Annotated in this window: 57 protein-coding genes (2 of these 57 cut by a window edge); 38 read left to right on the top strand and 19 right to left on the bottom strand. The window is 44.5% G+C overall.

Annotated elements, in window-relative coordinates; translation table 11 throughout:
• Window positions 1–937, top strand: partial view of an endonuclease MutS2 gene (locus AC6RGY_RS12185; RefSeq protein WP_499863298.1) — the 3' end only. It extends 1,427 nt beyond the left edge of the window; only the last 937 of its 2,364 coding nucleotides appear in the window; its start codon lies beyond the left edge, outside the window; its stop codon occupies window positions 935–937.
• A 167-nt stretch (window positions 938–1,104) separates the two neighbouring features.
• On the opposite strand, the gene AC6RGY_RS12190 is transcribed toward AC6RGY_RS12185, so the two are convergent.
• The 3 genes from AC6RGY_RS12190 to AC6RGY_RS12200 form a co-directional block, all read right to left on the bottom strand.
• A complete protein-coding gene (locus tag AC6RGY_RS12190) occupies window positions 1,105–2,283 on the bottom strand; it encodes a S8 family serine peptidase (RefSeq protein WP_499863299.1) in 1,179 nt (392 codons plus the stop codon).
• 961 nt (window positions 2,284–3,244) lie between these two features.
• Window positions 3,245–3,868 carry a flavin reductase family protein gene (locus AC6RGY_RS12195; RefSeq protein WP_499863300.1) on the bottom strand — a complete coding sequence of 208 codons (624 nt, stop codon included), beginning with the start codon at window positions 3,866–3,868 and terminating at the stop codon, window positions 3,245–3,247.
• 98 nt (window positions 3,869–3,966) lie between these two features.
• A complete protein-coding gene (locus AC6RGY_RS12200; protein ID WP_499863301.1) occupies window positions 3,967–4,800 on the bottom strand; it encodes a DUF1259 domain-containing protein in 834 nt (277 codons plus the stop codon).
• A 522-nt stretch (window positions 4,801–5,322) separates the two neighbouring features.
• Between AC6RGY_RS12200 and ppsA the strand changes: the two genes are divergently transcribed.
• Window positions 5,323–7,971 carry a phosphoenolpyruvate synthase gene (gene ppsA / locus AC6RGY_RS12205; protein ID WP_499863302.1) on the top strand — a complete coding sequence of 883 codons (2,649 nt, stop codon included), beginning with the start codon at window positions 5,323–5,325 and terminating at the stop codon, window positions 7,969–7,971.
• 96 nt (window positions 7,972–8,067) lie between these two features.
• Here ppsA and AC6RGY_RS12210 read toward each other — a convergent pair whose 3' ends face one another.
• From AC6RGY_RS12210 to AC6RGY_RS12220, 3 genes are all read right to left on the bottom strand, one after another.
• Entirely contained in the window at window positions 8,068–9,468 is a 1,401-nt protein-coding gene (locus tag AC6RGY_RS12210) for an RsmF rRNA methyltransferase first C-terminal domain-containing protein (RefSeq protein ID WP_499863303.1), read from the bottom strand.
• 221 nt (window positions 9,469–9,689) lie between these two features.
• Entirely contained in the window at window positions 9,690–10,709 is a 1,020-nt protein-coding gene (locus AC6RGY_RS12215; RefSeq protein ID WP_499863304.1) for a hypothetical protein, read from the bottom strand.
• Between the two features lie 191 nt (window positions 10,710–10,900).
• Window positions 10,901–11,872 carry a DUF2167 domain-containing protein gene (locus AC6RGY_RS12220; protein ID WP_499863305.1) on the bottom strand — a complete coding sequence of 324 codons (972 nt, stop codon included), beginning with the start codon at window positions 11,870–11,872 and terminating at the stop codon, window positions 10,901–10,903.
• Between the two features lie 472 nt (window positions 11,873–12,344).
• On the opposite strand from AC6RGY_RS12220, the gene AC6RGY_RS12225 reads away from it, so the two are divergent.
• The 6 genes from AC6RGY_RS12225 (at window position 12,345) to AC6RGY_RS12250 (ending at window position 17,593) form a co-directional block, all read left to right on the top strand.
• On the top strand, window positions 12,345–12,575 hold the full coding sequence (locus AC6RGY_RS12225; protein WP_499863306.1) for a hypothetical protein: 231 nt from the start codon (window positions 12,345–12,347) through the stop codon (window positions 12,573–12,575).
• A gap of 17 nt (window positions 12,576–12,592) precedes the next feature.
• Window positions 12,593–12,754, top strand: coding sequence for a hypothetical protein (locus AC6RGY_RS12230; RefSeq protein ID WP_499863307.1), 162 nt, complete (start codon window positions 12,593–12,595; stop codon window positions 12,752–12,754).
• A gap of 162 nt (window positions 12,755–12,916) precedes the next feature.
• Window positions 12,917–13,399 (top strand): hypothetical protein, encoded by a 483-nt coding sequence (locus tag AC6RGY_RS12235; protein ID WP_499863308.1) that lies wholly within the window; start codon window positions 12,917–12,919, stop codon window positions 13,397–13,399.
• Between the two features lie 1,324 nt (window positions 13,400–14,723).
• Complete coding sequence (locus tag AC6RGY_RS12240) at window positions 14,724–14,981, top strand: HNH endonuclease signature motif containing protein (RefSeq protein WP_499863309.1); 258 nt, start codon at window positions 14,724–14,726, stop codon at window positions 14,979–14,981.
• 84 nt (window positions 14,982–15,065) lie between these two features.
• Window positions 15,066–17,141 carry a DUF7948 domain-containing protein gene (locus AC6RGY_RS12245; protein WP_499863310.1) on the top strand — a complete coding sequence of 692 codons (2,076 nt, stop codon included), beginning with the start codon at window positions 15,066–15,068 and terminating at the stop codon, window positions 17,139–17,141.
• A gap of 206 nt (window positions 17,142–17,347) precedes the next feature.
• Window positions 17,348–17,593 carry a hypothetical protein gene (locus AC6RGY_RS12250; RefSeq protein WP_499863311.1) on the top strand — a complete coding sequence of 82 codons (246 nt, stop codon included), beginning with the start codon at window positions 17,348–17,350 and terminating at the stop codon, window positions 17,591–17,593.
• Between the two features lie 301 nt (window positions 17,594–17,894).
• Here the strand turns inward: AC6RGY_RS12250 and AC6RGY_RS12255 are convergent, their stop codons facing one another.
• The gene (locus AC6RGY_RS12255) at window positions 17,895–18,104 is read right to left on the bottom strand and encodes a hypothetical protein (RefSeq protein ID WP_499863312.1); all 210 of its coding nucleotides are present in this window, start codon (window positions 18,102–18,104) and stop codon (window positions 17,895–17,897) included.
• 162 nt (window positions 18,105–18,266) lie between these two features.
• Between AC6RGY_RS12255 and AC6RGY_RS12260 the strand changes: the two genes are divergently transcribed.
• From AC6RGY_RS12260 to AC6RGY_RS12270, 3 genes are all read left to right on the top strand, one after another.
• Window positions 18,267–18,695, top strand: coding sequence for a hypothetical protein (locus AC6RGY_RS12260; protein ID WP_499863313.1), 429 nt, complete (start codon window positions 18,267–18,269; stop codon window positions 18,693–18,695).
• 471 nt (window positions 18,696–19,166) lie between these two features.
• Window positions 19,167–19,412 carry an HNH endonuclease gene (locus tag AC6RGY_RS12265; protein ID WP_499863314.1) on the top strand — a complete coding sequence of 82 codons (246 nt, stop codon included), beginning with the start codon at window positions 19,167–19,169 and terminating at the stop codon, window positions 19,410–19,412.
• A 107-nt stretch (window positions 19,413–19,519) separates the two neighbouring features.
• Window positions 19,520–21,619, top strand: coding sequence for an SBBP repeat-containing protein (locus tag AC6RGY_RS12270; RefSeq protein WP_499863315.1), 2,100 nt, complete (start codon window positions 19,520–19,522; stop codon window positions 21,617–21,619).
• A 314-nt stretch (window positions 21,620–21,933) separates the two neighbouring features.
• Here the strand turns inward: AC6RGY_RS12270 and AC6RGY_RS12275 are convergent, their stop codons facing one another.
• Window positions 21,934–22,083: a hypothetical protein gene (locus tag AC6RGY_RS12275; protein ID WP_499863316.1), complete on the bottom strand. Its 150-nt coding sequence runs from the start codon at window positions 22,081–22,083 to the stop codon at window positions 21,934–21,936.
• 68 nt (window positions 22,084–22,151) lie between these two features.
• A complete protein-coding gene (recQ, locus tag AC6RGY_RS12280) occupies window positions 22,152–24,329 on the bottom strand; it encodes a DNA helicase RecQ (RefSeq protein WP_499863317.1) in 2,178 nt (725 codons plus the stop codon).
• Between the two features lie 275 nt (window positions 24,330–24,604).
• On the opposite strand from recQ, the gene AC6RGY_RS12285 reads away from it, so the two are divergent.
• From AC6RGY_RS12285 to trxA, 6 genes are all read left to right on the top strand, one after another.
• Window positions 24,605–26,080 (top strand): spore germination protein, encoded by a 1,476-nt coding sequence (locus tag AC6RGY_RS12285; RefSeq protein WP_499863318.1) that lies wholly within the window; start codon window positions 24,605–24,607, stop codon window positions 26,078–26,080.
• A gap of 307 nt (window positions 26,081–26,387) precedes the next feature.
• The gene (locus AC6RGY_RS12290) at window positions 26,388–28,091 is read left to right on the top strand and encodes an AMP-binding protein (protein ID WP_499863319.1); all 1,704 of its coding nucleotides are present in this window, start codon (window positions 26,388–26,390) and stop codon (window positions 28,089–28,091) included.
• 180 nt (window positions 28,092–28,271) lie between these two features.
• On the top strand, window positions 28,272–28,898 hold the full coding sequence (fadR, locus tag AC6RGY_RS12295; protein WP_499863320.1) for a fatty acid metabolism transcriptional regulator FadR: 627 nt from the start codon (window positions 28,272–28,274) through the stop codon (window positions 28,896–28,898).
• Window positions 28,895–29,668 carry an electron transfer flavoprotein subunit beta/FixA family protein gene (locus AC6RGY_RS12300; RefSeq protein WP_499863321.1) on the top strand — a complete coding sequence of 258 codons (774 nt, stop codon included), beginning with the start codon at window positions 28,895–28,897 and terminating at the stop codon, window positions 29,666–29,668. The genes fadR and AC6RGY_RS12300 overlap by 4 nt, the downstream gene beginning before the upstream one ends.
• A gap of 20 nt (window positions 29,669–29,688) precedes the next feature.
• Entirely contained in the window at window positions 29,689–30,672 is a 984-nt protein-coding gene (locus AC6RGY_RS12305) for an electron transfer flavoprotein subunit alpha/FixB family protein (RefSeq protein ID WP_499863322.1), read from the top strand.
• Window positions 30,673–30,825: 153 nt separating this feature from the next.
• Window positions 30,826–31,149: a thioredoxin gene (trxA, locus tag AC6RGY_RS12310; RefSeq protein ID WP_499863323.1), complete on the top strand. Its 324-nt coding sequence runs from the start codon at window positions 30,826–30,828 to the stop codon at window positions 31,147–31,149.
• A 61-nt stretch (window positions 31,150–31,210) separates the two neighbouring features.
• On the opposite strand, the gene AC6RGY_RS12315 is transcribed toward trxA, so the two are convergent.
• Both AC6RGY_RS12315 and AC6RGY_RS12320 read right to left on the bottom strand, forming a co-directional pair.
• On the bottom strand, window positions 31,211–32,107 hold the full coding sequence (locus tag AC6RGY_RS12315; RefSeq protein ID WP_499863324.1) for a hypothetical protein: 897 nt from the start codon (window positions 32,105–32,107) through the stop codon (window positions 31,211–31,213).
• 73 nt (window positions 32,108–32,180) lie between these two features.
• Window positions 32,181–33,509, bottom strand: coding sequence for a hypothetical protein (locus AC6RGY_RS12320; protein ID WP_499863325.1), 1,329 nt, complete (start codon window positions 33,507–33,509; stop codon window positions 32,181–32,183).
• A 116-nt stretch (window positions 33,510–33,625) separates the two neighbouring features.
• On the opposite strand from AC6RGY_RS12320, the gene uvrC reads away from it, so the two are divergent.
• Complete coding sequence (gene uvrC / locus AC6RGY_RS12325; RefSeq protein ID WP_499863398.1) at window positions 33,626–35,398, top strand: excinuclease ABC subunit UvrC; 1,773 nt, start codon at window positions 33,626–33,628, stop codon at window positions 35,396–35,398.
• Between the two features lie 77 nt (window positions 35,399–35,475).
• Here uvrC and AC6RGY_RS12330 read toward each other — a convergent pair whose 3' ends face one another.
• The gene (locus AC6RGY_RS12330; RefSeq protein WP_499863326.1) at window positions 35,476–35,676 is read right to left on the bottom strand and encodes a twin-arginine translocase TatA/TatE family subunit; all 201 of its coding nucleotides are present in this window, start codon (window positions 35,674–35,676) and stop codon (window positions 35,476–35,478) included.
• A 291-nt stretch (window positions 35,677–35,967) separates the two neighbouring features.
• Here AC6RGY_RS12330 and AC6RGY_RS12335 point away from each other — a divergent pair, with 291 nt between their 5' ends.
• From AC6RGY_RS12335 to AC6RGY_RS12355, 5 genes are all read left to right on the top strand, one after another.
• Window positions 35,968–36,291, top strand: a complete 324-nt coding sequence (locus tag AC6RGY_RS12335) for an SCP2 sterol-binding domain-containing protein (RefSeq protein ID WP_499863327.1) — start codon at window positions 35,968–35,970, stop codon at window positions 36,289–36,291.
• Window positions 36,292–36,744: 453 nt separating this feature from the next.
• Entirely contained in the window at window positions 36,745–37,395 is a 651-nt protein-coding gene (locus tag AC6RGY_RS12340; RefSeq protein ID WP_499863328.1) for a succinate dehydrogenase cytochrome b558 subunit, read from the top strand.
• A gap of 17 nt (window positions 37,396–37,412) precedes the next feature.
• Window positions 37,413–39,173: a succinate dehydrogenase flavoprotein subunit gene (sdhA, locus tag AC6RGY_RS12345; RefSeq protein WP_499863329.1), complete on the top strand. Its 1,761-nt coding sequence runs from the start codon at window positions 37,413–37,415 to the stop codon at window positions 39,171–39,173.
• Window positions 39,170–39,919 (top strand): succinate dehydrogenase iron-sulfur subunit, encoded by a 750-nt coding sequence (gene sdhB, locus AC6RGY_RS12350; protein WP_499863330.1) that lies wholly within the window; start codon window positions 39,170–39,172, stop codon window positions 39,917–39,919. The genes sdhA and sdhB overlap by 4 nt, the downstream gene beginning before the upstream one ends.
• Before the next feature lie 181 nt (window positions 39,920–40,100).
• Window positions 40,101–40,595, top strand: a complete 495-nt coding sequence (locus AC6RGY_RS12355; protein WP_499863331.1) for a DUF4871 domain-containing protein — start codon at window positions 40,101–40,103, stop codon at window positions 40,593–40,595.
• Between the two features lie 30 nt (window positions 40,596–40,625).
• Here AC6RGY_RS12355 and AC6RGY_RS12360 read toward each other — a convergent pair whose 3' ends face one another.
• From AC6RGY_RS12360 to AC6RGY_RS12370, 3 genes are all read right to left on the bottom strand, one after another.
• The gene (locus tag AC6RGY_RS12360; protein ID WP_499863332.1) at window positions 40,626–41,510 is read right to left on the bottom strand and encodes a DUF1002 domain-containing protein; all 885 of its coding nucleotides are present in this window, start codon (window positions 41,508–41,510) and stop codon (window positions 40,626–40,628) included.
• 47 nt (window positions 41,511–41,557) lie between these two features.
• Window positions 41,558–43,555, bottom strand: coding sequence for a penicillin-binding transpeptidase domain-containing protein (locus tag AC6RGY_RS12365; RefSeq protein WP_499863333.1), 1,998 nt, complete (start codon window positions 43,553–43,555; stop codon window positions 41,558–41,560).
• A gap of 537 nt (window positions 43,556–44,092) precedes the next feature.
• Window positions 44,093–44,359, bottom strand: coding sequence for a DNA alkylation repair protein (locus tag AC6RGY_RS12370; RefSeq protein WP_499863334.1), 267 nt, complete (start codon window positions 44,357–44,359; stop codon window positions 44,093–44,095).
• A gap of 227 nt (window positions 44,360–44,586) precedes the next feature.
• Here AC6RGY_RS12370 and AC6RGY_RS12375 point away from each other — a divergent pair, with 227 nt between their 5' ends.
• On the top strand, window positions 44,587–46,188 hold the full coding sequence (locus AC6RGY_RS12375; protein ID WP_499863335.1) for a M2 family metallopeptidase: 1,602 nt from the start codon (window positions 44,587–44,589) through the stop codon (window positions 46,186–46,188).
• A gap of 53 nt (window positions 46,189–46,241) precedes the next feature.
• Here the strand turns inward: AC6RGY_RS12375 and AC6RGY_RS12380 are convergent, their stop codons facing one another.
• Together AC6RGY_RS12380 and AC6RGY_RS12385 are read right to left on the bottom strand one after the other, a co-directional pair.
• Complete coding sequence (locus AC6RGY_RS12380; RefSeq protein WP_499863336.1) at window positions 46,242–46,994, bottom strand: hypothetical protein; 753 nt, start codon at window positions 46,992–46,994, stop codon at window positions 46,242–46,244.
• A gap of 210 nt (window positions 46,995–47,204) precedes the next feature.
• Window positions 47,205–47,900, bottom strand: coding sequence for a CAP domain-containing protein (locus AC6RGY_RS12385; protein WP_499863337.1), 696 nt, complete (start codon window positions 47,898–47,900; stop codon window positions 47,205–47,207).
• Between the two features lie 103 nt (window positions 47,901–48,003).
• Between AC6RGY_RS12385 and AC6RGY_RS12390 the strand changes: the two genes are divergently transcribed.
• The 3 genes from AC6RGY_RS12390 (at window position 48,004) to AC6RGY_RS12400 (ending at window position 49,473) form a co-directional block, all read left to right on the top strand.
• The gene (locus tag AC6RGY_RS12390) at window positions 48,004–48,429 is read left to right on the top strand and encodes a hypothetical protein (RefSeq protein ID WP_499863338.1); all 426 of its coding nucleotides are present in this window, start codon (window positions 48,004–48,006) and stop codon (window positions 48,427–48,429) included.
• Window positions 48,430–48,493: 64 nt separating this feature from the next.
• Complete coding sequence (locus AC6RGY_RS12395) at window positions 48,494–48,931, top strand: peptidylprolyl isomerase (protein ID WP_499863339.1); 438 nt, start codon at window positions 48,494–48,496, stop codon at window positions 48,929–48,931.
• 341 nt (window positions 48,932–49,272) lie between these two features.
• A complete protein-coding gene (locus AC6RGY_RS12400; protein WP_499863340.1) occupies window positions 49,273–49,473 on the top strand; it encodes a helix-turn-helix domain-containing protein in 201 nt (66 codons plus the stop codon).
• 154 nt (window positions 49,474–49,627) lie between these two features.
• Here the strand turns inward: AC6RGY_RS12400 and AC6RGY_RS12405 are convergent, their stop codons facing one another.
• A complete protein-coding gene (locus AC6RGY_RS12405; RefSeq protein ID WP_499863341.1) occupies window positions 49,628–50,920 on the bottom strand; it encodes a hypothetical protein in 1,293 nt (430 codons plus the stop codon).
• A gap of 257 nt (window positions 50,921–51,177) precedes the next feature.
• On the opposite strand from AC6RGY_RS12405, the gene AC6RGY_RS12410 reads away from it, so the two are divergent.
• Window positions 51,178–51,387 (top strand): hypothetical protein, encoded by a 210-nt coding sequence (locus tag AC6RGY_RS12410; protein WP_499863342.1) that lies wholly within the window; start codon window positions 51,178–51,180, stop codon window positions 51,385–51,387.
• On the opposite strand, the gene AC6RGY_RS12415 is transcribed toward AC6RGY_RS12410, so the two are convergent.
• Window positions 51,384–51,743: a helix-turn-helix domain-containing protein gene (locus AC6RGY_RS12415; RefSeq protein WP_499863343.1), complete on the bottom strand. Its 360-nt coding sequence runs from the start codon at window positions 51,741–51,743 to the stop codon at window positions 51,384–51,386. The two genes, AC6RGY_RS12410 and AC6RGY_RS12415, sit on opposite strands and share 4 nt — an antisense overlap.
• Window positions 51,744–52,009: 266 nt before the next feature.
• Between AC6RGY_RS12415 and AC6RGY_RS12420 the strand changes: the two genes are divergently transcribed.
• The 10 genes from AC6RGY_RS12420 to AC6RGY_RS12465 form a co-directional block, all read left to right on the top strand.
• Window positions 52,010–52,225: a helix-turn-helix transcriptional regulator gene (locus AC6RGY_RS12420; RefSeq protein ID WP_499863344.1), complete on the top strand. Its 216-nt coding sequence runs from the start codon at window positions 52,010–52,012 to the stop codon at window positions 52,223–52,225.
• A 99-nt stretch (window positions 52,226–52,324) separates the two neighbouring features.
• Window positions 52,325–52,609 (top strand): hypothetical protein, encoded by a 285-nt coding sequence (locus AC6RGY_RS12425; RefSeq protein WP_499863345.1) that lies wholly within the window; start codon window positions 52,325–52,327, stop codon window positions 52,607–52,609.
• A 51-nt stretch (window positions 52,610–52,660) separates the two neighbouring features.
• The gene (locus AC6RGY_RS12430) at window positions 52,661–53,401 is read left to right on the top strand and encodes a phage antirepressor KilAC domain-containing protein (protein ID WP_499863346.1); all 741 of its coding nucleotides are present in this window, start codon (window positions 52,661–52,663) and stop codon (window positions 53,399–53,401) included.
• Between the two features lie 333 nt (window positions 53,402–53,734).
• Complete coding sequence (locus AC6RGY_RS12435) at window positions 53,735–53,992, top strand: hypothetical protein (protein ID WP_499863347.1); 258 nt, start codon at window positions 53,735–53,737, stop codon at window positions 53,990–53,992.
• 250 nt (window positions 53,993–54,242) lie between these two features.
• Window positions 54,243–55,055 carry a hypothetical protein gene (locus AC6RGY_RS12440; protein WP_499863348.1) on the top strand — a complete coding sequence of 271 codons (813 nt, stop codon included), beginning with the start codon at window positions 54,243–54,245 and terminating at the stop codon, window positions 55,053–55,055.
• Entirely contained in the window at window positions 55,052–55,333 is a 282-nt protein-coding gene (locus tag AC6RGY_RS12445; RefSeq protein WP_499863349.1) for a hypothetical protein, read from the top strand. Before AC6RGY_RS12440 ends, AC6RGY_RS12445 begins: the two co-directional genes overlap by 4 nt.
• Window positions 55,311–55,496, top strand: a complete 186-nt coding sequence (locus tag AC6RGY_RS12450; RefSeq protein WP_499863350.1) for a hypothetical protein — start codon at window positions 55,311–55,313, stop codon at window positions 55,494–55,496. Before AC6RGY_RS12445 ends, AC6RGY_RS12450 begins: the two co-directional genes overlap by 23 nt.
• Window positions 55,493–55,690, top strand: coding sequence for a hypothetical protein (locus tag AC6RGY_RS12455; RefSeq protein ID WP_499863351.1), 198 nt, complete (start codon window positions 55,493–55,495; stop codon window positions 55,688–55,690). Before AC6RGY_RS12450 ends, AC6RGY_RS12455 begins: the two co-directional genes overlap by 4 nt.
• 53 nt (window positions 55,691–55,743) lie before the next feature.
• Window positions 55,744–56,646 (top strand): hypothetical protein, encoded by a 903-nt coding sequence (locus AC6RGY_RS12460; RefSeq protein ID WP_499863352.1) that lies wholly within the window; start codon window positions 55,744–55,746, stop codon window positions 56,644–56,646.
• 88 nt (window positions 56,647–56,734) lie between these two features.
• Window positions 56,735–57,318, top strand: the 5' portion of a protein-coding gene (locus AC6RGY_RS12465; protein WP_499863353.1) for an ATP-binding protein. It continues 79 nt past the right edge of the window; the window shows 584 of its 663 coding nt (coding positions 1–584); the start codon lies at window positions 56,735–56,737; the stop codon falls past the right edge of the window.

Consider the following 57,318-nt stretch of genomic DNA (forward strand, 5'->3'; position numbering starts at 1 on the left):
TCCCACTTACCGCTTACTCGTTGGGATTCCTGGTCGAAGTAACGCTTTTGCCATTGCTGGACGGCTGGGACTCCCGGCAAACATTATTGATCGGGCAAAGAAAGAAATTAGTCAGGATCAGCACCAGTTGGAAGACTTGATCGCCACACTGACAGAAGATACCCGTATTGCGGAAGAAAAACGGCAAGAAGCGGAATCTTACCAACATGAAGCAAAGCAACTTCATCACGAACTGCATGAGAAGCTGGAAAACTGGGAGCAAGAGAAAGCGAAGTTGCGCGAACAGGCCCGTCGGGAATCTCGGTCCACAATTGCACGTGCCAAAGCAGAAGCGGAAGAGGTGCTTGCGCAATTGCGGGAATGGGCGAAGTTGCGCCCAGATGAACTGAAAGAACATCAACTGTCGGAAGCGAAAAAGAGATTAGAGGAAGCGGTTCCTGCATGGGAAATTCCCCATTCCACCGTTGAAAGTACGGATACCCCTGAAACTTTCCGTGTAGGTGACGAGGTCTTTGTCAGCTCGGTTCAACAAAAAGGGGAAGTCGTCGAAGTCTTGGGGGATGATGAATGGCTTGTGCAAGTGGGCTCCCTCAAAATGAAAGCGAGCAAGGGAGCGTTGAAGCGACTGAAGTCAGGAAAGAAAAAAGCAGAGGAGAAAACCTATACTTCTTATCAGAGACAAGCGTCCAATGAGACTCGTCCTGAGCTGGATTTACGAGGGAAAATGGTAGAAGAAGCTCTAGCGGAGATGGACAAGTACTTGGATGATGCGTTGATGAGCGGTTACTCCCAAGTTTCCATTATCCATGGAAAAGGGACAGGAGCGCTGCGAACTGGGGTTACAAACTTTTTGCAAAAACATAAACATGTCGACTCGTTTCGCCTAGGTGGGTACCGCGAAGGCGGTTCAGGAGTGACGGTTGTCCAACTTCAATGATACAGGAGAGGGAGAATGGAGACGTTAGCAAAAATATTAATGGTCTGTGCTCTTGTTTTCTTTTGCATCGGGCTGATCTGGTTTTTACTAAATGCATAATCAGAAGAGAAGAGGGGCCATCTGTGGCCCCTCTTCTCTTCTTGGTACGCTTTAACCTGCTCCTTTACCTAATAATTTACGGCTGCATTCGCATTGATCCGTCCATTCTGGAAGAAGAATCCGGTGCCAGAGATGGGGTCGGCTGTCTTTTCTATGGCTTCACGAATCTCTTGATTATTTCGCCCTTGTGAAGCCAAGAGTCCAGCTAGTCCTGCCACATGAGGAGTGGCCATCGAAGTACCCGAATAGGAAGCATATTCATCACCAGGAACGGTGGATAAGATATCTACACCGGGAGCTGCAATGTCGACCCATCTACCCCAACTGGAGAAGGAAGCTCTCTTATCGCTGGAATCAGTGGCTGCAACGGCGATGGCATCGCTATATCCGGCAGGGTAGCTACGGAAGAAAAGACCGTTGTTCCCCGCGGCGGCCACAACGACTGCTCCTTGATCCCAAGCATATTGAACCGCATTCTTTAGCGTGGTTGCTCCTATGGGTGAGCCCAAGCTGAGGCTAATCACGTCAGCATTGTCTGCAGCATGACGAATTCCTTCAGCGATATCATCAAGACTGCCACTACCGTTGGCATTCAATACACGTACCGCGTAGATAGAAGCCCCAGGTGCCATACCCGCGATCCCAATTTCATTGTCGGTGCTAGCAGCGGCAATGCCTGCGCAGTGAGTGCCGTGGCCTTGCTCATCATCTGGGTCAGAGTCATTATCGACAAAGTCATAGCCATTGATTACTTTGCCTTCTAGATCGGGATGACTATCGTCCACTCCGGTATCCACGATCGCAATTTTCACGTTTTCATTTCCAGGTTCCACGTCCCACGCAGGTGGAGCTTCGGTGATTTGAGGACCATACTGCTCATCAAAGTGCTCATCGTTCGGTATTGCTTGAGTGTGGAAAATGTAATTGGGCTCTACGTACTCTACTTCGGGAAGTGCTTCATAAGCTTTGATGGCTTCCATAACGGACATTCCTTTGAGTTTGATCACGTCAAATCCTAATTTGGAGCTACGCTCTTTTAGCTGTGAGGCTTCCCCTTTGTGCAGAGAGGCTTTCTTAGATGCGGAGGTTCCTTCCTTAAACTTGACAATCAACTCATCGGGGATTGCGTCCTTAAGGCTTTCCTTTAGACTGAGGTCAGGATTGCTACTGGGAGCGGCGGTGGCTGTAGCGGGGACCACCATCATAATAGCCAACAATACGGTGAAGACCATACGCATCATTCTCATTGCAAACAACCTCCTTAATTTTGGATTAATAATTAAATACAACAAATTATGTGACAATCCTGCTTATTCAGAAAAAATTTTAATATTTCGATAAAAAATACTTTACAGCAAATCACTCGCAATCTTTCTGGATATTAGTAAGAGAAAAGTGGCTTGGAATCTTACATCTCTTCGTTTTTCTGCTGTTTATCTTTACGGAAAGTATGTAGTTGTTTTCATTTGTCATGTTCTTTCTACTCGATTTGCGTTTAATAAAAGCAGAAGGAAGAACAGATGGTGTGCTTGACCCATCTGTCCTTCCTCCATTTCTTTTAATGGAGATTATATTCTGTAAGAGTTTATTACGCGACTGATCGCTTAAGGATGGATGAGGAAGATCATGTACTTTCTATGCGGGCACGAATATGGATGCGAATGGAGGGTGTGGAGGGGTCTGATGTATCAGTGGTGGGGAGAGTGTCATTCTGGCTGTCTTCAGGGAGGATGGGATAGTACGGGAGAGCGCCAATTCCTGGCTGCAAGAGGCTGAGGAACCATGTGGTATGAAGATAATAGGACCATGGAACGGAAGAGGGAGGGCGATACGCAGGGAACATCACATTTTCACCTCACGACCTATGTATATAGCCGATCTTGCATGTCTTTGTGTGACAACCATGGATTCAAGGTTGTCGCACAAAGGATTCATGACGGGATTTTGTTGAAGCAAGGAAGAGAAGGCACGTGACATGGCCAGCATGCGGTATTTTAACAGCTGATTTGCAGGGTTTTAAGGGAGTACCCATTCTCTGCACTCAATGAAGTGAAGCCGCAGGAGTCACAGAAGCATGACAAATATATTACAATATACGATGTTATGCCTTGTCTCATTCGCTTTATAAGAGAGATTTCCCCCTGCAACTGTAAAATTGTTGCTGGAGAGGGCAGAGTGATTAGGGTCAATGAGACAAGGTTGTTGTTGCTAGCCGTAGTATGCTGTGGTAAACGGCTCAGCTAAGCGAGAAGGATGGATTTTCTCTCCCAAACTGTAAAACTCACAAAAGTTCATGATCAGAGGCTTCCATTTATTTGGATCAACATGGTTTTTTTCACCCTCCATTAAAATGTCTGTATGCATATGGGTTTTGATAATCTTCATTTCAATCGCCTTTACGGCGCTTGGCTCATCAAAGGAATGGATGGCTGTCACGACCGCTTCCAGTTGTACTGGACACTCCTGAACCAAGGGGGCTTCGATTTCTTCTGAAGGGGTGGGAGTTAATTGTGCTGTGGAGAATTTATTTGATTCGTGTTGATACCCTAGCTCTTGCTTGTACGTGGGTACGGGATTTTTTCCTGTTAGGAGGGCGAGTTGATCGACGGAGTGAACCAAATCAGCAGAGGGTAAATTGAGTCCACCTTGCTTTTCTCGCATCAGATTGGTTACGGTTTGGGAGTAGCTACTCATGCCGAGCATACACGATTGATTCATCCACCATACAGAAGAGATGGGTGCTAAATTAAACGAACCGTCTTCGTTTAATGTGCTTACGAGGACAACGGGGGTTCCGAAATACAAGATTTTTGGGTCAATGGTTTTATGCATCAAGCGCACATCCTTCATTATTATTTTGGCTCATGCCCATTGTATCCTCATGCTCCACTCTCTGCTTTTGTCATCTTGCTGTTCCATTAGAGGGTTGACTAATTTATTGGAACCCCTAAAAGATTGATCGCTTGGCGGGATAGAAGGGCAAACTCAATGGGGTTTCGTATGGTGAAATAATTTAAATAAACGAAAGAAGGGGTTGAAAACCAGCGATTGTAGATTTCCCCTATCATAAATCCTCCTTGTCGGCGCAAGAGGTCTAGATACTTCTGGACTTCACTACGCAATAAAGAGACAGTCCCAATACAGAGTGCCTGTCCTTGTTTGTCTATTGATTCAAAAGAAAGACCAATTAGAGCAACACTCCCAATCATGGTGGGTTGCCCTGCGATGATTACAGGAATATTGCGAGGGACTAAAACTTCACAGCTTGCATCTAAGATATCGGTTCGTTCTTGGTTGAGAAGTGAGCGGAAAGTATTACATAGTACTTGGAATTGAGGAGTGACGGGTCGAGAGACATCTCCTACATCGGGGAGCGTGTCTAAAACAGCTCTTAAGATTATAGCTGTGGTAATCGGATTGGCTACGACTTGGTAATAGACGTTGATAATAGTAGGTTTCAAAAAAGTGCTATATAAAGTGACAGAGGTTATGGTGAAGCCTTGACGTGTCAAGGAATTTACAACGGGAGTTACTTCATTTTCTTTTAAGGCCAAGAAGCCAACATTGAGTGTCTTGTTAGGTAAATTCGTACTTCCAAACCAGAGAAGATTATTTAAGGGATCGGTTGTGGGTCGTCCGAAAAGAGTGGCGTTAAAAGTACGAGAGTTTGAAAGGGCACAGGTTTGGGGCGGATTAGAAAAGTCAGTATTCATTGCCCCTACAATACGACTTAAGCGGTCACATAGTTGCTGAGTTACTTGCATTTGGTCACTACCTTTCTATAAGAATCAGTGTTCACTCTTACTAATTTATTTAATTTGAATGAATAGCGTGCTAAATATCATTGGATGTCCTGTCTTGTCAGAAGAGGAGTGGCCAGAGAGCAAGGGAATTAGCGCAAAAGTGACCGGGCAGTGATGAATGAGGATGTGTTTATGGAAGCAATGCGAAGAAGCCAAACAAAAACAAAAAGGCTCACCTCCCTGGGGTTACCCCAGGGAGGTGAGCCACATGTGCAAGAAATATTGGTACGTTGCTTGCAGTCCCATTCTCCATATGTAAAAGATAGGTTTTTAATGTGAGGCTGTTAATGGGCACTAAAAAAGAACCTGGTTAGTTTAATCAGGCTTTTTTGTATTGCATATAAACGAACACGGTGATATAATCAGAATACCTCCGAAAATTTCTAAATGACATAATATCTCATCCTATATCTTTATCATATCATCCCGGAGAACTCTTGTCAAATGTTTTTTTCTCAAATTTAATGGTTAGGAGAGATTTGAATGAGCTCTTTGGTTTTCGGTTTTCAAGAAATGAAAAAAACGTATCATTTGCTTGTTGGCGGAAAAGGGTTGAATTTAGGGGAATTATCAAAAATTGAAGGAATACAAGTGCCAGAAGGATTTTGTGTTACAACAGTGGGCTATCAAAAAGCCATTGGACAAAACGAATCGTATCAGGCTTTGTTGGATCAACTAACCATGCTACAAGTAGAGGACCGAGATCAAATTGGTGAAATCAGCGGGAAGATTCGAGAAATCATTATGGAAGTACCCATTCCTGACGATGTTGTGCAAGCAGTGACGCACTTTCTCTCCCAGATTGGTGAGGAGTATGCCTATGCAGTGCGTTCTAGTGCGACTGCTGAAGACCTGCCCCATGCCTCTTTTGCTGGTCAACAAGACACCTATTTAAATGTCATCGGTAAAGAAGCAATCTTGCAACACATCAGCAGATGCTGGGCTTCCTTATTTACGGATCGTGCTGTAATCTACCGTATGCAAAACGGATTTGACCACAGACAAGTTTATTTATCCGTCATCATTCAAAGGATGGTTTTCTCACAGGCTTCAGGAATTTTATTTACTGCTGATCCGATCACTTCTAACCGCAAGTTGTTATCCATCGATGCCAGCTTTGGACTTGGTGAAGCCTTAGTCTCTGGCTTCGTTTCTGCGGATTGTTATAAAGTACAGGAAGAGAAAATCATTGATAAGAGGGTAGCAACCAAAAAATCAGCTGTCTATGGGCGAAAAGAAGGTGGAACAGAGGTACATGAGATCGCTCCTGATCAGCAAGAGAAGCAAACACTTACTGACGAACAAATTTTACAACTGGCACGTATTGGTCGACAAATCGAAACTTATTTTGGCTTTCCGCAAGATATCGAGTGGTGTTTGGTTGATGATCGTTTTTATATTGTCCAGAGCCGGCCAATTACAACTTTATACCCAATTCCTGAAGCGAATGACAATGAAAAACACGTCTATTTATCTGTGGGACATCAACAAATGATGACCGACCCCTTGAGACCATTGGGAATGTCTTTAATGGAGTTAATATCGTATGGTCGCTGGTTTAAAGCTGGTGGAAGGCTGTTTGTTGATGTGGGACAAATGCTGGCGTCACCAGACGGTAGAAGAATGTTATTAAGTAACATGAGACAACTCGAACCGCTTACAAAAGATGCAGTTATGACGATAATAGAGCGGGATTTTATAAAATGCTTACCAAATAATGATAAGCAAGAGCAGCGTTCTGGTAATAGCGATAACGTGAAGCCACCTGCAGATCCTCAAGCACAAATGGAAAACAGTCAGTCAATCGTTTTGGATTTGATTAGAAAAAATCAAACCTCTGTTGAAGAGTTAAAACAAAATATACAAGGGAAATCAGGAACAAATTTAATTGATTTTATACTAGAAGATACCCAAGAGTTGAAGAGGATCTTATTTGATCCACAAAGTACAGCTGTATTTACAACCGCCATAAATGCTTCACTTTGGATCAATGAAAAAATGAACGAGTGGTTGGGCGAGAAGAACGCAGCAGATACGCTTTCCCAATCTGTACCACACAATATTACTTCGGAAATGGGTCTGGCGTTAATGGATGTGGCAGATGTGATTCGTCCTTACCCAGAAGTCATTGATTATCTACAACATGTAAAAGATAACGACTTTTTGAATGAACTGGTTACTTATGATGGAGGACAGGAAGCTAGCAATGCATTCAATGCTTTTCTCAACAAATATGGGATGCGATGCAGCGGAGAAATAGATATTACCAGGACTCGTTGGAGCGAAAAACCAACGACACTCATCCCGCTAATTCTCAATAACATCAAAAGCTTTGAATCTAATGCCAGTCATCGGAAATTTGAGCAAGGGCGACAGGAAGCTTTGAAAAAAGAACACGAGTTATTGGATCGATTGAAGCAATTGCCGGAGGGTGAACAAAAGGCCGAAGAAACAAAACAAATGATTGATAAAATGCGAAATTTTATCGGGTATCGCGAATATCCCAAATACGGCATGGTCAGTCGCTACTTTGTTTATAAGCAGGCTATGCTTAAAGAAGCCGAGCGACTCGTACAGACAAATGTTATTCATGAAAAAGAAGATATTTATTACCTCACTTTTGAAGAACTACGCGATGTCATAGCTACGCAGAAACTAGATTTTGCTGTCATCAATAATCGCAAAGAAGAGTACAAATTATTCGAAAAAATAACCCCTCCACGTGTGATTACCTCTGATGGTGAAATAGTTGCAGGCAAGTACAAACGAGAAAACCTTCCATCGGGAGCTATGGCTGGTTTGCCTGTTTCTTCAGGAGTTATTGAGGGAAGGGCACGCGTCATCTTAAACATGGAAGAAGCAGATTTAGAAGATGGAGATATATTAGTCACTGCCTTTACTGATCCCAGCTGGACACCTTTATTTGTATCTATAAAAGGATTGGTTACTGAAATTGGTGGACTGATGACCCATGGAGCAGTGATCGCTCGTGAATATGGCCTGCCAGCAGTTGTCGGGGTAGAAAATGCGACGAAAAGAATCAAAGATGGACAACGAATTCGTGTGCATGGAACCGAAGGGTATATCGAAATAGTGCAATGGCTAAAACCTCAAATAAGGCCCCTGTTATAATTGGCTATGAATTGATGATGGATAAAAGGGCGGTTACCCCGTCCTTTTATCCATTCTTCTATTTCTCCACTGAATAAGGATGAGAAGGGAGAAATTCTACATAAACATTCGCTCATCCCAACGCAACCACTTGGGATAGTGGTTCTTTAACAAACCTCCAGCTACTTTTCCCCAACCCAGACTAAACCCATCAACGGTGACCAAGGTCCAGCCTTTACTCTTCTCTGTCGGCAAGGCTTCTCCTTGTAGGTATTGGTAGAGAGCAGGATCGGTGGAAGAGAAGGCAACCACTTGTTGGGCTTCCTCTTCCGTTAGTGCTAGGGCAAAGGCGTGTGAAGGGATGAAGCGGCCTTTCTTGATTTGTCCGAGATAAAAGCCGGGTCGCTTCACCTTCAGTCCTTTCAGGGAAGGGAGCTCCTCGTGAATAAGGTAAAGATGCTCTCCGAACAACGTAAGCGTGCCGGATGGTGCCTCGATGTTGAGGACCTCTTGATAAAACGATTGGAGAAGACGCCGGTCTTGGGTGGAGATGGGTGACCACTTACTGGGTCGCACCTTTTTGTTCTCATCCTCCCCCTCCTTTTTTAGAACAGCCACAAAGTGACCTTCTCCACGCAGGTGATGAGGCCATAAGCGGGCACTTTCTTCTAATTCAGTACGAGCATGACTCCACGCTGGGCGACCCTTTTTGTAATGCTCGGCTTGTGGAACTATTTCCAGTGTAAACGAAGGGTGAAGTTGTAGAAACTTTTCTAAGGCGCCTTCATTCTCATTGGGATTAAAGGTACAAGTAGAATAGACGAGCCGTCCTCCGGCTTTTAACATTTGTGCAGCGGCTTCTAAGATTTCCAGTTGGACTTCAGCGGCTCGCTCGGTGGAGCGAATGCTCCAGCGTGTCCTTGCCTCAGGATCTTTGCGGAACATTCCCTCTCCAGAACAAGGAGCATCGATGAGTATCCGATCAAAGAAGTGGCGGAACGTTTTTTGTAATCGTTGAGGAGACTCATTGGTGACGACAGCATTCTTGACGCCACACCTTTCGATGTTTTCTACTAGGGCATTGGCACGAGAGCCATCAATTTCATTGGAGACCAATAATCCTTCTCCTTGCAACTTGCCAGCTATTTGAGTGGATTTTCCACCGGGTGCTGCACAGAGATCCAGAATTCGCTCTCCCGGCTGAGGGTCTAATGCTTCTGCTGGTGCCATGGCACTTGGCTCTTGAATGTAGTAGACACCAGCGGCATGATGAGGATTTTTTCCTGGTCGTACGGTCTGATGGTCATAGTAAAAGCCTTCCTCACACCATGGAATGGACTCGAGTGAAAAAGGAGTGACACTCAGGAAGCGGGAGACACTACTTTTCAGTGGATTGACGCGAAATCCACGGGTAGGGCGCTCATTATAGGTAGAGGCAAACGCTTCATACTCTTCTTTAAGTAAATCCTGCATTTGCTTTATGTAATCTGCGGGTAGTTCGATCGGTTTGTAGGTCAAAGAAAAATCCTCCTGTTAAGCAATGAATACATCGGCCAAAAAATATGGGCTTGAAAGCTATTGTAGCAAAAAAAGAAAGGTCTTTGAAATCCGGAAGCGAAGGTTTTTTCTCCTAGATGAGGATAGAAGGAATGATTCTATCGGATGCTTGATAGAAACAAGTGGCACAGGTGTAGTGAAATGAAGGTGCCCACTTCCTTGTAAGGAAGTGGGCAAAAGGATTATTGCCACTTGACATTGAGATTGCCTGGCTCTGTTACTCCATGATTGTTTGATAAAGAAGAGGGTGTAGGCTCTTCTGAACGGGGGCTCGGTTCAGGATTTTGTGGAGAAGGAGAGAGTGGTGGAAAATAGCGGGGGCGAATATATTTGAGATAACGATAGAAAACTGCTTTATAGGAAATGATGTAGAGCAAGGGGAAGACGAAAAAAAGAATAAAAATCCAATAGAGAATCGCCACGAGACCAAGCATGATTGCTACAGCAACATTATCCTCTAGCATGCTGATGATAAAGATCAATGCATATCCGGGAAGGTAAGATAGACCGGCCACTAGCCACGAACCTGCGAGAATCAAGCCCGAGACAAAGACAGTGCCGAATGAATGGGAGAATACATGAATCGAACTTTTAATGGCTTTCCAGATGCCTTGCCCTTCCGTGGTAAAGAAGATGGGGGCATGCAATAATGCCAATAAGAGTATGAGAAGCGATACGATACCGATAAATAGAAGAATCCAACCAAAGAGGTATAGGAAAGAGACAGAGGTCTCGATGAAAGAGCTCCCAAGGAAAACAAGGGTATAGGGAAGAAGTATGATCAGGAAGGTAACGAAAAATAGCATAGATGTCTTCCAATAGTTCTTAAATCCAGTAGAAAAGAAGGTGCTTACCGTGGCTCGATTTTTCATGAAAATTTCTTTGAATACGCCCAAAAAGCTTGAACTATGAAAAGCTACAGTAAATGATAAGAGAAAACAGAGAGAGATCATAAAAATAACGAATAAGACAGTATTTGTGAATACGCCCATTTGATCAAAGATTATAAAAGGGTCGCTTGAAGTGGTGTTTGCACCGGAAAATGCGCTCATCGCCCCGACAAATAGCATAGCAATAACAAAGAGAAAAGTACCTACGAGATAGGCAGGGATAAGCAAAGCACAATACATGAGATAGCCTAGTATGCTGAGTCCCCATAGTGATTTCCAATGGGAGCGGACGAGTGTAAAGAAGTTTGGCATATAGATCCTCCATTTCAATAAGTATTGAGAAAGTTGTCCATTAAGACCGATTGATTTCTTTTACTATATTATTTTACAAGATATTAGTAGTGGTTTCTAGCATGGAAACAAGTCTTGCACCACCCTTCTATCTGAAAAAAGAAACTCCAGTGCTTCTAAGTGAAAGCACTGGAGGGAGTGAAAGGAATTTTTTATTGTGTGTTGGAACTCTTCTGGTCTGAGGACTCCTTCTTTTCTTCATCTTGCTCGCTCGCATGAGAAGAAGGGGATTCCTCTTCTTTGCTGGTATCGTGAGATGTTTCTTCTTCAAGCTGAGCAGATGCTTTTTTCCGTCCTAGCATTCGTTTTACAAATCCGAAGATTACTCCAGCACCAGCAAGGATAAAGATCCAGCCTTTTTTCAATATGAGAAGCAGTGCTGCGATTAATCCGGCCTTTTTGGCGACGGCTAGGCCCAATCCTCCGAGGATGAGACCGGATAAACCGTACTCTGCAACTTTGTCTGTTTCCTCATTAAAGTCTTCGTAGCGATTTCCCTCCTGCAATTTGAAGTGAGGAAGAATCTGATTGTGGAGAATTTCTTTATGTTGTTCCAGAGTTTCCTGATCGGTTACGAGCGTGAAGCTAATAACCCCTTTTCTTGATAATTGTTGTGTTTGGTAGTTGATGATTGGATACTGAGTGGTATCCTCTACCAGCATCGACCACGTGAGTTGATGGGTTTGTTTATCGTAACTGGGCTCTTCTTCCCATCCGACAACATGAATGGCATCTGTATCGGGGCGCTCTTTATTTGCTTCCTCCGTACCCTTTTTGTAGCTGGTGAGAATTTCATCCGCATCGATATTGGTTTCATCATCCATGATATGTCCTGTTTCTTCATATTCCATAACGACGAACCAAAACTCTTCCGGGTTAGCGGAATAGATACTACCGATCTCCAAGTTGGTAGGGAAGTTTCCCATCTCTTTTTGCAATTGAATGGTATCTTCTTTGTTAAGGAAAAGCAGATCTTCTGCTAGATCGAGTGTCGCCAGCTGATCCCCAACCTCAACCGACTGTCCCCCTTCTATGTACTGGATTTCTCCCTCAGCATAGGTAGCGGTGAGTGGACTAAATAAAAGAATAAGTGCAAGGAGTCCGAGTGAAAGTGTTCTACTCATTGATTAACCTCTTTTCTCTAAATGATGACAACTCTTCTATTATATCAGAACAAAATGGAGAGAGAAGAAGGTTTTATTAGAATGGAGAAGATAAACCGACTAATAGAAAAGGTATTTATTTCTGATTTATAAGAGAGAAAGACCGGAGCCAGTGTTGATGAGCTTTACAGAGGCGGCTGAGATACACAAGGTATAGGGAGTATCAGAAACGATCTTTTGGGACGATGAAACAGGTGGGTTCAGAAGTGCCACTACGGAAGAAATTGTTGAACAAGTGACACCGTCCAATTCTTTCAGGGTAGAAATGAGTGGGTCGAGAAAACAGACAGAGATTATCTTGTGAGAGGTATGAGTTCGGGTAATATACGGTGGATCTGATTGATTTTCTAGTAAATCGGAACCAAATAGAGGAGAAATCATAGAATAATAGAGAGGAGGGATTGAACCGACAGAAAACGGAGGTGTTGTAGATTTGGATAATGAGATGATAAGAAAGAAAGTGAGAGCTAAAGTAACTGCTACAAGAGCGGAATTGATTACAACGACGGGTGACGTGTATATTGCTAGAGGTCCCTCTATTGTAGTTGAGGGGAATTTAGTAAGAGCCCAAGTGGAAAGTCTTCTTGATCCAGAGGTATTTCGAGAAGCTGTTTTTCCTATGGACAAATTGGTCGCTCTGGTGGAATTGCCTGAAGGAGAATAACGAAGTCTAAATTAATCATGGGGGTGCAGGTATGGAAGCGATTGAACAAAAAGCCTGTGCATCAGCGAAAGGTAGAGGAGCTACTGAAGAACTATCGTACCTGGAAAGCGACCTTGCAGAGGGAAGAGGATTTCCCTTCTTGCACCCCTGTCTTTGAAGAGCGGACAAGCCCAGCGTAAAGTGAGTACGTATCGGACAGGGAGCGGTATGGGATCAGACGAGCCGAGAAGGGGGGAACGGCTAGGGTGGATGGAGAAGAAAGAGAAGCGGATTGTCTATTGGAGTAGTAAGCCTAAAAAAAGATGGAAGCAAATTAGCTTAAAAAAGTGGTGATGATGAAGTTGGGAAAAAAAGTGACTAGCATACAAATTGGTAGTTTCAATAAAGGAGAAAAAGAGTGGATACCATCCCAGGATTGGCTTAACAGTCAACTTTGCTATGATCCTGTAGCCAAAATGGCTTCTCTTAACTTGATGTGTGATGGGATTTCCAGTGAGAGTGTCGATCTAGAGGTTAACCAAGATATTACAATGGATTTTAATAGTGATTCACAACTTGTAGCCATTGAATTTTGCGGGATAACAGCAAAAAGCATAGGGGAGTTTTGCGGAGATGTAACATGGCGAAATCAAATATTTAGTCGTGGACTCAGGGATGGGCGTCCATGTTATGTATTTAAGCTCTCTAGTAATGAAACTCTTAGTGTATATCGAGTTAAAAGTAAAGGTGTAGCATTTTTATTCAAAGAGAAGGATTACGAAGGGTTTTTGGGTTTGGAAATATATAAAATTGGAGTTTACGACGAAGATTACTTGATTGGATAGTTTGGAAATCTGAGTCCTTCATTTTAACTCGGATTTAGCGTATACGAAAATGATTGATTGCTTTTACATGGATATATTACGAGAGATGAGAAACTCATCCCTCGTTTACAAATTAAATGCATCTTGAATATAACCCAATAGCTAAAGTGTGAGGTGAAAAATAAATGAACATTGGATCATTGATTGTCGGTTCCATTCTCATCATTTGTTCAATGTTATACAGTGATAGGCTTCATAAAGCTATGTGGAGGGGATCGGCTGGTTGGGATTTTATTTTTGCAAGATCTCCCATGGTATCTTATTAAGATACTAATAGCTTTTCTTGGAGCTGTTTTCATTGTATATGGAATTATTGTCTAATTGGTGATTATTTACTTATAAAAACCGATCGAAGATATAGCTCGTGGGCAGTTTATGTGAAAGGTGTCGACAAGACCCGAAAACAGGATTTCGATCTGCTTCCTTTTGGAACGAATGAGACGACGAAGAGGCTTGGACATCTCACAACGAAGCCTTCATCGGTCATTTGAAACAACCCTTTCAGCCCATAATCCTTCTCCTGCTTGGCTTGCTTGATTCCCTTTAATATCCTAGAAAACAAATTTTAAACTTGGTTGAGGGCTTTGGTACAATGAAAGTGCTCTTGCATGAGAATCCTCCTATGATTGTCGGCACTTTCATTATGAAGGACTTCTCTTGCAAGAGCTATTTTTATTTAACTAGCATCAAAGGTATTATTAATCTCTGAATACTATATATTCATTTTACCTTTGCGGAGGAGAGCTTCTATAAATATTAGAAAGGAACATCCAAATGTGGGAAGTTAAGCTAATAGGATATACTCTACTTATTATTGGGATTTTTGGATCGTTGATTTTTTGGATTCCGAATTTATCGAAAAAACTTGAAAAAAAATACAGGGTTGATACTCTAGTAAATCTAATTGAAATGATTTTTTTCGGTGATCGCTATTCGATAGGTATCTATTTCTTTGTGATGGGAGTTGTATTAGGTTTAACGCTGATAATATTGGATTTGACCGCTTTTTGACCGGTTTATGACCGCTATTAGCCGAATAACCGTGTACTATGGTAGTGTGCTCGTATGTCGCTAAGAGTGGCTGGGACGCTGTATATTGATGGAGGCTGTACCTTGTTTCTCCCTTGACGCTCAAGTGATGCTTGTGCAGGAGGAACAGGGTTTAATTATTGTAACGATGATTGAACACTCGCATGATGAGGGTGTTTTTTGTTATGAATGTAGAGGTGTTAACCTGTGAAAAAGCCACTACCGTTCTACAAGAGCAAGGCATGGAAGAAAGCACGTGAGTCTGGTACTAATAAGTGACAACTACCTGTGCCAGCCATGCATGGAGAGGGATAAGCTCACACCAGCAGTGATGGTGCATCACGTTGAACACCTGATGGAGAGACTAGAGTGGGCGTTGGATGAGAACAACTTAGTGAGTGTATGTGCAACGTGTCATAACAAGCTACATCCGGAGAAGGGGAAGAAGGAGCAGGATAGCAAGGAATATAAGACTAGAGTAATTCAGTCGGTGGCGAATGAGGAAATGGTGTGACAATTTATGTCAGATGCCCATACCCGAAATACATGTTGATCATAGACTAATGCATCATGGTGACATTCAATGGAGGGGTATGGAATGAAAAAGGAGAAAAGCAAAAGGCAATCGCTTTTGTTTGAACGGTGCGATGAGATAGAGAAAGATTCTTATGTTGCACAAGGACAAGGAGTCCAGTACACGTTTCTGTCAGAGGGTGTACAGTTTACGTTAGGTGGATCTAATGAGTTGATGTTGAAATTTGTGGATGCATGCCGACAAGTGATTCCTAAGGGACTACCGCAATACAATCAGGTATATGAACAGGTGCTCTATGAAGATGTGTGGCAGGGCATTGATGTGGTGTTCTATGGTGAAGGCGAGCAGTTAAAATACGATGTGGTGGTTGAGCCAGGTGCTTGTGCTAGAGACATTCGGTTACGGTATGAGGGTGGAGATGACCTTGCATTGAGTGAACAAGGCGAATTGATTGTCTATACAAAAGAGGGTGTTGTCCGGGAAGAAAAGCCAGTCAGTTTTCAATGGATTCAAGGCGAGAAACGACGGATTACAACATCGTTCCACCTTTTTGCTGATGCTTCAATCGGGTTTGACCTCGCGCCCTATGATGAGATGAAACCACTGCTCATCGATCCGGTGGTTTTTTACTCTACCTTTCTAGGGGGGAGTAACTTTGACCAAGGACGAGGAATTGCCGTCGACGCGGGTGGCGATTCGTATATCGCAGGGGTAACGGATTCCCTAGATTTTCCTACAACATCAGGAGCTTTTCAAACAACATTGAGAGGGGGATTCGATGCTTTTGTGACTCGGTTTAATACGGCAGGAACTTCCTTAATCTATTCCACCTTTCTAGGGGGGACAGGCACAGAGTCTATTGGATTCCCTTCTTTTACTGGCATTTCTGTCGATGGAAGTAGCCATGCTTTTGTCGCTAGTTCAACGACATCGACGAATTTTCCCGTTACATCGGGGGCCTTTCAAACAATATTGGCAGGGGGGACGGATGCATTTGTCACCCGGCTCAACCCAACCGGTACATCCCTTCTATATTCCACTTATCTTGGAGGAGGTGGTAGCGATGTGGGTTTTGACCTTGCGATTAATGAAACGGGAAATGCTTATATAACAGGGGCAACAGATTCGACGAATTTCCCGACAACCATGGGTGCGCTTCAAACGATATTGGCAGGGGGGACGGATGCATTTGTCACCCAACTTAATACGGCTGGAAACAGTTTGATTTACTCCACCTATTTGGGTGGAAGTGGTCTCGACGAAGCTTATGGCATTGCGTCAGATGGGAGCACCAATGCTTATATAACGGGAGTGACATTTTCTAATGATTTCCCAACGACGGCAGGGGTGTTCCAAACGATATTGGCGGGTCTTTCTAACGCTTTTGTCACCCAACTCAATGTGGCTGGAAACAGTTTGATTTACTCCACCTATTTGGGTGGAAGTTTTTTTGATCGAGGTTTTGGGATTGCGTTAGATGGTACTTGGAAAGCGTATGTAGTAGGACAAACATTCTCTATAGACTTCCCTACCACACCTAATGGTTTTCAGAGCGTAAATTCAGGAGGGAGCGATGCCTTTATTACCAAATTCAATGCTACTGGAAGTAAGCTTGTGTATTCCACCTACTTTTGGGGGAATGATCTCGATGTTGGCACCGACATCGCGGTGAATGTTTTCGGTGACGCTTGGATAAGCGGTTTGACAGACTCAACGAATTTCCCTGTTACCTCAGATGCGTTTCAAGATAGTCTAGCAGGTGAGCAGGATGCGTTTATAGCCCAGCTCAGCTATTCCGGTCAAGGAATCTCTTTCTCTTCCTATCTCGGAGGGGATGGTTCTGAAGAAGGATTGGGTGTTGCGCTTGATGAACTAGGGAATGCCTACTTTACCGGAGATACAAGGTCAACCAACTTTCCTATTACCTCCAATTCTTTTCAGAGTATTTTTGGAGGGAGTACAGATGCCTTTGTCACGAAAGTAGGGCAACGAACCTCCGTCGGTGCAACAGGACCAATGGGCGCGACAGGTTCTACGGGCGCGACAGGATCGCAAGGTTCAAGAGGACCGAAGGGGAGACGCGGCCCGAGGGGACCGAGAGGGTCGCGTGGTACTGGTGGGGGAGAGTTCGGTATGTAGCTGAATCGAAGGTAGATAGAGGGTGAAACTTATGTGCAATAATATAGGAACAACTTCGTTCGGTCTTCTTCCGAATCGCGGCTGTTCTTTGTATTTTGAGTAGTCCCCCTCCCTAAAAAGCGGATAACAAAGGGGCTAGGGACCGGCAGAGGGCAGAGGCCTATCGTTTTCACCGCGAACCAATTTCTTACGTTAGGGGGGATGTCATGAGCCAGTTTGAACCGAGCAAATACATCAAGGATATCGCGGCCGTTGAATTGTTTCACACAATAGCGAATGAGCTAGATATAGATGATTCTTTGAACGAACGAACCGTGATCATTGTGGAGAACAGTGCCCTTCTTGAAGAGATGAAGGCGGAGCTATTAGCAGACATCAAAGAGCGTGGAGTGGTTGAATTCTTTATCAATGGGCAACAGTCGTTTTGGAGGGATAACAAGTCCGGTAGATAAACTACTCGTATGTTGAGGGGCAACGCATGCTCTTAAATGAACTTTGTCTGACTCCACCATCGGCAAAGAAGCTGGTCGAGGTGGTGCAATGAGAAACGAGAGAGCTCCTCTTCTTGCGATAGGTTTACTATGAATCTCTGTCACCAGTTGCATAAGACATTCTAGATTTCTTGTGTCCAATCTATTGCTAATGTCATTCTCACGGGATGAGTATTAAGAGATGAGAGAGCGTATGCTAGTAGTAGACTCACGTTTGAAAAGAGCCGAAGGGGGTCATGGACCCTCACGGCTCTTTTCTAGTTTAGCGTTGCCAGCACACCTGTGATGAAGCTAAGTACAGCCCAACCGCTTCCGTGGCATCCTTCTTTGTGATGTCAGCTGTTTCAGCTACATTTCCTATGATTCCTCTTCGATAATGGTACCACTCTTCCTTTTCTGTAGCATAGTAGAGGAAAACCGCTGCTTGGCTCTTGTCGTTATTATAAGCCTCCCTCACCACTTCAAGGGTCACAAACTTTTTTTCTTCTACTATCTATGTCTCTCTGATGATGCTATTTTAGACTATTTATAGATTGAGATAGTCACGATTAATCAACGGTAGCACTTCCTTCTATACGAAAGAATGAATAGTATGAAATTAGATAGCGTTAATTTCTATAAAGGAGGTTAAAAGTTGACAACAAGAATAGGAGAAGAGTCAGTTGATGTTTTCCGTCAAACACCGAGAACATTCGCTCCGTCTGAAACAATCACTTTTACTACTATCGGAAACCAGCAGGGTATCTTTGTTAACCGGGATGCGAGGGGCGAGATCGATTTTTTAGTTACTATTCGACCTGGAACGTACCAAATTGATTGGATTTTTCAAGGAATTTCATCTACTCCAATTACTGTACAACTCAATATTAACAACGGGGCGATTACCCGAACATATGCGGAAGATCAGGGTGATCTTGACCAGTTGATTGGGTATAACTTCATCAGATTGCCTGCTTTGAGTGTCGTCCGCCTCATAAATACAGGTAGATCAGACTTGACAACACGCCCTCCCGAAAGCGTTAGCGGGACCATTACGACATCACTCAGAATGTATCGTTTGTAGACAGGTTTTAACTCCGTCTTCTTTTTTTACGGGGTGCCTGTAATTGTGCCTGTGAACGTGCTTGCAATCATATCGGTTTTACTACTTGCGTTGTGTACTGTTATGAAAAATGGGAAAGCGACCCGGTCACAGGGAGGACAACGAGCGGGAGTTCTGAAAGGGGAGCGGACTAACCTACTGTGAAACTGTCTATTTGACTACCTAATGTTACGATCTACCCAGCCGTTTAACCTACCGTCTGCTGGAGAGTAGAGTCCATTATACTGTGTAAAATAGGAAAAATAGAAAGAGCCATTCGCAAACCCTATTAGTAGAATAGAGTTGGCAAACAAAATCATACCAAGGAAAGGGATGAGCTAAAACAAACTCTCTCATGATGAGAGGGTGTTTTTGCTTTGCGATGAGTAGGTGTCATCGGTCTACTATAAATGAAGAGGTGCTAAGAAACCACTACCGTTCTACAAAAGCAAGGTGTGTAAGAAAGCACGTGAGTCGGTACTAATAAGTGACAACTACCTGTGCCAGCCATGCTTAGAGAGGGGTAAGCTCACACCAACAGTGGTGGTGCACCACGTCGAACACTTGACGGAGAGGCCAGAGCTGGCATTGGATGAGAATAACTTAGTGAGTGTATGTGCAACGTGTCATAATAAGCTCCATCCAGAGAAGAGGAAGAAGGAGCAGGATAGCAAAGAATACAAAACTAGAATGATTTAATCGGTGGCGAATGAGGAAATGGTGTGATTTTGCCATACGCCCATACCCAAAATGGATGTTAAGCATAGGATAAAGCATCATGGTTCAATCCAATGGAGGAATATGGGATGAAGAATGTACAAAAGGTTGGAATGCGGTTCAAGGTGTGTAAAGGGGATAGTAGTGTAAGGGAAGCTTATGTTGCAGAAGGCGGGGGGATACAGTACACGTTTCTTTCAGAGGGAGTCCAGTTTAGGCTGGCTGGATTGGATGAGTTGGTATTACGGTTTGTTGGTGCACATAATGGGGTGGCTCCCAGAGGTTTAGAGCTAAGTGGACGGGGATATGAACGTGTCATCTATGAAGGTGTATGGCAAGGGATTGATGTGGTTTTCTATGGACAGGGAGAGCAGTTGAAGTACGATGTGGTGGTTCATCCGGGAGCTTGTGTGGAAGATATTCGGTTGCGGTATGAAAATGGAGAGAGTCCTTCTTTCAATGAGCAAGGCGATATGTTTGTCTGTACAAAAAAAGGATTTCTCTATGAAGAAAAGCCGATCAGCTATCAACAGACTAAGCAAGGAAAGAAGAGTGTACCCACAAAGTTTAAAAGATGCCCTCAAGAATCCATTGGATTTGCTATTGAGAAAGAATCGTACGATCCATTGGATACGCTCATCATTGATCCAGTCGTATTTTACTCTACGTATTTAGGGGGATCGAATATAGATCAAGGATTTGGGATTGACGTCGATTCTGTGAGGAATGCATATGTAACTGGTCAAACAAACTCTATCGACTTCCCAATTACCTCAGGTGCCTTTCAGACGATGTTTCTTGCGTCAGTCGATGTTTTTGTTAGTAAATTCAACATGTCGGGTAGTTCTCTTCTTTACTCTACTTATATTGGGGGTATCAATGCTGATAATGGAAGAGGTATTAAAGTAGATGCTTCTTTCAATGCTTATGTAACCGGAAGCACAACTTCAATGGACTTTCCAACTACTTCAGGTGCCTTTCAGACAATGAGCATTAGTGGTGCGTTGAGGACTGCGTTTGTTTCAAAGTTGAATGAAACAGGAACTTCCCTTCTTTATTCAACTTATCTAGGGGGGGATCGACAAGATGTAGGGTTAGGAATAGATGTAAATGAAGTGAATAATGCTTTTGTGACTGGTTTCACAGAATCAACAGATTTCCCGGTTACGCCAAATGCATTTCAAACAATTTTATCGGGAGGCACAAATGATTCTGCTGCTGCTTTCGTTACAAAATTTAATGATGAAGGAACTTCACTCCTTTATTCCACTTATTTTGGAGGTTCGGGAGATGATCGAGGATTTGGTATCGTAGTGAATAGTAGTGATCAGGCTTATGTGACAGGAAAAACAAGTTCAACGAACTTTCCCGTTACATCAAATGCTTTCCAGACGATCTATGGAGGAGATTCGGATGCTTTCATTACGAAGCTAAATGCGGTAGGTTCATCGTTGGTATTTTCAACTTATTTAGGTGGGGGTCAAGAAGATGTAGGTGATGCTATAGACCTAGATGGAGCAGATAACGTTTATATAACAGGCCTTACGGGATCTACGAATTTTCCAACCACCAACAATGCTTTTCAGATGACTAGACCTGGAATTCAGAGTGCTTTTGTAACGAAGTTAAATCCTATAGGAAGTCAACTTGTATATTCGACGTTCTTAGGGGGAAGTGGACTTGAGAATACTGTGGATTCCTCCGGAGGAATTGCAGTAGATTCATTTGGTCAGGCATGGGTGACAGGCAATACGAATTCCAATGATTTTCCACTTACCTCTGATGCCTTCCAAGATAGTCGGAGTGGAGGTTTTGATGCATTTGTTACGCAGATGAGCTTTTCGGGACAAGGGATTTCTTTCTCCTCCTATCTAGGGGGGAGTGGTAACGATGCTGGATTGGATGTTACGGTGGATGACCAGGAAAATGCCTACTTTACAGGACAGACAGGATCTACAAATTTCCCAATAACTTCCAATGCTTTCCAATCTCAATTTGGAGGTGGGCAGTTTGATGCCTTTGTTACGAAAGTCGGTCAGCTAACGTCTGTTGGTGCTACGGGTCCAACAGGAGCGACTGGTCCAGCAGGAGCCACCGGGGCACAAGGTCCACGAGGACCAAGAGGCAGACGTGGACCAAGGGGACCGAGAGGACCACGTGGTGCTGGTGGAGGAGAGTTTGGTGGGTAAAAAAATTATCACATGGCAGGCACGGAGTGATTTTGATGAGTGCAAGAAGATGGTCAAGAAGTCACCGCCATTAAGAGAAGACTTCCATTATTCTCGTTTTTGCTTCAATGGGAAACCAGAGAGTGCCTCATCTTGCGATGGATTTACTAAGAATCTCGGTCATCAATTTCATAAAGACATACTAAATTTTTTCTGTCCAATCTACTGTAGCCGATCCAGTATTAAGAGATGAGAGATAGTAGTAGACTCACTTTAGAAAAGAGCCGTAGAGGAGTGATGGATCCCTCACGGCTCTTTTCTAGTTCATCGGGTTTTTAAGCTGCTTCCCCTTGTGCCCCTTTCTTGCGAAACGCTCCCGCATTAAAGTTATCAAGACCGATGTGTACTTTGTCTCTTGAACATAGCGTACCCGTGATGGAGCCAAGTAAAGCGTCAACCGCTTCCGTAACCTCTCTCTTGGTCATGTCAGCACTCAGTAAATTTTCCTGTTAATTCCATTTTTCATGGAATAGCAGGACGAAACCGTGGAGGGTTATGTTCTCCAATGCCCATTTTTAACAAGTGCTGCTTTGATGATAAAGTAAGTGATTTCTTCTGGTAGTGCATCTTTTAAGGGTTTGAGCTTACTTGTTTCTAACCGTTGATAAGTGTCTAGGACCAAGGCTTCCTGTTCGGCGGAAAGGATTCGCTCCCAGGCCAGCGTTTCCCCTTCCTGTGCGGAGCGGAGAAGGTGTTCTTCCACGGTACGTTCTTTGATTTCTCTCTCTTGGGCAATCTCCGTGATCGATGCCCCTTCCTGAAACCGCTGATAAGTGAGGAAGTGACTCGCCTCCTTATTGGCGGAAGGAGTAGATTCCGAAGAAATTGGTGAGATCGAATCGGTATGAGCTGCCTTTACTCCCTCTGGTTCAGATAGCGTGGCAGGGAAATCTGGATGATCGGTTAGATAAGCTTGAATCGCTTGGGTAAAGAGTGTGCCATAGCGTTTCCACTTTTCTTCCCCTACCCCTTTGATGAGGAGCATCTCTTCTCTGGTCTGAGGAAGGCGGTAGCTCATCTCACGCAAACTCGCATCGTTGAAAATAACATAGGGAGGAACCTTTTCTTCTTCCGCTTGCTTTTTTCTTACCTCTCTTAGCTTCTCGAAAAGGGCATTGTCGCTGACAATCTTGGTTAGCGGTTGCAGTGCTTTATGGTATACTTCTTCTTTTCCTAGTAAAACGGAAAGTGCCTTCTCGCGGAGGAAGACCACCGGGTATTGATCTTCTGTCATGCCTAAGTAGCCTTCCGCAATTAATTCTTTGATGATGTCTTCAACCTCTTTGCCCTTCTGTGCGTTCATCACCCCATAAGTAGGGAGCCGATCCAACTGCAATTGAAGAATGCGTTTGCTCTTGGAGCCGACCAGTACTTTGGCGATTAAGGAGACACCGAATCGTTCACGCATCCGCTTTACACAGGAAAAGATCTTTTGTGCTTCTACGGTGATATTGATGGCTTCTCTTGTATCCGTACAATTGTTGCATTTTTCACAAGGCTGGCTTGCGCTTTCGCCAAAATAGGAGAGGATATAGGACGTTAAGCACTGTTGTGTATAGCAGTAGTCCACCATCGTCTGTAGCTTTTGGTATTCGACTGTTTTTCTCTCTAGCGAGAGTTCAGATTGCTCCAATAGGTATTTTTGCAGTTGAATGTCTCTCGCCTCAAACAGCAGAATACACTCACTGGCTTCGCCATCGCGACCGGATCGCCCCGCTTCTTGATAATAGGATTCCATGTTTTTTGGCATGTTATGGTGGATGACAAAGCGGACATTGGATTTGTCGATGCCCATTCCAAACGCATTGGTAGCAACGATAAGTTGGGTATCATCATAAAGAAAGCGTTCCTGTGCGATCTGTCGCTTTTCATCTGCCATCCCTGCGTGATAGGTTTCCGCTTGAAATCCCGATTGATTTAAGTAGTGGGTGAGCTGATCTGCCTCTTTACGCGTGGCAGTATAAATGATGCCAGAAGCATCCGGGTTGGTCTGGATATAACGGCGAATAAAGTCTCGCTTATTGGCTCCCCGTAAAACAGATAGCGATAAATTTTCCCGCGCAAAGCTGGTGATGTAGGTGTTGGGATCTTGTAAAGATAAGGCCGATTTGATGTCGTGCTTTACTTCTGGAGTAGCGGTTGCCGTAAATGCGGCCACGACGGGTCGTTGTGGAAGGGAATGGATCAAGGGAGCAATCGCACGGTAACTGGGACGAAAGTCATGCCCCCACTGCGATACACAGTGTGCTTCATCCACTGCAACGAAGGAGATAGGAATCGTTTGCAGAAGGGATTGGAAAGAAGGAGCGTCGAGTCGCTCAGGAGCGACATATACCAGTGGGAATTTTCCTTCTCGAATGTCTGCGATGCGTTTGTTGGTGTCTGCGAGGGAGAGCGTGCTATTGAGATAGGTTGCAGCGACTCCTAAGCTCGTAAGGGAATCTACCTGATCCTTCATTAAAGAAATCAAGGGTGAGATGATGAGCGTAATTCCGGGGAAGAGGAGCGCTGGGATTTGATAACAGATCGACTTCCCTCCACCGGTAGGCAGGATCGCAAGTGTATCGCTACCCTCGATGATGCTCGCAATGATTTCTTCTTGTCCGGGTCGAAAGGAGGTATATCCGTAGGTATTTCGCAGGATTTCGTGTGCCTTTGGCGAGGCGTTCATTTTTATTCTCTCCTAATGAATGGATTGCTTACTGGTATTTTATCATAGAGAGGGGGAGGGGAGGGGGCCGTTTTTGAACCACTGAAAGAACGACCAACGGTTACGCCGGCTCCTATTATGAAATGATTTTTTCGAATAAAATTCAGAATTATCTCTCAACAGAAAAATGGCCGTATTCATGAGTAGGTCCCACCCCCATTCCTTTGCATGCTTCTATTGTTGGCTAGGCATACTACCGTTGACTACAATCTACATACAAGACAAGGTGGATTTGAATGGGCCACGCATTAAAAGATAAAGTGCAGACGATGAAGGTAAACAAAAAGCTGGAAGAGAATACAAAGGTCCTGGATGAAATTCTCGGAGTAGAGAAAAGCTTTGATATGAATAAGCGCGAACTTGTCTACGCAGGTAAGAAGTTTGCTCTCTATTTCGTCGATGGGCTCGTCAAAGATGATGTTCTCAACTTTATTATGACGCACTTAGCAGAACTGGATCGAGCAGACCTTAGCCTGAAGCCGATTCAACGATTACTGCAAACCGAGATTCCCTACATTGAATTGGAAAAAACGGATAAGGTAAAAGATCTTATCTCGCAATTGCTCTCAGGTCCGATCATTTTACTGATCGATGGGGAAGAGGAAGCCCTCATCTTGGATGCGCGTACTTATCCAGTCCGTTCACCGGAGGAACCCGACTTAGAAAGAGTGGTACGAGGAGCGCGTGATGGTTTCGTTGAGACAATCGTGGTGAATACGGCTTTGTCGCGTCGCAGAATACGTGACCCTTCCTTTCGCTTTGAATACGTACAGGTAGGTAAGCGTTCGAAGACGGATATCTGCGTGGGCTATCTGGAAGATATAGCCGATCCGGATTTCGTTCAGATGGTCAAGGAGAAGTTGGAAGCGATTGATGTGGACGGGCTTCCCATGGCGGAGAAAAGCGTAGAGGAGTATTTGTTTGGTCACTTTTGGAATCCGTATCCGATGGTTCGCTACACCGAACGGCCCGATGTGGCGGCGGTTCATTTGCTCGAGGGTCATGTGCTGATATATGTAGATACTTCCCCCAGTGTGATGATTACACCCACTACCATCTTTCATCATGTACAGCATGCGGAAGAGTATCGGCAGAAGCCAGCTGTCGGGGCATTTCTCCGTTGGGTTCGATTTCTCGCACTGTTTGCTTCTGTGTTTTTACTACCGCTTTGGTATTTAATTGCGGTTCAGCCTGAGATTGTTCCGGGGTTTCTGCAATTCTTGGGTCCGGAGAAGATGGGTCAATTACCGCTGTTTATTCAAATTTTGATCGCCGAACTGGGAATTGAGATCTTGCGCATGGCATCTATCCATACACCTAGCTCTCTCGCGACGGCATTGGGCTTGATTGCCGCGATTTTGTTAGGAGAAATGGCGATTAAAGTAGGGCTTTTTATTCCGGAAGTGATTCTTTACATCTCGATTGCCGCGATTGGGACCTTTGCTACACCTAGCTATGAATTAAGTATGGCGAACAAAATGGTGCGCCTCATCTTCTTAGCTGTCACCGCCTTGTTAAAAGCTCCAGGGTTGGCTATTGCGATTGTGGTGTGGCTGGTTTTCTTAGCACGTGAGCGCTCCCTCAACAAACCTTATTTGTGGCCGCTGTTCCCTTTCAATGGAAAAGCGTTGCTCGACGTGTTGGTTCGATCACCCATTCCGATTAAGAAAAAACGACCCCGCGTCTTGTCAACACAAGATCCTGATCGTTAAATGCTGCTCCGTTTAGGAGGGTGGTTTTTGGTGAAAGGGTTCATTATGGCGATTTGGTGAAAAAATTTTTCTCTGTTTTCAGCTCGGAAAAGGCCGTTTTTATCAAGGGTTTTCGTTGGTAAAATCGGCTTTTCTATTGCTGAGGAAGAAAAAAGTGATTCAAAAAGTGAAGAAAGTCCTGTAAAATGTCTTAGAGAGATCCCAAAACGAAACGTGTCATCAACTTGTCATAACTAGTTGAATGGGAACGGATGAAATCGAGATTGAGTGAAGTGATCGAGTTATCCATCACAAGGGGGAACATAGATTGACAAATAAACAGAAAAAATGGTTAGCCTCCTATCCAGCAGAAGTACCTGCTGAATTGGAGATTCCGGATGTACCATTAACCCGTTTTCTTGAAGATGCTGTCAGGGACTTTCCTGAGCGAGAAGCGATTCACTTTATGGGGAAACGCTTATCTTATCGTGAATTGCATGAGCAAGTGTTTCGTTTAGCCAATGCACTCAAAGGGCTGGGAATCAAAAAAGGGGACCGTATTTCCTTGATGCTACCCAATTCCCCACAAGCCGTGATCGCTTATTATGCAGGACTCTACTTGGGAGCGATCGTCGTGCAGACCAATCCGATGTACGTCGAACGTGAGTTGGAACATCAACTAAATGATTCTGGCGCGGAGACGATCATCTGCTTGGACCTGGTCTATCCGAAAGTGGCCAATGTGAAAGCGCAGACGATGTTGAAGCAAGTGATTGTCACTAGCATCAAAGATTATCTACCCTTCCCGAAAAATGTTCTTTATCCACTGAAGTTAAAGTTGGATAAGATGCAAGTGGATATTCCGTATGAAGACCCCTCTATCTACCGTTTTTCTAGCATAATGAAGAAAGCGCTTGCACAGCCGATGGAATGTCAAGTTGACTCGCCAGATGAGTTGGCGTTGCTTCAATATACGGGTGGAACTACGGGTCTAGCTAAGGGAGCGATGCTTTCTCACCGTAACCTAGCTACCAATGCTCTACAGTGCTCGGCTTGGGTGTACAAGACCAAGCGTGGACAAGAAAAAGTGCTGGGATTGTTGCCGTTTTTTCATGTGTACGGAATGACGACAGTGATGAATTATTCTATCTACATGGCGGCTACGATGATTCTCATTCCTCGTTTTGATGCGGATCAATTATTGGAAACATTTGCGAAAGAGAAGCCGACTATGTTCCCAGGAGCCCCAACCATGTATGTGGCTCTTATCAATCATGAGAAAGCCGGCCAATATGACTTGTCTTCTGTCGATGCTTGTATCAGTGGCTCGGCTCCGTTGCCGGTTGATGTACAGAGTAAGTTTGAGGAAATTACCCGAGGGAACTTGGTTGAAGGGTACGGGTTAACCGAAGCGTCTCCCGTTACGCATTGCAATATTGTGTGGGGTGACCGAATTAACGGCAGTATTGGCTTGCCGTGGCCAAACACGGATTGCCGTCTCGTCGACCCAGAGACGGGAGAAGAAGTAGCCGATGGTGAGGTTGGCGAAATGCAAGTGAAAGGTCCTCAAGTGATGATGGGCTATTGGAATCGACCCGAAGCGACGAAGAAGACGCTGAGTGAAGATGGATGGTTGTCCACTGGAGATATGGCCCGCATGGATGAAAACGGATTCTTCTATATCATGGATCGCAAGAAAGACATGATTATTGCTAGTGGTTATAATATTTATCCACGTGAAGTGGAAGAGGTGCTTTATAAACACGAGGCGATCCAAGAGGCAGCGGTGGTGGGTGTCCCTCACCCTTATCGTGGGGAGACCGTTAAAGCATTCGTGGTCTTAAAAGATGGTGCGGCCCTGAAGGAAGACGAGTTGGATCGTTATTGTCGCAAAGAGTTGGCTAAATATAAGGTGCCACGCTTGTTTGAGTTCCGCGATGAACTACCCAAATCCTCTGTAGGTAAAATTCTCCGGCGTGAATTGGTTCGCGAAGAGAAGGAAAAATACGAGCAAGAGGCAGTTACACAATAGGGAAGAGGTCCTCTCATCCTATGAGGTGAAACGGCTGATGTAGCCGTTTCTTTTCCTTTGTTTAATTCCGCAAAAGCTGGTTGACAGTCACATCAAACCATACTAAACTAAGAGTTGAATGAATGACCATTCATTATTATGCAAGAGGCTCATGGTAAGTAGGAGAAGGGAAGCGGATCTATGGCCAAACGGACGGGAGGAAAGTACGAGGCGATTATCGATGCGGCAGTGCGTGTGATCGCACAGCACGGGTATCATAATACACAAGTATCCAAGATAGCTCGTGAGGCCAAAGTTGCAGATGGGACGATCTATCTTTATTTTAAAAACAAAGATGATGTCTTGATCTGTCTCTTTAATGAGAAGATGGGCGCCTTTATTAGTGATGTGGAGAAAGCGCTTTCGATCATCGAGCACCCGTCTGATCAGCTGAAGGAACTGATTCGGCTTCACTTTGCCCACTTGGAACGCGATCATCAACTAGCGATGGTGACGCAAATCGAGTTGCGACAATCGAACCCGGAAGTGCGTCAAGGAATCGCAAAGATTTTAAAAAGGTACTTAGACGTGATGGATAACATCGTGGATGTAGGGATCCAAAAAGGCGTGTTTCGATCGGATATTGCCCATAGAATTACACGCAAAATGATTTTTGGTACCATTGATGAGACCGTCTCATCCTGGATTATGAATGATTTTAAGTACGATCTGATGGATCAGGTGGACTCCATTCACAGTCTGTTCTTGCACGGCATTGGTAATCCAGCAAAACGAGATTCCCATTCAAAGGAGGAAGTCGGGATATGAATATTTTGGTGTGCTTGAAGCAAACGTTTGACACCGAAGAGCAAATCGTAATTGAAGACGGAAAAATCAGTGAGGAAGGCGCCGAGTTTGTTATCAACCCGTATGACGAATATGCGGTGGAGGAAGCCATTAAGCTGAAAGAAGAGCACGGTGGCGAAGTAACGGTTATCACCATCGGACCGGAGCGCGCAGAACAAGCATTGCGTACAGCAATGGCAATGGGTGCGGATAAAGGTTTCATCGTGGATACCGACGATTTTGAAGGAGACGAATACTCCGCCTCGCACTTAATTAAAGGCCTCATTGATGAGGAAGACCTTGAATATGATATCATCCTTTGTGGATATATGGCTGTCGACGATGGTTCAGCTCAAGTTGGCCCACGTCTGGCTGAGTTGCTCGAGATCCCTCATATTTCCACTATCACGAAACTGACCGTCGATGGCGACAAGGTGGAAGTAGAGAGAGACGTGGAAGGCGACATCGAATATGTTGAATCCACTCTTCCCATCTTGGTAACCGCACAGCAAGGTTTGAACGATCCGCGTTACCCATCCCTGCAAGGGATTATGAAAGCCAAGAAAAAACCGCTCGAAAGCGTGGATTGGGATGACCTCGATCTCGATGAAGATGAGATTGCTGCGAAAACAGAAATCCTCGATATCTCCTTGCCACCAGAAAAAGGGGAAGGAAAAGTCCTCGAAGGTGATTTGAACGAGCAAGTCAACGAATTGGTACAGTTATTGCGTACGGAATCAAAAGTGATATAAGAATAGGGGGACCCGAACCGATGAGCAAAAACGTATTGGTATTAGCAGATGTTCGTGATGGGGGACTGCGTAACGTTACGCTGGAAAGTTTGGCAGCGGCTACGGAAGCAGCACAAGGCGGAACTGTAACCGCAACCGTGTTTGGCACCAAAGGGAAAGAGATGGTCGATCAACTGGCTCATCACGGTGCTGATAAAGTGGTACTTGTTGAAAATGAAACCTTGGATCAATATACGACCGATGCCTATTTCCAAGCTCTACGCGAAGTGATTAGCCATGTAGAGCCAGATATGATCTTGACCGGTCACACCGCAGTAGGGCGCGATGTTAGCCCGCGTATTGCGGCTCGCTTAAATCTAGGTCTCATGTCTGACTGCACAGGCATGGAAGTGCAAGATGGAAAAGTCGTCTTTACCCGCCCAATTTATGCAGGTAAAGCCTTCATGAAAAAGGCTGTGAAAGAAGGAACGATCTTTGCTACGCTTCGTCCGAATAACATCGCCGCAGGAGAAGCAGATACTAGCCGTTCGGCTGAAGTGGAAGAACTGTCTGTTTCCATCGCTGCTGATTCCTTGCGCACGATCGTGAAGGAAGTTGTTCGCAAATCGACCGATGGCGTTGATTTGTCCGAAGCACGCGTCATCGTTTCCGGTGGACGTGGAGTGAAGAGCGAAGATGGCTTTAAGCCACTGCAAGAACTAGCCGATGTACTGGGCGGTGCTGTTGGTGCCTCTCGTGGTGCAGCAGACGCTGGCTACTGTGATTATGCCCTACAGATTGGACAAACCGGTAAAGTGGTTACCCCAGATCTGTATATCGCTTGCGGTATTTCCGGCGCGATTCAGCATCTGGCGGGAATGTCCAACTCGAAAGTGATTGTAGCCATCAACAAAGATCCAGAAGCAACCATCTTCAGCGTAGCTGACTATGGCATTGTAGGCGACTTGTTTGATGTCGTTCCGATGTTAACCGAGGAATTGAAGAAAGTATTGAATGAAGGTTAATTGAGCTAAAAAAGAGAGGTCAGCAACGATAAGCTGCCTCTCTTTTTTTACCCAGACCATTTATTTCGTGATACTAAATACTTGGTCTTTTGCGTTTTGAGTGGTATACTGAGTGTGCAGTACGTGATTTTGTGAATTGAAGGAGGATGGACGATGGCGATTATTGAAGTGAATGATCAGTCCTTTAATGAAAAAGTTGAATCGGCAGGTACAGGAGCTGTACTCGTTGATTTTTGGGCTCCGTGGTGCGGACCATGTAAAATGATAGCGCCCGTATTGGAAGAGTTGGATAGTGAGATGGGAGAAAAACTGACCATCGCCAAGTTAAATGTTGATGAAAATCCAGATGTCTCCGGTCGTTACGGTGTCATGAGTATTCCTACTCTGATGCTCTTTAAAGACGGAGAGATGGTTAACAAGATGTCCGGTTTCCTACCAAAAGAGCAATTACAAGAGTGGTTAAGTGAACATATGTAATGAGAAGGAAAAGAGCTGATGGAGGGCAAGATCGATGCCCCATCAGCTCTTTTTTTTATTGTTATTGGTTCATCAGCTTGTTCTTATAACGGTGAACGACCATAACATTCGTTATGGCTAGTAGTAACGGTGTGCCGAAAAACGAATAGGCATTGGTGAAAAGTTGCAGGAGAATCTCACTAAATCCTGTGCTCGCCTGACTGGCTGCATCGGGATCGATCAGAAACGCTCCGAACAGTACGGTAATGAGCATGATTGGCAAGGTGAACAAGAGGCCAAATCCGAAGGCAATAAGGGCTGTACCTAGCACGCTCTTCGTAGAGCGGAGGAAGAGCGACATCGAATGTTTGATGGCTTTCACAGGTGTTAGCTGTTCTTGTATGAGGGCAATCGGGGCATGCAAGAGAGCTAACCAAAGGAGGATGTTCATGATTAATGAAATGAAGAAGAGAAGCAGAAATAGGGCGATACTGCCGGACGCCAAGAGTAGGAAAGAGAGTAGGTTCAAGATGACAAATGGAAGGTAGAGCAGATAACCGAGGAGTAGGAGGACATACATTTTCCCCATCCACTGAAAACCTTCTTTGAAAAAGGTTAAAAATCGTGACTTGTTGCTGTAGACCGCTTCACGTGCACTGGTGATGATCCCCGCTTGGAGAAATGAACTGGGGAGCAGGAAGATCACCGTCATCACCAAGAGAAGGAAACCGCCTGTGAGAAGAAAGGCAGGAGAGCCTAATACCAAATCAAAAAAATGGTCGAACGCTTGATTAGGGGTGGGTGCTTCAAATATGGCTTGCCACTCGGAAGCAAATAAAAGACCCAGTATCAAGGCACCGATCAAAAAAAAGATGACCCCAAAGATTCCGGAGATGATCTGTATTGCTAGGTTTCCAACCAGAAGGCTGAGGTACAGCATACCGGCATGCCGGCGAAATGTTTGAAAAAATGTATCCATAACGTGTGACTCCTTTACAAAGTAGAATGAAGGGTAGCCTCGAAGAGAGGTCTACCCCTATTATAACGAAGAGTTATTTATCTGTGTCCGTTTTCTTATCTGCTGTTGCAGCCGGCTCATCATAGGAGAAGGTAGGGAAGTGAGAGGATGAGGAACGATCTTCTGTCTTTTCCTGCTCTTGTTCCTTCTGCTCGGAAGAAGGGCTTTCTTGTTGGCTACTCTGTTCCGATGCTGGATAGTCAAAGTGTTGAAAATGGAATGTGCCAGGTTTTTGCGTTGGTTCCGTTTTCGGACTGGATTGATCCTCTTTCGGTATCGGCGTGTCAGCCACATGGGATGGCGACTGTGCGGTGTTGGGACGATTATTATCTTTGTTTTCTATTGCTTGATTTGGAGTGAAAAGTGTTGCTGGGTCCGGCTGTTGTTGCCCACCAGATGCGTGCGGTTGTTCTTGATGTGGCTGAGTGGGCGGACTCGTTTGCCGGCCACTTGTTTGAGCTGGATAAGCTTGCGGTGTCTTTTTCTCACTTGCTTGCAATGGAGGGGTGGAAAAACCGCCTGCTCCCGTTAACTTGGGTTGTAAGATCGTTCGGTAGCGATAGATAAGGGCCAGAAAGGCAGCCATGTAGAAAAACATAAATAAAAGCCATTGAATCACGGCAATGAGAACGACAAACACCACGAAATCTTGCAACAAGGCAGCGAATCCTTCTAGGATTAAACAGGCCAGTGCGCCTAGGATCATGATGCCGATCATGCTAATATAGGAGAGGAAGACTTGGCCAAAAGACTGGAAGAGTAGTCGAAAGGATAAGCGGATGGCTTTCTTTCTTCCATCTGCTACGAGAATAATGGGGGCATGCAAGATCATCATCGAATAGATGAATAGACCGACAATATAGAGAAGGTAGAGTAGAATGCCTACTCCTTCGTTCCCCGCAGCCATAAGCGCACCAGCTACTATTCCAATCACAATGAGAGGGATGGCGACTAATCCAAGTAAGATATTTTGTCCGATCAATTTGAAAAAGAAGCGAAACCCATAAACAAAATAAGCACCAAAGCGGGATTGGTGGGTGTAAAGAGGTTCTTTGATGAGGCCAATCGTTCCTGCGGTGTGAAAAGAACTGACAAGGAGCGAGCCGATAAAGACAAAGAAGATGAGAAAAAAGGAGGCCAAGAGAAGAGTGGTCCCTGAATCCATCAGGATCTGATTGATATCCGGTTGTCCTCCCACTCCATCCATTGCATTTATCACTTCACTTACGCCCATAATGGTCGCAATACCAAAACCGAGGGCGACAAAAAGAGAAAGAATGATAGCGCCAACTAGGCTACCAACGAGCAGACTTGCCCATAATTTAAATCCATGCTTACCTAGTAAGCGAAAATAGGTGGACATTGAATAGAACCCCCTCATTTATGTAGATGAGTAAAAAACCAGACTTTCCTATCACAATGGTATAGAAATCAAGCTGGTTTGTAAACGAGAAATTGACAGAAAGGAGGATAAGGATGATGAAAGACCATTTGAAGAATAAATTATCATTACTACCAGAAAATCCTGGTTGTTATATTATGAAAAATGAACAGCACGAGGTTATCTATGTGGGGAAGGCAAAGTCGCTGAAAAATCGTGTCCGTTCCTATTTTACGGGTAGTCATGATGCCAAGACACAACGGTTGGTTGTGGATATTGTCGACTTCGAATATATTGTGACCGATACAAGCCTGGATGCGCTGTTATTAGAGTGTAACCTGATTAAAAAGCATCGTCCCCGTTATAATGTGATGCTAAAAGATGATAAGACGTATCCCTATATTAAGTTGACGAAAGAAAAACATCCACGGCTGGAAGTGACACGAAAAGTGTTGAAGGATGGAGCAAAGTATTTTGGTCCTTATCCGAATGCAGGAGCGGCGCAACAGACGAAAAAGTTGCTCGATCGTTTATATCCACTACGTAAGTGTCGTACACTCCCAAAGCGGGTTTGTTTGTACTATCACCTGGATCAATGTGTGGCTCCGTGTGAGTTTCCAGTAGACCCACAAGTGTATGAAGAGATGACGCGCAACATTACGCGCTTTCTTAATGGAGGTTATAAAGAGGTACAACAAGATTTGACGCAGAAGATGGAGGAAGCAGCGGAAGGCCTACAATATGAGCGAGCGAAGGAATACCGTGATCTAATCCAGCAGATCGGCTCCATTATGCATAAGCAACACATGGATTTTTCGGATCAAGTGGATCGGGATGCGTTTGGTTATGCGAGCGAAAAAGGTTGGATGTGTGTACAAGTCTTTTTTAGTCGGCAAGGAAAACTCATCGAACGCGATGTTTCTATTTTTCCTCATTATAATGAGCCTGCGGAAGACTTTCTTTCGTATGTGGCACAGTTTTATCATCATGCACCAACATTGCCAAGAGAAATTCATCTGCCGGCAGAGGTGGATGACACCCTCCTGTCCCAATGGCTAGATCAGGTGAAGGTACATGTTCCGCAACGAGGGTTGAAGAAGCAATTGGTGGACATGGCAACGAAAAATGCGCGCATCGCCTTGGAGGAACGATTTCAATTAATGGAGCGAGACGATGCGCGCACGGAGCAAGCGATGCAAGAGTTATCAGAGGCGCTTCGCATTGGGTTACCGCGACGGATCGAGGCGTTTGATAACTCCAACATACAAGGGACCTCCCCTGTATCTGCTATGGTTACTTTCACTGATGGAAGACCGGATAAGAAAGAGTATCGCAAATTTAAGATCCGTACCGTCCATAAGCCCGACGATATCGATACGATGCGTGAGGTTATTCGCAGGCGATATACGCGCGTATTAAAAGAGGACCGGCCCTTACCTGATCTGATTCTCGTCGACGGGGGGAGAGGACAGATGGGAGCCGCTCTAGACGTGTTGGAGAACGAATTGGGCCTGTATATTCCTGTTGGAGGAATGGTGAAAGATGAGCGTCACCAAACGGCCAATCTGCTCTATGGTGATCCACCCGAAGTGGCTTCTTTGAAGAGAGGGTCGCAAGGGTTTTATTTATTGCAACGTGTACAAGAAGAAGTGCATCGCTTTGCCATTACCTTTCATCGACAGACCAGAAGCAAGTCACTGATCGCATCCAGGTTGGATGAGATACCGGGAGTGGGAGAAAAAAGAAAACGCCTCCTCTTTCAGCATTTCGGTTCCATTGAGAAGATGAGACAAGCGAGTGTAAATGATTTTCGTGAAGCGGGGATTGGAGATCGACTGGCACGTGAGATCTTAAAAGTGTTGAAGAAGTAGACAGGGGATATAGTTCTATCTATATAATAGGAACGCCCCCAGCTTCTCTTGTTTGAGAAGCTGGGGGCGGCGTATGTTTAGGATTTTACTCCTTTAACTTCTTGCGTTTTTGTATCGTCGGTTTTTTGTGGATCATCTGTTAATCCAGATACGGAGTCTTTAAACTCCTTCAGGGTACGTCCGGCAGCCCGTCCTAGTTCAGGAAGCTTGCTAGGTCCGAACACGACAAGAGCGACGATCAAGATGAGAATTAATCCTGGAATTCCGATCTGAGCCATGACAACGACCTCCTAAAATTGCAAGTGAGAACTCGCTTCGATTCAGCATGTGAACTTTTTAAGTTCTTACCTGCTATTCTCCCCATTATAACGATTTCAAGCCCAGATTTCCAGTTAAGATTTGATGGAGAATGCTTGAACAACGTAATGTAGAAAAGAGAAGAAGGGTTATCTTATTTTTCGTAAGTAAGCTGGATGTCCTTGACAAGATTTATTCTTGGCGCCTATCATAGACATAAGTGAAGGCACATTCAGTGGGATGACTCCCACCTCTAAAAGGAGAGGATACATATGGAAAATAAAGAAATTTTCGCTGAATTGACGAATAAGGTTAATGAAAAGCCAGAAGGAATCGCCGGTGTGAATGCCATTTATCAATTTGATCTAGATGAAGGTAGCACCTATCAAGTAAAATTTGCGGACGGAAAAGCAGAATATTTCGAAGGAACTCCGAGTGATGCAGACTGCACCATGCGTTTGTCGGAAAAAAGCTTCGCCAAATTGGTGGCTGGTGACCTAAACCCGACGATGGCTTTTATGAGCGGAAAGTTAAAGATTGATGGAGACCTCTCCTTGGCTATGAAGCTACAATCCATTTTGAAAAACTATCAATAAGGTTCTCCCCGAAAAGCCGAGACAGCTAAGGAAGTGTCTCGGCTTTTCCCGTTTGGAGAATAGAAAGGGAAGGACTCGAACAGGATAGACACAAGAGCTTTCTCAACTGCCAACAAACCCCTGGGCAATCGCTTGACGCTATTGTCAAATTGGGAGTACAATTGATCATGTGATTTGTGGTAAGATAAGCCCTCTCAAGGTGCGACCATCTTACTATTACTTAGGTAGTGAAGGATTTACGAAAGTACTTCCCGCTTGCCCTGAAATGAGGGTGGCTATAGGGTAGTTGTCAACCTGCCCTAATATGAAATGCTAGATGAAGGGAGCAGATTGAGAAGCTGTTTACCTTCTGGCTTGTTACAAGCTCCCACTTGAAGCATTCACATAAGCGGTGAATAGTTGACGTACAGGACATTATTAAGGATATTTTAATTGGGTTATGGGGGGCGTTTCATGAGTAAACAACGTAGTTTCTTTAGTCGTCGGCTACATTCATTGTTGGGTGTGATACCGGTCGGCTTTTTTTTGGTGGAACATCTACTCACCAACTGGTATGCCACACGTGGCGCTGACGCTTTTGTAGAGAAGGTAAATAATTTATGGGATATTCCTTTTTTGTGGTTTTTTGAGATCTTCTTTATTTTTCTTCCCTTACTTTACCATGGGGTATATGGGTTATACATTGCCTTCACGGCAAAGAACAATGTGACCAACTACGGCTATTTTCGCAACATCATGTTCATGTTGCAACGGGTAACGGGTGTTATTACCTTGGTATATGTCAGTTGGCATGTTTGGGAGACACGCGTCCAACTATTACTTAATGATTTTTCAGCGAGTGAGTTGGCATCGCACACGGCGATGTTATTAAGTAACGATCTTACCTTTGTCTTATACATTATTGGATTGATTGCGGCTGTATTCCATTTCAGTAATGGTATGTGGTCGTTCTTGGTTAGCTGGGGTATTACCGTCGGTCCGCGTGCACAACGTATTTCTACCTTTGTATGGATTGCGGTTTTCTTGGTTGTTTCGTACTTAGGGGTCAGCGCGTTGTTTGGCTTTGTCGACCCAGACTTTACAAACCAACTGGCACAACGATGAAAGGAGGGCACTGTTAAATGAATGAAAAGATTATCGTAGTCGGAGGCGGTTTAGCTGGATTGATGGCTACCGTAAAAGCAGCAGAAGCAGGAGCAGATGTGCAATTATTCTCCTTGGTTCCAGTGCGTCGTTCACACTCGGTTTGTGCGCAAGGAGGCATCAACGGAGCTGTAAATACCAAAGGGGAAGGCGACTCTCCTTGGGAGCATTTTGACGATACCATCTATGGGGGCGACTTTCTCGCTAACCAGCCACCTGTAAAAGCGATGGCTGAAGCAGCACCTGGAATTATCTATTTAATGGATCGCATGGGCGTCCCATTCAGCCGAACAGCTGAAGGATTATTGGATTTCCGTCGCTTTGGTGGAACCAAGCATCACCGGACAGCGTTTGCGGGTGCGACGACGGGACAGCAATTGCTCTATGCATTGGACGAGCAGACACGGCGCTGGGAAGTAGAAGGGCGCGTTACCAAGTATGAGCATTGGGACTTCCTCGAAGTGATCTTAGATGATGAAGGCCGTTGTCGTGGGATCCTGGCACAAGATATGCGTTCTGCTGAGATTCATTCCTTCCCAGCAGATGCGGTCATTATGGCGACAGGTGGCCCCGGGATCGTCTTTGGTAAGACAACCAACTCCATGATTAACACAGGTACGGCAGCAAGTAGCCTTTATCAACAAGGCGTTTACTATGCGAATGGGGAGTTTATCCAGGTACATCCCACCGCGATTCCAGGTGACGATAAGCTTCGCTTGATGTCAGAATCTGCTCGTGGTGAAGGTGGACGTGTCTGGACCTATAAGGACGGGAAACCGTGGTACTTCCTAGAGGAAATGTATCCTTCTTATGGGAACTTGGTGCCGCGTGACATTGCGACCCGAGCCATTTTTGATGTGTGTGTGGATCAAAAGTTGGGTGTTAACGGAGAAAATGTGGTCTATCTTGACCTGTCTCACAAAGATCCGAAAGAGCTGGACGTCAAGTTGGGCGGCATTATCGAGATCTATGAGAAGTTCATGGGAGAAGATCCACGAAAAGTACCGATGAAAATCTTCCCGGCTGTTCACTATTCGATGGGCGGGCTCTGGGTCGACTTCGAACAACAGACCAACATCCCTGGACTATTTGCCGCAGGGGAATGTGAGTATCAATACCATGGCGCCAACCGCTTGGGAGCCAATTCACTTCTTTCTTGTATCTACGGGGGCATGGTTGCGGGTCCAAAAGCACTAGAGTATGCACGCGGACTAGAGACGGCTTCGCAAGATCTATCTTCCTCGCTCTTTGAAAGCAAAGCGAAGGAACAGCAAGCGAAATTTGAAGGTCTCTTGAAGATGGACGGAGACGAGAATGCCTATAAGATCCATAAAGAGCTAGGCGAGTGGATGAACGACAATGTAACGGTTGTTCGTCACAATGATCGTCTTAAGAAAACGGATGAGAAAATCCAAGAGCTGATGGAACGGTATAAGCGCATCAACATGACAGATACAGCCAAATGGAGCAACCAAGGGGCACAATTTACCCGTCACCTGTGGAACATGCTGGAGCTGTCTCGTGTTATTACCTTGGGTGCGCTCAATCGGGATGAAAGCCGTGGGGCACACTATAAGCCAGAATTCCCTGAGCGTAATGACGAGAAGTTCTTGAAAACGACGAAGGCGAAGTGGACTCCAGCTGGACCTGAGCTTTCTTATGAAGATGTGGATACATCGCTCATCAAACCACGGCCACGGCGCTACGATGTGGCGAAAGAGGGGGCGAAAAAGAAATGAGCGAGCAAACCGTAGAAATTATCTTTACGCGACAAGACGAGCCGGATCAGAAGCCATATAAAGAGCGTTTTGTTCTTCCCTATCGGCAAAACATGAACGTGATCTCCGCTCTGATGGAAATTCAACGTAATCCAGTGGATGCTGATGGAAAAGAGACGACTCCGATTGCATGGGAATCCAACTGTTTGGAAGAGGTGTGTGGCGCTTGTTCGATGGTGATCAATGGTAAGCCACGTCAAGCTTGCTCTGCCCTCATCGATAAATTGGAGCAACCGATCCATGTGGAGCCAATGAAGACTTTTCCTGTTATGCGCGACCTCATCATCGACCGCAGTCGCATGTTTGATACCTTGAAGAAGACCAAAGCCTGGGTTCCGATCGATGGGACGTATGACTTGGGTCCAGGACCGCGCTTGCCAGAGAACAAACGGCAGTGGCGTTATGAACTGTCCAAGTGTATGACATGTGGTGTTTGCTTACAAGCTTGCCCTAATGTCAATTCCAACTCCAACTTTGTAGGTCCGTTCGCTGCAGGTCAGGTCAATCTCTTTAATGAACATCCCACAGGCTCCATGAACAAGAATGAACGATTGGAAGCCATTTTTGAAGAGGGTGGCGTACAGGAATGCGGAAACTCGCAAAACTGTGTGCAATCCTGTCCAAAAGGAATTCCGCTTACGACAGCAATTGCTGCCTTGAACTGGGAAGGAACCAAATACATCTTCCGTAAGTGGTTACAGCGTTAAGGACTTATTGTATAACGTTCGTATGAAAAAAGTGCAGATGGTAAAGCAGTAGGAGTAAGTTGAAAAGGCACGACCGTGACGGTCGTGCTTTTTTTGGGAATTTAATTATGAAATATTGTGTTTATTTTACGAAGAGAGGGTATAGAGTGTTGTAGAGACTTTTGTTGAAAGGGAGGTTCTAATGAGAGAAACCATTGTTGCATTCCTGGTCATTTCTTTATTCTTATCTGGATGTCAAAGCCAAGAAGCAGCTACTGATAAGCCTGAGCAAGAAGAATCGATTCCTGTTCCTTCGGAAGAAGTCGATTGGGAACTCGATCCCACTTTTCAATCGGAAGGCGTTACCTTGATCGGTGTTCCGCAAAAGTTAGGAGTCATATCAGAGAGAAATGAGTTTATAGAAGATCAAGCACATAAGGCCATGTGGCATTTGTGGTTAGAGGAGAAATTTCGTGAAGATTCTAGCCTAACCATGGAAGTAAGAGGGATCAGCAAGCTTGGTGGGCAAAACGAGAGATTACTATTTCAACAAATAAATGAATCTCAACATACTACTGGTGCTGATATACAGGTTCTATCTAATATCACCATACCGGATTCAGGAATATGGAGGTTGGAAGTCTACTTAAATAGAGAATACTTCGACAGCATCGTCGTGGATGTGAAAGAAAAATAAAAAGCCCTCCATCACGGAGGGCTTTTTATTTTAAGAGAAGAGGCTCTTCAATGAATCAATTACGTCGGAGAGCCAGTTAAGAAATCTGTCGATAAAGCCTTTGGCTTCCTCCGCAGATTGCAAGGCATCGCCCCACTGCTGCTTAAGTTGATCCAACTGAGAGGAGATTTGATCCCAGTCAAGATCCAGCTCAGAGAATTTGTCCATCAGTTTCGTCAGGTCTTCAATGTTCTGATCGGTTAAGTTAATGTTGAGATCTCCTGCTACATTGATGATAATCTGACGGATTTCCTCAGGGGATTGCGGTTGTTGCTCGGCAATTTCTTCTTTTACCTTCATAATTAATTGTGCCGCTTTCTCACTGTCCCCGATTTGTTCCCCAATTTCAGAGGTGCGGACCATTTCTTCATTGGCAACTTGCTTTTGTTCTTCATCGATGGCTGTGTCCGTAGCGGATTCAAAAGCTTTGATGATCCCGGTTAGACCCGCAGTTCCGGACACTTTAAAGGGACCGGTCACATAGACATCCGCATCTCGGACACCTGCGGTAATCAATGCGTTGGTATACATGGTTTCCGTAATCGTCGAGATGTTTTCCGTTGTTTCTACGGTAATGCCACTTCCTTCTTCAGAGAGGATAATCTTGGAAGAAGAGAGTGCGCGCGTACCGATGGTTTGTTTGCTCATATATTGACCGAGATACTTGTGCTCTTCTTCATTGGTGACTTCAATAACTTCAACTTCGTTTTCTTTGACATTAAATTCGTTTAAAATGGCGGTTCGTTGTTCTGATGTGAGATCTTGTCCTAGCGTTATAACAGTTTCACCGACAACGGCGTCGGCATGAACCGCAGGAGGAAGAATCGTAAAAATCATTAGCACTGCAAGTAAAAGACTGGCCCATCGCTTGTTCATGGATGAAAACCTCCTTAAGGGTAACGGATGGAAGGGAGAGCACCCGTTTATGGATATCTTTTTTGTAAGATAGGTCTTAACTGAGCGGAGACATAGTGACTTCCTCCACGATCTTGTACCCCTTCAATCATGGTGGTGACTAAGAGATCAGGTTCCTGATCCTTCTTGCCAGCAATAACAGTCAACCACCCATATTCTATCGAATTATTGTCGTCACGACTAGCTTTTAATTCAGCGGTCCCTGTTTTGGCTGCAACGGTAGCACCTGAAAGGGAAAGATCATGAGCCGTTCCATGAGGACGCGTAACGACTCCTTGTAAGACGGAATAAACATTATCTGCTGTCTCTTTGGAGAGGAGCTGCTCTTGCCAGATTTGTGGCTGATTTTTTTCAGTGCCTTCTTCCGCTAGCACTTGTGGTTTTAATAGGTTGCCCTCATTGACAAAGGGAGTATAGGTGAGCGCCAAATGGTAGGGGCTCACAAGGAGTTGTCCCTGGCCATAGGAAGTATCGGCGAGCAATATCTCATTCCCGTCAAATTGACCACTATTGGAGATTTGCGAGGGGTCAACAGAGAGCTCACCTGGCATTTCTCCATCAAAACCGAAGCGGTTCAGATAGTCCACCATTTTTTCCTCTCCGACAAGTACGCCGGTACGGGCGAAATAAATATTGTCGGACCAAGCCATTCCTTCGGCGAGGTCCACTCCTCCCCCAGGATTGGAAACACGTCTTACAAAATAGCCTCCCCAGGAGCTATTTTTTTGCCATTTGCCTGAATCGGTATTAAAGGTAGTAGAGGGCTTGATGGCCCCTGTCTCTAGACCGATGGCGGCAGTCAATGGCTTGATCGTGGACCCAGGCACGGAGGCATCAGCGAAACGTCTACGTTGGTTCCAGTTGCGTTTTTCTACATTGGGATCGAACGAAGGGTAGCTGACGGCCGCCAAGAGCTCTCCTGTTTTGGGATCAAAGGCGACAGAGGAAGCTTGTTCGTTTTTCACCATACTGTACAATTCTTTTTGTAAGTCCAGATCGATGGTAAGAGTGAGGTCTTCACCATCTTTTGCTTCGGTGGTAGCCAGCTCCGTTCTGGAGGTGCCGTCAGCTTTTAAGATGAGGAGTCGCATGCTGGGTTCTCCACGCAAGCGTGAATCAAGGGATTCCTCTAATCCTGATTGTCCGACTTGATCTCCTGCGCGGTATCCCTGGTCTTTCCACTTTTCCAACTGATCTTTGGAGATGCTGTCCATGTAACCGATAAGGTGAGCGGTTAAAGGCCCCAGTGGATAGTGGCGTTTAAGACTAGGTTGTGACGTGACACCTTCAAGTGCGACTGCATCCTCAATGACTTTGCTATCATTTGAAGAAACTTCTGCTATAGGAACAAAGGTGTAGGGTTTTACCCATTCTTGTTCCAGTTTCTTACGCAGGTCCTCTTCTTTCAAGGAAAACTGTTGTGCTAGTTGTTTGATCAGCGATTCTTTATCTTTCATGGTTTCGGGTATCACACCAATAGAGGTTGTCTCTTGATTTTCTGCGATGACCTCACCACTGCGGGTTCGCAACTCTCCCCGTTTTCCAAATGTTCCACGAGCCTGTATCACTTCATCATCTAAGGCGAAATCAGGGAAGATGATGGAGGGGCTCCAGTTTATACGCCAACCTTCTTTCCCCTCTGTGAACGTAACTTTTCCGGAGTAAGGCAAGTCGCCATAGTCTTTAGCGGATAGCTTCCATTCATAGGAAATCCCTTCGGTTGGCTCTTTCTCTGCTTCTTTTTCTTCATCGAGCGAGAGCTGAACCGATTCCAATTGCATTAATTCAGCTATACTTTCGTGCTTCTGCGTAAATTCTTCTTTCGAGATCGACTCCTGTGATTCCTTGCTGATTAGCGCATACATTTTATCATATTGCTGTTTATCCCAGTGTGAGAAGTATGTTTTTAAAATCTCAGACGCGGTTGGTTTTGACTCACAAGCTGGAAGAAGCAACAAAGATATCACGATGAATAAAGGGATCATCCTACGGAGATAGAGATTCATTTCTCCTCATCCTTTTTTCTATTTATGTTAAGAAAGAAACAATCTTGATCATACACTAAATAACGTTCTTTTGTCGATATGGTGGTTCAATATTTGCGGAAGGATGTAAAGAAAAGAACCCTTTGATAAAAAATTATAAGGAAGAGATGGTTTTTCTTTTTCAAACTCATCCCAATCATATGGATAAAATGAATGGAATATTCTTAATTTAACTATATTACAACGAGGGATGGTAGCTTCTCTGCATAAGAATCGCTAAGAATTGTAGGGAACGAATGATGAGAACTAGCAAAAATGTAGCAGAGATTTGAAGGAGGTTCATGGTCAGGACCCTTTCCTCACCATGATACCCTCCTTCTAACTTTAAGTAAGGCTTTTATCGTTGAAAGTCCCAAGATAGAGTGAGGTTTCGTTAGTTTTATCGCAGGTATTGAATGTAATTTCACGTCAAATAAAGCGTAGAGAGAAGTGAAATGGAGTACGTACCATGATGAAAGAGGACTCAGTAGATCGATTCCCTCATCGTAAGACTACGGTTCATGTGCCGGAAGTCGTAGGCGTGGGTAACGGCTTTGCTTGAGCGGTTTTCATAAATCTTTCTTCTGATTCAATGAGACCGCAGACACCACACTGTACTCTGTACGATGCACCCTGATAAAAGATATGAAGGGGATCGGGTGGTGATAAGATCTCGATGATCTCTCCGGTACTCGGATCTTTTTTTATGGGTTCTGGTGTTTGCTCAATCAAGTTAAAACGTGTTCGGTTGGTCCCACAAGTTGGACATAAATAGGGGGATGACATGAAAAACAACCTCCTTTTTCCTTTATATTAACCCACATGGTGCAGCATCATGTGTACAGGAAAGAGCGAATTGCGGTGTGTATTTTCGTCTGAACGAATTTCATTAGCAGGATATCCGTTGCAAAAAGAGGAATAGGGTGAAGAAGCCGTGGTAGGCATGGATGAATAAAGATACTAGAGCAAGCCATCAGAGCCACCATGAGAAAAAAGGGAGAGAGATGAGCTTTATGGATGAGCGAGCTGAAGCTTTGCTAAAGCAGATGGTACCGGAAATGGTTCGCATAGAGGGCGCATGCAATGAAGCGTATTGGCAAGCGAATCGAACAGGTAAAGAAAGTGATGAACGCGAATATGCACAAAAGCGAGCGGAATGGCTTCTCTTGTTTAATAATGAAGATTACATTGCAAAATGGAAAGCGATCGATCTGGAACAAGTGCAAGATCCGATGAACAGACGGCAAATGGAATTGTTGGGTTTTCAATTTATTCAGCATCAAATGAAGGCAGAAGATCGACAGGAATTGGTACACTTAGAGGCAGAAATTGAAGGGATTTTCTCCCGCTTTCGTGCGAGCTATCAAGGGCGTACCCTTACAGATAATGAAATCAAAGAGGGACTAAAGACAGAGCAGGATACATATGAACGAAAAGAAATATGGCGAGCGAGTAAACAAGTTGGGAAGGAAGTAGAGAAAAAGCTCTTACAGCTCGTTCACTTGCGCAACCGCATTGCCAGGGAGAAGGGGTATGAACACTATTACCAGATGTCTTTGGCTGGAAATGAAATGGATGAGCAAGAATTGTTTCAACTATTGGAGGTTGTGAAAGAGCAAACCGATCAACCTTATACGGATGTTAAAAAAGAGATGGACAAGATCATTGCTAAGAAATATCCTTTTCTTCGCCCGGAAGGAGTCCGTCCGTGGCATTATGAAGATCCTTTCTTCCAGGAGGCTCCGACCGTGTTTGCAGTCGACCTTGACCCCTTTTATCAAGAGAAATCACTTGAGGATTTAGCTATCCGTACGTTTGCGGACTTGGGTCTTGAAGTGGAAGCCATTTTACAGAGAAGTGATCTTTATGAGCGAGAGGGGAAAAACCAACATGCTTTCTGCTTAGATATCGATAGGGAAAAAGATGTACGCATTTTGTGCAACCTTCGGAATGATCGGTATTGGATGGATACACTGTTACACGAATTGGGTCATGCAGTCTACGACACTTATAAGGACCTTACTCTTCCCTATCTACTACGAACACCGGCCCATACTTGCGTTACGGAAGCGGTAGCCATGTCGATGGGGCGCTTAGCTACTGACCCGGCCTGGTTGGTGCAAACGATGGGAGTGTCAGCAGAAAAGGTCGATGAATGGCAAGACACCCTTCAGAAGCAAGGCGCGCTCTCTATGCTGGTTTTTGTCCGTTGGTGCTTGGTTATGATCCACTTTGAACGGGAACTTTATGCGAATCCAGATCAAGACTTGAATACACTTTGGTGGGACTATGTAGAGAAATTTCAATACGTACCGCGACCCGAAGCACGCCATGCTCCAGACTGGGCGGCTAAAATCCATCTGAGCATTGCACCGGCTTATTACCAAAATTATTTGTTGGGAGAAATGATTGCTTCGCAGTGGCTAACACACATGGAAGAAAAAACGGGTCAACACCCGCTCGTAAACAATCCAGAGACGGGGCATTTTTTTCAAGAGAAAATTTTTAAACAGGGCGCGTGTCTCCCATGGCAGGAATTGATCAAAGAATCGACCGATGAATCACTAAATCCTCTCTATTTTCAGAGGCAGTTTTTTTCAGGTGATACAGAATAGATAACGGACCATTGTGTAATAGACTAAGCCAAAGCGTAGCTCGCCAGGATGAATTAATGCAAGGTGGAATCGCTTTCTTCTGCGGTCCCTTCCGCCTCGCTTTTGATTGCAGGAGGGGACATCTTTTCTTCTGTTTCTTCGCGTATGGTTTGGAAATGTTCCCGTATGCGACTTCTTGACCAGCCTTTTTCTTCTAGTAGCAACAGGTGGTCGAGTAGCAAAGGGTACCAACGTAAGCCCATTGCTCGTTGCGTAAAGGCGTGAGCAGCAATTTCACGGGTTCGAGTAAGCGTGTGTCTCTTTTTTAGTGGACCCCATTTTTGGATTTTTACTTTGGGCAAGAGGTGGTCGGTTCGTCCTAGACGTGTTACTTCCAGGTGATGATACCATTCATGGTAGAGATGTAGGGCGATCAGGTCTTCAGTGGAGACTGCAAAATGAGAGCGAGCAAAAAACTGCTGGAGTTGCTGGATAGAGGAGCGGTAGATGAGAATGAGTGCTTGTTTTGGTTTGTACTGAGCACGAATCCACTCTTCTGATGGGGTGACGTCATCGACGAAGCGAATGGATGCTTTGGTTTTTAAAACCTCATTGACTAGATCGCCCAAAGAGTCAGGGCAATGAAGCTCTTTGGTTGCCTTCCATCCCATGTGGAGTGCCCGCTGTACATATTCTGCAAGCTGTTCTTGACGAAGATAAGGGAAGTGAGGGTCTTGTTCCAATTCGAGGTATCCTAGCTGCTGTTCATCGAGTAGAGGCCACGTTTGCTCTAAAGAAATCGCAGATAGTCTTGTTTTCTTCGTCATGAAGAGAACTCCCTTCGGATTGCATAGGTAAAGTTTGTATAACCATCTTATGTCAGGCGCTGCTTGACCCATGTATAACCGTAAAGAGAACGCTTTCACATCGGTTCCTGGGGAAGTTCCCTTAAGGAATTTCTCATGATTAAAAGCCCCCGCTACCGTGAATTGTTCACGGTAGCGGGGGCAAGAATAGTCAGATATCGTTAGCAGTGATTAGCGGGTAATAAACATTTGGGTCCACATGGTTCCATATGAGCCACCTTTGACATAGCCAACACCGATGACAGTTAAGTCAGGGTCAAGGATGTTCTTACGATGTCCGTCACTATTCATCCAACCATCCATTACTTGAGTGGCGGTTGTTTGTCCTGTCGCAATATTTTCGGCAGCTTTGCGATAGGAAACCCCAAATTGGGTCATCATATCAAATGGAGAGCCATAGGTGGGGGATTGATGTGAGAAATACCCCTTATCTCGCATATCAGCTGACTTGGTACGTGCCACTTTACTAAGCTTTGCATCTCCCTCAAGGGGGTTAAGACCTCGCTTGCTCCGTTCTTGATTAACAAGCTGGATCACTTCTTGTTCGATAGCGAGGATGCCATCGACGGATCCATTATCGGGCTTAGTCGGTTTTTCTTTTTTATCATCGGCAGGGTCCGGCTGAGTAGATGCTGTTTCCTTCTCTTGCTCTTCTTTTTTCTTTTTCTCCTTTTCTTTCTCTTCCTCTGTTTTAAATAAACTGGCGTGCTCTGTCTCCATTAGGGACATCTGAACACCGAAGAGGTAACTGGAAGCGTATTGATCTGGGGAAACGGTTGCTTGACTGCTTTTCGCTGAACTATCTGAAATTGGAAAAAATAAGAGGACCAAGAGAGTAAGACTGATCCATACTCGGGTTAATTTCATGAAGTACCTCCATCCATGAACATTGTGCTGATATTTCTCTCTATTACTATATCAAACGTAGATAGAAATGGCTATTTTCACTTTAAATGAAAAGGGGAATCAGATGTATTTTCATGGAATACCATTTCAACACGCAAAAGAGCAATTTCCTGTATTCCAATCTTTAGATGAACGCTGGGGTCGAACACGTCAACAGCGCAGGGATAGTCGCCATTTGGTCGCTCAATTCGGTTTTGAACCCGTTCACTTTTTACGCTCCTCCCCCGACTACCCCGTCATTATGTGCTTAAGAGAATGTCTTCGCTATGGTGATCTGGTCTTTGTCTTTCACAGGCTACCCTATCCAAGGCTTCAATTGAGCCATCATGAATGGGGAGTGCGAGCTCTCTCGATGCGGACGGCAAGTTGGGTGTATTGTAAGCAAAAGAGTCATGCCCGTTGGATAAAGGAAAGAATCCCTGGCATTCCGGTAGCCACACCGCCTTCTCCTTTAACAAAAGTAACCCCATCGGTTATTGGACAGGAATAAATCTGGATTGGTGAGAGGGGTTGTGGTAAATTGAACAGGAAGTACATAACAAGGAGATGATCGTATGGCGAAAAAAGGGCAGATCACGATGGAAAATGGAGAAAAGATCGAGTTTGAATTGTATCCAAGCGAGGCACCCAATACGGTGGCCAATTTTGAGAAGTTAGCGAAGGAAGGTTTTTATAACGGTGTCACCTTTCATCGGGTAATTCCCGGATTTGTTAGCCAAGGAGGAGACCCCACTGGTACGGGTGCTGGCGGGAGTGGTACCACCATCAAGTGTGAGACAGAAGGAAACCCTCATCAGCATGAAGCAGGCACTTTCTCAATGGCTCATGCAGGCAAAGATACGGGTTCGAGCCAGTTCTTTATCTGCCACGAGCAACAACCACATTTGGATGGGGTGCACACTGTTTTTGGAAAAGTAACTTCCGGTTTGGAAACGGTGAGAGGCATGAAAAACGGTGATGTGATGAAAGAAGTGACGGTGACAGACGCTTAATTAGTGAATCATACGGCTCCTTTAGAGAAACCAACGACTCGGTTGGATGAAGAACCTCTTATTAAAGGGGTTCTTTTTCTGTACGAGTAGCGGAGTGGCATCCAAAGGCAGTGTAAGGGAGAAGAGAAATGGATAGATAGAAAATTGTTCTCTCTCCGCTGATGTCACACCTGATGAGTGTGCTTCATAAGATAGAGGGAGTCATGGATGCAAAAACCCCACCATTTCGATCGCCTATTTTCCCCCCTTAAGCTCACCGATAAATAAGCCCGTTCATACAATATTTTGACTGAGTCCCTGACCCTTGTGCACTAAGAGCTCGAGCAAGGAGGGGTAGACATTTGACTCACAAACAGAATGGGAAGCCCTTGTTGACGAATAGGGAAAGGGAAGTTTTTGAATTACTCGTCCAAGATAAGACCACCAAAGAGATTGCACAGCAATTATTCATTAGCGAGAAGACCGTTCGCAATCATATCTCAAATGTAATGCGTACCTTTTGCGGATTGATTTTGTCCGGCCATCATCTGACTTGGATTTAGTATAAGACAAATAAAAAACCACCTTTGAGGTGGGTATGTAAATTAGTCCCCTTCTGGTTCAACCAACATTATAGGAGATGATGCATTAATGCTATCTGAAGGAGTGTTACAAGGGACTGTTAAATTAGCCAAAATAATAATTAGTAATAACGACCTACTTAAAATCCGCATTAGGTTCACTCCTTTGGGTTAGAGCTTCATGAATTTTAGTTGTATACATCGGATAATCGGTTGTGCGGTACTTTTTGCAGTGATCGGCCAGTTTAATTAATGCCTCTAGTTTCTTCTGGGGGAAATTGTAGTGACTTGCGATATCCTCTGCGTCAGTATAGAGTTTGAAAGACTCATTAATGTTCCCGATGTCTTCTTTCAACTCGGCTTTGAAAAAAAAGGCGTCAAAAAGGCGCGCTTGGTCATTATTGCGCTTTGCTATAGTTATAGCCTCATCAAATGCTTCCTCCGCTTTTTTGTTTTCCCCTGCTTTTTTGAAATTGGACCCTAATAGAGTATACGTATTTGATAAGTTCCTAATATCATTGATGTTTTCTTTTAGGGAGAGAGAATATTGAAGAAAGGTGTTAGCAAGGTTTGAATCTTGCTCTAAGTGATTATATACTTCACCTAACCTGGACCAGAGACCTGCGAGAAGGTCGTTATCTTTATGTACCATAGCTAATTTAATGCCGTTCTGGGCAATTCCCTTGGCTTCGAGATATCTTCCTTTCGCTATTAAAAGGCTGACACGGAGATCATACATTTTTAAAAGCGTACTATTTCGTGCGACGCCATGTGCATTGTCAATTACTGATTCGAGAAGCTCGAGAGCATCATCAACTTTGTCTATCGTCTTTAGATACACCATTTTATTCAGCAGTATAACATACTTAATGTAACCAAATTCTTGGTCATCACGAAACTCACTTATTGAAATATTGACATAATACAGAGCGCGAATTAAATCATTTTGCAGATACATACATTGCGAAAGATAATTATAGCAACGCGAAACCAAGTTTTCTTTTTTGATTAGAGGTGACTTAAGCACCCATGTAAATTCCTTTTCAGCTTTAGTCAAACTCTTTTGTCGCAAAAATATTTTCCCCTTTAAGTACTTAACCTTCTCTTTATAGAAGTCGGGGTATGTTTTTATAAAAGCATCGAGCTCCTTCTTAGCTTGATCGCGCTGCCCGCTATCTAAAATTGTCTCAATACCATATAGTACAAAAAATAGCTTTTCTTTTGTTTCAATTAGGCCAGATGCAATTTTATCTGTTATTTTCAATTTGTCCATATAGTATTCTTTACTTTCGGCGTTTGAAATACCATGCTCAATGTTGTTAATTGTCCCTTTAGATAGCTTTTTATCAACGAGATTATCTTGCGATAGGTTCTGTTGCTTCCGATAAAAAGTTAATAGCTGGGGGTCAATATCAATTCTTTTATCCATCAAAAAAGTCCCTCGCTTTTTCTTTCGGATTTGCATACAGTCAAATTCAAATTTGACTAATATAGCTATATCAAACCTAAAATACCTTTATATACCTAAATAGTCAAGTCGAAGGTGACTATTTGGGTGTTGAATAGGCTCTCATCCACATGTACAATTATTAACATCAATGCAATTTTACCACTTGTTTGATTTTTATCCAAGGGTTCTATGAGGAAAGTTTGTCTGGATACATAACCATTATGGAGGAGATTGCAGTGGGGGAAGAAAAATTTTCGGAAAACGAAAGTTTAGAAAAAACATTAAATAAAGAGGCGTCTTTGTTCAAATTCCAGTTAGAGATGAATATTAAAAATATATATAATACATGGAGTGACCAAATGACTAAGCGAGAAAGGGCGGAATTCGAGTGCATTATTGATGGAATTAAAAAGACCGCTCATTTGAGGAGTCGGAAAGGTTTTTAGTTACTTTCCGACTCCCTTTGGATGACAGCCTGAATTATTCGTTGGATTGTTTTTCGTTCGTCCTCCGTTAACTCGTAGCCCTCATAATGGGCTTTTTTGTGTTGGAGTGCTTCTTTGATATTGATGTTCATTTCTTGGTCTAGAGTTATTTGAGGATTATCAGTACGTCCGAGCAGATAGTCAATTGAAACATCGAAAAGATCAGCGATTTTGCCAAGGGTCTCCCAGTCGGGTTTTCTAGTACCGCTTTCATAGCCGGAAACGGATACCTTTGTAACATTTATTTTTTTTCCGAGTTCTTCTTGTGTCATTCTGTGTTTAGTACGTAATTTCTTAATACGCGCAGACAGTTCCATTGGATTTTACATCCCTTCCAGGTACAGTATGACGAATACAATAAATCATTATAATCGCTAATACCAAATAAGTACACTTTACTAAGTCGATTGTAAGATATTCACATTGATAGATTCACTATTGTATACATTTTATCATCTTTATTTAGTTATCCAATAGTTAACTAATCTAGTTAACTAAAAAGTTATTTTTGGTGTTGACATATAACTTATGGTTAACTATACTATGGTTAACAAGAGGTTAACTATAGGGGGCAGTAGAATAAATGATGAAGTTGAGACAAATTCGGGTAGCGCACAAAATGACACTTCAAGAGGTAGCAGATAAGGTAGGGATTACAAAGCCGTACTTGTGGTATATCGAAAATGGAAAACGCAAGCTCTCCTATGATCTAGCAGTCAAGATTTCGAGTGTTTTTGATATGAATCCTGATGATATTTTTTTGGATGAAAAGTTAACTGATGAGAAACAAATTCGGTAGCCCGTACAACTGTCCCACTTGCATAACATGACCAAAGAGGTGATCACATGGGAGAGGCACCACAGAAAAAGAACGGGCTTCGACTAGGCGTTATCTCATATGGAGAAAAGGATAGAGAAGAAACGTATCGTGAAGCATTTGCGCCATATTTTGAACAAAAGGAGCCAACAAATGAACATCACAACAACGTTCGAGCAACAATATCACGACATCATGCAGAAAGCCAACTTCGACCCTAGCCACCGTGACATCGCCCTCGCAAACCTCATGACCGACATGGAGCAGACGTTTCGCATCTCGGTGATGTTTCCTGAGAAGAACGAGCGCATCTCTTCAGAGGTGATGGAGTTGTATGAGAAAGTGTCGCGTAGCAGAACAGTATGACCGGGCTTCGGCTCGGCAGAGTGGACGAGCTTATTATGAGGAGTGAGTGAAATGGACAAACTTCAGCGAGTGTTTGACTACAACGGTGCAAATGTGAGAACGGTCGTCCGAGATAGTGAACCATGGTTTGTTGCGAAAGATGTATGCGATGTGTTGGGAGTCGGCAACAGTCGTCAAGCACTTAGCTACTTAGATGAAGATGAAAAGGGTGTAATTACTAATGACACCCTTGGCGGGAAGCAGAAAATGCAGGTGGTAGATGAGTCTGGACTGTATTCGCTGATATTGCGGAGTAGGAAAGCAGAAGCGAAAAAATTTAAGAAGTGGATAACCAAAGAAGTCATTCCCTCGATCCGTAAGACAGGTCAATATGGAGCAGATATCCCACAAACATTACCGGATGCTTTACGGTTGGCGGCTGATCTTGCTGAACAGAAAGCGCAATTAGAAGAAGAAAACAAAGTGATGCTTCCAAAAGCCCAGTCATACGATACCTTCCTAAGTGGATCAAACGCAAAGTCGGTCAGCTCTGTAGCGAAGGCATTGGGGATCGGACCAAATATCTTATTCCGAAGATTGAGGGAAGAAAAAATACTTATGTCGAGCGGAGATAGAAGGAATCTACCGTACCAGCAGTACATCGAGCAAGGATATTTCAAAGTCAAAGAAACACCTGTGACGATGGGCAACAAGGTGGTCAACAAAGGAACCACACTGGTCACAGCTAAAGGAGAGGATTACATTTGCAAGCGGTTGGGATTGGAGTCGACTGCGTTGGTTCAAACGAAGTAAGGTGAACACGATTATCCACCGAAGGGAGGTGATCAAATGAACATCAAAGTGGGTGAATGGCGCAAACTCAGCTGGAGCAAGCGGATGAACTTTCTACGAAAGAAGAGTTTCGAACAAATGAAAAACCGCCACCGGGTCCAGCGGTAGCGGAAACTTGGGCTTACCTAATTCAATTACCAATAGCCTACCACAACCACTGTGCTAGGACAAGAGGAGGCTCAACTCATGGGATGTATGACTGACGGGGTCCTGATTGCGTTCAGCTTTGTTTTAGCAGCTTTGATTTCGTTTGCAATCCTGTGTCTTATAGACAGATAGAGGGAGGAGAAACCCATGAAAACAGTCACATTCGAAGTCACCCATCACGAGAAGAAGCCTGCACGGCATGGTGGATTCCTGCAACACGAAGCGCATGTAAAAGTTGACGGGGATCTTGGAGAGGACAAGCAGTCCGTTGACGGGTTCGCATATGACGTAGCGTGCGAGACCATCCATGATCCATGTGGATACGGACAGTGGTGTGTGGTAGTCGATCGGATCAAGGATGACCAATACATCGTCACATGGCGGTCATGGGAGACCTGTGACTAGGAGGGAGTGCTATGTACGAAGGTGTCTGTTGGAACTGTAGTGAGTTCAAGGAGCTAGGGGACGAAGATGTTTGTATCGACTGTTTGAAGGATCTGCTTGGGATCGAATGACTCTACGGGAGGGATGTTCTAGTGAACGGTTGCTACTATTGTGAGTAAGAAGAGCACATCACGCAAGTCGGGGAAAAGATGTACGTGTGTGATGACTGTTTGGACGAACTATTGTGCAAAGCCACTGGAGGCGAGGTCAAATGAGCGAGAGGAACAACCTCCAAGTCGTTGAGCAACAGCAACAATCCGCTGGAATGATTACTCCGGCGGGCTCAGTTGAAGAGACGATGCTCCAGTTCAAGCTCTACCAAGATCTGAAGAAGCGTATTGGGCAACCTGAGGACTTTCAAAAGATCGGAGAAAAATACCATCCCATGAAGTCATTCGTCCGTAAAGTTCAGAGGTTTTTCAACCTGTCATGCGAGATTGTTCAAGACGAACCTTTGAAAGAGGACGGCAAAACGGTGGCGTGGTTGGCGAAAGTGAGAGCGATTCATCAAGCGACAGGGGCGTATCAGGAAGCTGACGGGTCGTGTGGATTTGATGAGAAAGGGAAGAATCAACAAACCATCCACAACATTCGAGCCCACGCAATCACACGCGCCAAGAACCGAGCCATTCTCGATCTGGTGGGCTTTGGTGAAGTATCTGCTGAGGAGATTTACCACCAAGAATACCAGTATCAAGCCCAGCCAAGACAGCAACAACAGCCGAAACAAGATCCACTCGTACTCAAGAAGAAAGAAGCCCTTCAAGTTGGACGGAACAAGGGACTTAGTGACGAACAGGTCGTACAGCTTCTCAAAGTGATCATTGACCCCGGAGACAGAGAGCCGACCATTCCGGAGATGGACGAGCTTATCAAACATATCAGAGACAACACCAAAGAGGAACTGACAGAGCTAATAGCAGCACCGCCCGAGGAGGATGAAGAAGAAGCGAAGGAAGTTGAAGTGATAGACGTGAGTGATCCTGATGATGACGAGTTAGAGAAGGAGTTGGGGATTTCATGATTGATATACGGATTCATGAGTCCCATAGCGACCGTGATGGGATGATGTTCTACTTTCAGCTTGTCAACGAAGATGGGCACTTCGATCACTGGACGATGATCCGTGAAGGTAAACACCGATGGGAAGTCTACAACCACTACCAAGGAGAGTACAGGCTTCTATATAAAGGGATGACGGTTGTACAAGCTATACGAGCGGCACGAGAGACACTGCGGGAGGTGGAGAGAGATGGAGCCCAACAAGAAGCTGAACATCTTGAACGACACGCCACAGGTTGAACGGAAACGTTACTACTACGAGTGCTTAAAATATGATTTGGCAGGAATCCAACGCGCCTGCGAGACGGGAGAGATTGAAGCCATTCGGAGCATATTGCGCGATTCTGAGTGGGCATTAGAGGAGCTACTAGCGATAGATGAGTTAGAGGAGGTAGAGGCATGAACGACTACAAGGCGTGGTACGAATACGAAGGTAAAAAAGGTGACCTGCATTACCTTGAAGAGGGTGATACGCTCCAAGTCAAAGGTGCAAAGGAGTCATGCAAGGTCAAATGGGTGAAGAGGAATGGTAGCGAGACCATCTATTGCACGGACAAACTGGGGATTATGTATGCACGCGAACTAACGCGGATTTGAACCGAAAGGGCGGCTACGGTCGCCCACCTATACATCTCAGGGAGGGGAACTGGATGGCGCGTAAACGGATGCTTGATCCAAGATACTGGTCGGATGAAAAGTTGGGCATGTGTGATCCAATGGCTCGAATGACTTTCATGGGCTTGATTAGCAACGCAGATGATGAAGGAAGATTAAGCGGGCACCCTGCATTGATTCGTTCGGAACTATTCCCATATGACTCACACATCACTCACGAACATGTCAGTGAGTGGTTAAGACAGCTTGAAGACAAAGGACTTATCCTTTCATATAACGTGGACGGGCAATCATATATCCATCTACCAAACTTTTTGAAGCACCAGACGATCAATCGAGCAACTAAGTCGAAACTACCTGCCCCGAGTAAAGCCGATCCACCCGAAAATACAGAGGAAAAGCAGGAAGAGTCAAAGGATGAAAAGCCTATCAAAGACTCATTGCATACTCATGGAGGATTCAATGAGGACTCACTCCTAAAAGAAACTAACAGAAGAGAAGAGAAAAGAAAAGAAAACAAACTAACAGAACAAGACGATGGTTGGTTGAATGATGATACTCAATCAAGCTCAAACATCAATCAGGAAATCGAAGCCCATTTCATCCAGAGACGCAACAGAGGAACCCTCTTGAGTGCAAAAGATATGCAACTCATTCAAGAGCTAGTTGATGATGGGTTTACCCTGGAAGAAGCAAAACAAGGGATTGATCATGCTTTTGACACCTACAAACCTAAGTTTAAGCGTGACAGCATTAAGTTGTTTTCCTACTGTGACGCGGTCATTCGAGCATTGAAAGCGAAAGGGGAGGATTCCTATGCAGAAAACGGACAAAATGCAGTCAATCAATCCTTGGATGGAAAACATTCGAGAACGAGCGAGACGGAAGATGATGGACAAGGATACTACGACCAATACGACGGATTGTTCGGCAACTGACGTATGCTCTAAGTGCAAAGGAATGGGCTATCTTATCGATGGATGGAAGTACCTCGGGAAGTGTGAATGCCTCAAGAGGAAACATGGGATGCAACGGTTAAAAGCGGCTATGATTCCAGACGAGTTCATTGGTGCGCGCTTGGACCAATACAAACGCACCAATAAGGCACAAGAGATTCTGTTTCAAGCGGCTGAGAAATATTTAGAGGAGTTCAATTCAATCCAAAAGTCCCAACAGAACAGCATGGGATTCATTGCTAAGTTCGGGGAGCAGAAGATTAAGGCAGTAAGGGATTATGGGAAACGCCGTGAGTTGAAGAAGAAGCACAACAACTTCGGATTAGGCAAGACCCATTTGCAAGTAGCAATTGCCAAGCATTTGATTGGCCAAGGGAAGAGAGTTCTCGTTGTTTCGGATGTTCTGCTCATGGAAGAAATCATGCAGTCCAAGATGGTCGGTGACGGCGGGGTAGAAACCAATCGTATCTTGGGACTGGTGACGAAGGTACCTGTGTTGATCTGGGATGACATTGGCAAGAGCAATCCTAGCGAACCGAAACATGCTATGTATTTCCACATCATCAATGAGCGGTATAAGAAGCGACTGCCTATCATTTATAGCTCAAATGAAGACAGAGACACCTTGGAGGATCGAATAGGAGCAGGTGCGAC

The organism is Mechercharimyces mesophilus (assembly GCF_059818345.1).

Excerpts from the sequence above, each read along its gene's own strand:
- AC6RGY_RS12270 (WP_499863315.1), top strand. The coding sequence starts at position 19,520 with ATGAAGAATGTACAAAAGGTTGGAATGCGGTTCAAGGTGTGTAAAGGG.
- AC6RGY_RS12215 (WP_499863304.1), bottom strand. The coding sequence starts at position 10,709 with ATGCCAAACTTCTTTACACTCGTCCGCTCCCATTGGAAATCACTATGG.
- AC6RGY_RS12435 (WP_499863347.1), top strand. The coding sequence starts at position 53,735 with ATGAAAACAGTCACATTCGAAGTCACCCATCACGAGAAGAAGCCTGCA.
- AC6RGY_RS12320 (WP_499863325.1), bottom strand. The coding sequence starts at position 33,509 with ATGTCCACCTATTTTCGCTTACTAGGTAAGCATGGATTTAAATTATGG.
- AC6RGY_RS12230 (WP_499863307.1), top strand. The coding sequence starts at position 12,593 with ATGGGGGTGCAGGTATGGAAGCGATTGAACAAAAAGCCTGTGCATCAG.
- AC6RGY_RS12360 (WP_499863332.1), bottom strand. The coding sequence starts at position 41,510 with ATGAACAAGCGATGGGCCAGTCTTTTACTTGCAGTGCTAATGATTTTT.
- fadR (WP_499863320.1), top strand. The coding sequence starts at position 28,272 with ATGGCCAAACGGACGGGAGGAAAGTACGAGGCGATTATCGATGCGGCA.
- AC6RGY_RS12285 (WP_499863318.1), top strand. The coding sequence starts at position 24,605 with ATGGGCCACGCATTAAAAGATAAAGTGCAGACGATGAAGGTAAACAAA.
- recQ (WP_499863317.1), bottom strand. The coding sequence starts at position 24,329 with ATGAACGCCTCGCCAAAGGCACACGAAATCCTGCGAAATACCTACGGA.
- AC6RGY_RS12245 (WP_499863310.1), top strand. The coding sequence starts at position 15,066 with ATGAAAAAGGAGAAAAGCAAAAGGCAATCGCTTTTGTTTGAACGGTGC.
- AC6RGY_RS12220 (WP_499863305.1), bottom strand. The coding sequence starts at position 11,872 with ATGAGTAGAACACTTTCACTCGGACTCCTTGCACTTATTCTTTTATTT.
- AC6RGY_RS12200 (WP_499863301.1), bottom strand. The coding sequence starts at position 4,800 with ATGCAAGTAACTCAGCAACTATGTGACCGCTTAAGTCGTATTGTAGGG.
- AC6RGY_RS12440 (WP_499863348.1), top strand. The coding sequence starts at position 54,243 with ATGAGCGAGAGGAACAACCTCCAAGTCGTTGAGCAACAGCAACAATCC.
- AC6RGY_RS12460 (WP_499863352.1), top strand. The coding sequence starts at position 55,744 with ATGGCGCGTAAACGGATGCTTGATCCAAGATACTGGTCGGATGAAAAG.
- AC6RGY_RS12340 (WP_499863328.1), top strand. The coding sequence starts at position 36,745 with ATGAGTAAACAACGTAGTTTCTTTAGTCGTCGGCTACATTCATTGTTG.
- AC6RGY_RS12445 (WP_499863349.1), top strand. The coding sequence starts at position 55,052 with ATGATTGATATACGGATTCATGAGTCCCATAGCGACCGTGATGGGATG.
- AC6RGY_RS12405 (WP_499863341.1), bottom strand. The coding sequence starts at position 50,920 with ATGGATAAAAGAATTGATATTGACCCCCAGCTATTAACTTTTTATCGG.
- AC6RGY_RS12355 (WP_499863331.1), top strand. The coding sequence starts at position 40,101 with ATGAGAGAAACCATTGTTGCATTCCTGGTCATTTCTTTATTCTTATCT.
- AC6RGY_RS12375 (WP_499863335.1), top strand. The coding sequence starts at position 44,587 with ATGGATGAGCGAGCTGAAGCTTTGCTAAAGCAGATGGTACCGGAAATG.
- AC6RGY_RS12250 (WP_499863311.1), top strand. The coding sequence starts at position 17,348 with ATGAGCCAGTTTGAACCGAGCAAATACATCAAGGATATCGCGGCCGTT.
- AC6RGY_RS12190 (WP_499863299.1), bottom strand. The coding sequence starts at position 2,283 with ATGAGAATGATGCGTATGGTCTTCACCGTATTGTTGGCTATTATGATG.
- AC6RGY_RS12335 (WP_499863327.1), top strand. The coding sequence starts at position 35,968 with ATGGAAAATAAAGAAATTTTCGCTGAATTGACGAATAAGGTTAATGAA.
- AC6RGY_RS12195 (WP_499863300.1), bottom strand. The coding sequence starts at position 3,868 with ATGCATAAAACCATTGACCCAAAAATCTTGTATTTCGGAACCCCCGTT.
- AC6RGY_RS12415 (WP_499863343.1), bottom strand. The coding sequence starts at position 51,743 with ATGGAACTGTCTGCGCGTATTAAGAAATTACGTACTAAACACAGAATG.
- ppsA (WP_499863302.1), top strand. The coding sequence starts at position 5,323 with ATGAGCTCTTTGGTTTTCGGTTTTCAAGAAATGAAAAAAACGTATCAT.
- AC6RGY_RS12395 (WP_499863339.1), top strand. The coding sequence starts at position 48,494 with ATGGCGAAAAAAGGGCAGATCACGATGGAAAATGGAGAAAAGATCGAG.
- AC6RGY_RS12425 (WP_499863345.1), top strand. The coding sequence starts at position 52,325 with ATGGAGAAAAGGATAGAGAAGAAACGTATCGTGAAGCATTTGCGCCAT.
- AC6RGY_RS12305 (WP_499863322.1), top strand. The coding sequence starts at position 29,689 with ATGAGCAAAAACGTATTGGTATTAGCAGATGTTCGTGATGGGGGACTG.
- AC6RGY_RS12370 (WP_499863334.1), bottom strand. The coding sequence starts at position 44,359 with ATGTCATCCCCCTATTTATGTCCAACTTGTGGGACCAACCGAACACGT.
- AC6RGY_RS12275 (WP_499863316.1), bottom strand. The coding sequence starts at position 22,083 with ATGACCAAGAGAGAGGTTACGGAAGCGGTTGACGCTTTACTTGGCTCC.
- trxA (WP_499863323.1), top strand. The coding sequence starts at position 30,826 with ATGGCGATTATTGAAGTGAATGATCAGTCCTTTAATGAAAAAGTTGAA.
- AC6RGY_RS12385 (WP_499863337.1), bottom strand. The coding sequence starts at position 47,900 with ATGAAATTAACCCGAGTATGGATCAGTCTTACTCTCTTGGTCCTCTTA.
- AC6RGY_RS12455 (WP_499863351.1), top strand. The coding sequence starts at position 55,493 with ATGAACGACTACAAGGCGTGGTACGAATACGAAGGTAAAAAAGGTGAC.
- sdhB (WP_499863330.1), top strand. The coding sequence starts at position 39,170 with ATGAGCGAGCAAACCGTAGAAATTATCTTTACGCGACAAGACGAGCCG.
- AC6RGY_RS12365 (WP_499863333.1), bottom strand. The coding sequence starts at position 43,555 with ATGAATCTCTATCTCCGTAGGATGATCCCTTTATTCATCGTGATATCT.
- AC6RGY_RS12420 (WP_499863344.1), top strand. The coding sequence starts at position 52,010 with ATGATGAAGTTGAGACAAATTCGGGTAGCGCACAAAATGACACTTCAA.
- AC6RGY_RS12430 (WP_499863346.1), top strand. The coding sequence starts at position 52,661 with ATGGACAAACTTCAGCGAGTGTTTGACTACAACGGTGCAAATGTGAGA.
- AC6RGY_RS12380 (WP_499863336.1), bottom strand. The coding sequence starts at position 46,994 with ATGACGAAGAAAACAAGACTATCTGCGATTTCTTTAGAGCAAACGTGG.
- AC6RGY_RS12315 (WP_499863324.1), bottom strand. The coding sequence starts at position 32,107 with ATGGATACATTTTTTCAAACATTTCGCCGGCATGCCGGTATGCTGTAC.
- AC6RGY_RS12390 (WP_499863338.1), top strand. The coding sequence starts at position 48,004 with ATGTATTTTCATGGAATACCATTTCAACACGCAAAAGAGCAATTTCCT.
- AC6RGY_RS12330 (WP_499863326.1), bottom strand. The coding sequence starts at position 35,676 with ATGGCTCAGATCGGAATTCCAGGATTAATTCTCATCTTGATCGTCGCT.
- sdhA (WP_499863329.1), top strand. The coding sequence starts at position 37,413 with ATGAATGAAAAGATTATCGTAGTCGGAGGCGGTTTAGCTGGATTGATG.
- uvrC (WP_499863398.1), top strand. The coding sequence starts at position 33,626 with ATGAAAGACCATTTGAAGAATAAATTATCATTACTACCAGAAAATCCT.
- AC6RGY_RS12300 (WP_499863321.1), top strand. The coding sequence starts at position 28,895 with ATGAATATTTTGGTGTGCTTGAAGCAAACGTTTGACACCGAAGAGCAA.